This is a genomic window from Isoptericola sp. GX10416 (assembly GCF_056590155.1).
The window spans coordinates 56,848-111,748 of the sequence record NZ_JBWPVO010000002.1 but is presented as its reverse complement, the minus strand read 5'-3'; the positions used below and the strand labels follow the sequence as shown (position 1 = coordinate 111,748).

General features: G+C 73.7%; 56 protein-coding genes and 1 pseudogene (2 of these 57 running past the window's edge). 27 read left to right on the top strand and 30 right to left on the bottom strand.

All coding sequences use genetic code 11. The features are described 5' to 3' along the window. On the top strand, positions 1-116 hold the final stretch of the coding sequence (locus ACWAT2_RS04300) for a PH domain-containing protein (RefSeq protein ID WP_402373218.1). The gene continues 415 nt to the left of window position 1, outside the view; only the last 116 of its 531 coding nucleotides appear in the window; the start codon falls outside the window, past its left edge; the stop codon is at positions 114-116. Between the two features lie 24 nt (positions 117-140). Here ACWAT2_RS04300 and idi read toward each other — a convergent pair whose 3' ends face one another. From idi to ACWAT2_RS04265, 7 genes are all read right to left on the bottom strand, one after another. Beyond that, positions 141-686, bottom strand: a complete 546-nt coding sequence (idi, locus tag ACWAT2_RS04295) for an isopentenyl-diphosphate Delta-isomerase (RefSeq protein WP_402373215.1) — start codon at positions 684-686, stop codon at positions 141-143. An 18-nt stretch (positions 687-704) separates the two neighbouring features. Further along, entirely contained in the window at positions 705-2,414 is a 1,710-nt protein-coding gene (locus ACWAT2_RS04290) for an HNH endonuclease signature motif containing protein (RefSeq protein WP_402373212.1), read from the bottom strand. 78 nt (positions 2,415-2,492) lie between these two features. Next, positions 2,493-3,173 carry an MOSC domain-containing protein gene (locus ACWAT2_RS04285; protein ID WP_402373209.1) on the bottom strand — a complete coding sequence of 227 codons (681 nt, stop codon included), beginning with the start codon at positions 3,171-3,173 and terminating at the stop codon, positions 2,493-2,495. Beyond that, positions 3,170-4,603: an amino acid permease gene (locus ACWAT2_RS04280; RefSeq protein ID WP_402373206.1), complete on the bottom strand. Its 1,434-nt coding sequence runs from the start codon at positions 4,601-4,603 to the stop codon at positions 3,170-3,172. The genes ACWAT2_RS04285 and ACWAT2_RS04280 overlap by 4 nt, the downstream gene beginning before the upstream one ends. Before the next feature lie 89 nt (positions 4,604-4,692). Beyond that, positions 4,693-6,378 (bottom strand): ABC transporter permease, encoded by a 1,686-nt coding sequence (locus tag ACWAT2_RS04275; RefSeq protein WP_402373204.1) that lies wholly within the window; start codon positions 6,376-6,378, stop codon positions 4,693-4,695. Beyond that, on the bottom strand, positions 6,378-7,373 hold the full coding sequence (locus tag ACWAT2_RS04270; protein WP_402373202.1) for an ABC transporter ATP-binding protein: 996 nt from the start codon (positions 7,371-7,373) through the stop codon (positions 6,378-6,380). Before ACWAT2_RS04270 ends, ACWAT2_RS04275 begins: the two co-directional genes overlap by 1 nt. Beyond that, entirely contained in the window at positions 7,370-8,119 is a 750-nt protein-coding gene (locus ACWAT2_RS04265; RefSeq protein WP_402373199.1) for a TetR/AcrR family transcriptional regulator, read from the bottom strand. Before ACWAT2_RS04265 ends, ACWAT2_RS04270 begins: the two co-directional genes overlap by 4 nt. Before the next feature lie 112 nt (positions 8,120-8,231). Between ACWAT2_RS04265 and arsB the strand changes: the two genes are divergently transcribed. From arsB to ACWAT2_RS04240, 5 genes are read left to right on the top strand one after another with little or no spacing between them, the layout of a single operon-like run. Further along, on the top strand, positions 8,232-9,350 hold the full coding sequence (gene arsB, locus ACWAT2_RS04260; protein WP_402373196.1) for an ACR3 family arsenite efflux transporter: 1,119 nt from the start codon (positions 8,232-8,234) through the stop codon (positions 9,348-9,350). Next, the gene (locus ACWAT2_RS04255; protein ID WP_402373194.1) at positions 9,347-10,402 is read left to right on the top strand and encodes a metalloregulator ArsR/SmtB family transcription factor; all 1,056 of its coding nucleotides are present in this window, start codon (positions 9,347-9,349) and stop codon (positions 10,400-10,402) included. The genes arsB and ACWAT2_RS04255 overlap by 4 nt, the downstream gene beginning before the upstream one ends. A gap of 34 nt (positions 10,403-10,436) precedes the next feature. Then, positions 10,437-10,850, top strand: a complete 414-nt coding sequence (locus ACWAT2_RS04250; RefSeq protein WP_402373191.1) for an arsenate reductase ArsC — start codon at positions 10,437-10,439, stop codon at positions 10,848-10,850. Then, positions 10,850-12,508 (top strand): FAD-dependent oxidoreductase, encoded by a 1,659-nt coding sequence (locus ACWAT2_RS04245; protein ID WP_402373189.1) that lies wholly within the window; start codon positions 10,850-10,852, stop codon positions 12,506-12,508. Before ACWAT2_RS04250 ends, ACWAT2_RS04245 begins: the two co-directional genes overlap by 1 nt. Continuing rightward, on the top strand, positions 12,505-13,785 hold the full coding sequence (locus ACWAT2_RS04240) for an APC family permease (protein WP_402373186.1): 1,281 nt from the start codon (positions 12,505-12,507) through the stop codon (positions 13,783-13,785). Before ACWAT2_RS04245 ends, ACWAT2_RS04240 begins: the two co-directional genes overlap by 4 nt. Positions 13,786-13,807: 22 nt before the next feature. Here ACWAT2_RS04240 and ACWAT2_RS04235 read toward each other — a convergent pair whose 3' ends face one another. The 3 genes from ACWAT2_RS04235 to ACWAT2_RS04225 form a co-directional block, all read right to left on the bottom strand. After that, the gene (locus ACWAT2_RS04235) at positions 13,808-14,125 is read right to left on the bottom strand and encodes a hypothetical protein (RefSeq protein WP_402373183.1); all 318 of its coding nucleotides are present in this window, start codon (positions 14,123-14,125) and stop codon (positions 13,808-13,810) included. Then, positions 14,122-14,916 (bottom strand): alpha/beta fold hydrolase, encoded by a 795-nt coding sequence (locus ACWAT2_RS04230; protein ID WP_402373180.1) that lies wholly within the window; start codon positions 14,914-14,916, stop codon positions 14,122-14,124. Before ACWAT2_RS04230 ends, ACWAT2_RS04235 begins: the two co-directional genes overlap by 4 nt. 74 nt (positions 14,917-14,990) lie before the next feature. Beyond that, complete coding sequence (locus ACWAT2_RS04225; protein ID WP_402373177.1) at positions 14,991-16,370, bottom strand: FAD-dependent oxidoreductase; 1,380 nt, start codon at positions 16,368-16,370, stop codon at positions 14,991-14,993. Between the two features lie 80 nt (positions 16,371-16,450). Here ACWAT2_RS04225 and ACWAT2_RS04220 point away from each other — a divergent pair, with 80 nt between their 5' ends. After that, positions 16,451-16,807, top strand: a complete 357-nt coding sequence (locus ACWAT2_RS04220; RefSeq protein WP_402373175.1) for an ArsR/SmtB family transcription factor — start codon at positions 16,451-16,453, stop codon at positions 16,805-16,807. Positions 16,808-16,870: 63 nt separating this feature from the next. Here ACWAT2_RS04220 and ACWAT2_RS04215 read toward each other — a convergent pair whose 3' ends face one another. From ACWAT2_RS04215 to ACWAT2_RS04185, 7 genes are all read right to left on the bottom strand, one after another. After that, a complete protein-coding gene (locus ACWAT2_RS04215) occupies positions 16,871-18,211 on the bottom strand; it encodes a hypothetical protein (RefSeq protein ID WP_402373172.1) in 1,341 nt (446 codons plus the stop codon). A gap of 83 nt (positions 18,212-18,294) precedes the next feature. After that, positions 18,295-19,716, bottom strand: coding sequence for a collagen-like triple helix repeat-containing protein (locus ACWAT2_RS04210; RefSeq protein WP_402373170.1), 1,422 nt, complete (start codon positions 19,714-19,716; stop codon positions 18,295-18,297). An 82-nt stretch (positions 19,717-19,798) separates the two neighbouring features. Further along, positions 19,799-21,196 carry a class-II fumarase/aspartase family protein gene (locus ACWAT2_RS04205; RefSeq protein ID WP_402373167.1) on the bottom strand — a complete coding sequence of 466 codons (1,398 nt, stop codon included), beginning with the start codon at positions 21,194-21,196 and terminating at the stop codon, positions 19,799-19,801. A 170-nt stretch (positions 21,197-21,366) separates the two neighbouring features. Beyond that, positions 21,367-21,987, bottom strand: a complete 621-nt coding sequence (locus ACWAT2_RS04200) for a nucleoside/nucleotide kinase family protein (RefSeq protein ID WP_402373164.1) — start codon at positions 21,985-21,987, stop codon at positions 21,367-21,369. Positions 21,988-22,036: 49 nt separating this feature from the next. Then, positions 22,037-22,405, bottom strand: a complete 369-nt coding sequence (locus ACWAT2_RS04195; RefSeq protein ID WP_402373162.1) for a TraR/DksA family transcriptional regulator — start codon at positions 22,403-22,405, stop codon at positions 22,037-22,039. Beyond that, positions 22,395-23,900, bottom strand: a complete 1,506-nt coding sequence (locus ACWAT2_RS04190; RefSeq protein WP_402373159.1) for an amidohydrolase — start codon at positions 23,898-23,900, stop codon at positions 22,395-22,397. The genes ACWAT2_RS04195 and ACWAT2_RS04190 overlap by 11 nt, the downstream gene beginning before the upstream one ends. Before the next feature lie 19 nt (positions 23,901-23,919). Continuing rightward, complete coding sequence (locus ACWAT2_RS04185) at positions 23,920-24,402, bottom strand: heme-degrading domain-containing protein (protein WP_402373157.1); 483 nt, start codon at positions 24,400-24,402, stop codon at positions 23,920-23,922. Positions 24,403-24,602: 200 nt separating this feature from the next. Between ACWAT2_RS04185 and ACWAT2_RS04180 the strand changes: the two genes are divergently transcribed. From ACWAT2_RS04180 to ACWAT2_RS04155, 6 genes are all read left to right on the top strand, one after another. Next, positions 24,603-25,409, top strand: coding sequence for an amino acid ABC transporter substrate-binding protein (locus ACWAT2_RS04180; RefSeq protein WP_402373154.1), 807 nt, complete (start codon positions 24,603-24,605; stop codon positions 25,407-25,409). Between the two features lie 110 nt (positions 25,410-25,519). Continuing rightward, positions 25,520-26,173 carry an amino acid ABC transporter permease gene (locus tag ACWAT2_RS04175; protein WP_402373151.1) on the top strand — a complete coding sequence of 218 codons (654 nt, stop codon included), beginning with the start codon at positions 25,520-25,522 and terminating at the stop codon, positions 26,171-26,173. Then, positions 26,166-26,927, top strand: a complete 762-nt coding sequence (locus ACWAT2_RS04170; protein ID WP_402373149.1) for an amino acid ABC transporter ATP-binding protein — start codon at positions 26,166-26,168, stop codon at positions 26,925-26,927. Before ACWAT2_RS04175 ends, ACWAT2_RS04170 begins: the two co-directional genes overlap by 8 nt. 138 nt (positions 26,928-27,065) lie before the next feature. Continuing rightward, on the top strand, positions 27,066-27,983 hold the full coding sequence (locus ACWAT2_RS04165) for an FAD-dependent oxidoreductase (RefSeq protein ID WP_402373146.1): 918 nt from the start codon (positions 27,066-27,068) through the stop codon (positions 27,981-27,983). After that, on the top strand, positions 27,980-28,972 hold the full coding sequence (locus ACWAT2_RS04160; protein ID WP_402373144.1) for a hypothetical protein: 993 nt from the start codon (positions 27,980-27,982) through the stop codon (positions 28,970-28,972). Before ACWAT2_RS04165 ends, ACWAT2_RS04160 begins: the two co-directional genes overlap by 4 nt. 49 nt (positions 28,973-29,021) lie before the next feature. Then, positions 29,022-30,608 carry a sodium:solute symporter family transporter gene (locus ACWAT2_RS04155; RefSeq protein ID WP_402373142.1) on the top strand — a complete coding sequence of 529 codons (1,587 nt, stop codon included), beginning with the start codon at positions 29,022-29,024 and terminating at the stop codon, positions 30,606-30,608. A 32-nt stretch (positions 30,609-30,640) separates the two neighbouring features. Here ACWAT2_RS04155 and ACWAT2_RS04150 read toward each other — a convergent pair whose 3' ends face one another. Together ACWAT2_RS04150 and ACWAT2_RS04145 are read right to left on the bottom strand one after the other, a co-directional pair. Further along, positions 30,641-31,048 carry a hypothetical protein gene (locus ACWAT2_RS04150; protein WP_402373140.1) on the bottom strand — a complete coding sequence of 136 codons (408 nt, stop codon included), beginning with the start codon at positions 31,046-31,048 and terminating at the stop codon, positions 30,641-30,643. A gap of 554 nt (positions 31,049-31,602) precedes the next feature. Continuing rightward, positions 31,603-32,361, bottom strand: a complete 759-nt coding sequence (locus ACWAT2_RS04145) for a MerR family transcriptional regulator (RefSeq protein ID WP_402373137.1) — start codon at positions 32,359-32,361, stop codon at positions 31,603-31,605. Between the two features lie 80 nt (positions 32,362-32,441). On the opposite strand from ACWAT2_RS04145, the gene ACWAT2_RS04140 reads away from it, so the two are divergent. After that, positions 32,442-33,047 carry a PepSY domain-containing protein gene (locus ACWAT2_RS04140; protein WP_402373135.1) on the top strand — a complete coding sequence of 202 codons (606 nt, stop codon included), beginning with the start codon at positions 32,442-32,444 and terminating at the stop codon, positions 33,045-33,047. A 208-nt stretch (positions 33,048-33,255) separates the two neighbouring features. On the opposite strand, the gene ACWAT2_RS04135 is transcribed toward ACWAT2_RS04140, so the two are convergent. Both ACWAT2_RS04135 and ACWAT2_RS04130 read right to left on the bottom strand, forming a co-directional pair. Further along, positions 33,256-34,008: an SDR family NAD(P)-dependent oxidoreductase gene (locus ACWAT2_RS04135; protein WP_402373132.1), complete on the bottom strand. Its 753-nt coding sequence runs from the start codon at positions 34,006-34,008 to the stop codon at positions 33,256-33,258. Between the two features lie 128 nt (positions 34,009-34,136). Next, the gene (locus ACWAT2_RS04130; protein ID WP_402373130.1) at positions 34,137-35,021 is read right to left on the bottom strand and encodes an oxygenase MpaB family protein; all 885 of its coding nucleotides are present in this window, start codon (positions 35,019-35,021) and stop codon (positions 34,137-34,139) included. Positions 35,022-35,149: 128 nt separating this feature from the next. Between ACWAT2_RS04130 and ACWAT2_RS04125 the strand changes: the two genes are divergently transcribed. Both ACWAT2_RS04125 and ACWAT2_RS04120 read left to right on the top strand, forming a co-directional pair. Then, positions 35,150-36,799 carry a LuxR C-terminal-related transcriptional regulator gene (locus ACWAT2_RS04125; protein WP_402373127.1) on the top strand — a complete coding sequence of 550 codons (1,650 nt, stop codon included), beginning with the start codon at positions 35,150-35,152 and terminating at the stop codon, positions 36,797-36,799. A 92-nt stretch (positions 36,800-36,891) separates the two neighbouring features. After that, complete coding sequence (locus ACWAT2_RS04120; RefSeq protein WP_402373125.1) at positions 36,892-38,040, top strand: class I SAM-dependent methyltransferase; 1,149 nt, start codon at positions 36,892-36,894, stop codon at positions 38,038-38,040. Positions 38,041-38,049: 9 nt separating this feature from the next. On the opposite strand, the gene ACWAT2_RS04115 is transcribed toward ACWAT2_RS04120, so the two are convergent. After that, the gene (locus ACWAT2_RS04115) at positions 38,050-38,967 is read right to left on the bottom strand and encodes a ribokinase (protein ID WP_402373122.1); all 918 of its coding nucleotides are present in this window, start codon (positions 38,965-38,967) and stop codon (positions 38,050-38,052) included. A 75-nt stretch (positions 38,968-39,042) separates the two neighbouring features. Continuing rightward, positions 39,043-39,978 (bottom strand): helix-turn-helix transcriptional regulator, encoded by a 936-nt coding sequence (locus ACWAT2_RS04110; RefSeq protein ID WP_402373120.1) that lies wholly within the window; start codon positions 39,976-39,978, stop codon positions 39,043-39,045. Positions 39,979-40,063: 85 nt separating this feature from the next. On the opposite strand from ACWAT2_RS04110, the gene ACWAT2_RS04105 reads away from it, so the two are divergent. Further along, on the top strand, positions 40,064-40,786 hold the full coding sequence (locus tag ACWAT2_RS04105; protein WP_402373117.1) for a class I SAM-dependent methyltransferase: 723 nt from the start codon (positions 40,064-40,066) through the stop codon (positions 40,784-40,786). Positions 40,787-40,788: 2 nt separating this feature from the next. Here ACWAT2_RS04105 and ACWAT2_RS04100 read toward each other — a convergent pair whose 3' ends face one another. Then, positions 40,789-41,667: an alpha/beta fold hydrolase gene (locus ACWAT2_RS04100; RefSeq protein WP_402373115.1), complete on the bottom strand. Its 879-nt coding sequence runs from the start codon at positions 41,665-41,667 to the stop codon at positions 40,789-40,791. A gap of 36 nt (positions 41,668-41,703) precedes the next feature. Continuing rightward, positions 41,704-42,192 carry a hypothetical protein gene (locus ACWAT2_RS04095; RefSeq protein ID WP_402373113.1) on the bottom strand — a complete coding sequence of 163 codons (489 nt, stop codon included), beginning with the start codon at positions 42,190-42,192 and terminating at the stop codon, positions 41,704-41,706. Positions 42,193-42,371: 179 nt separating this feature from the next. Between ACWAT2_RS04095 and ACWAT2_RS04090 the strand changes: the two genes are divergently transcribed. The 4 genes from ACWAT2_RS04090 (at position 42,372) to ACWAT2_RS04075 (ending at position 46,476) form a co-directional block, all read left to right on the top strand. Further along, positions 42,372-43,010 (top strand): hypothetical protein, encoded by a 639-nt coding sequence (locus ACWAT2_RS04090; RefSeq protein ID WP_402373110.1) that lies wholly within the window; start codon positions 42,372-42,374, stop codon positions 43,008-43,010. Between the two features lie 84 nt (positions 43,011-43,094). Beyond that, positions 43,095-43,457: a hypothetical protein gene (locus ACWAT2_RS04085; RefSeq protein WP_402373107.1), complete on the top strand. Its 363-nt coding sequence runs from the start codon at positions 43,095-43,097 to the stop codon at positions 43,455-43,457. Further along, on the top strand, positions 43,457-45,583 hold the full coding sequence (locus ACWAT2_RS04080; RefSeq protein WP_402373105.1) for a hypothetical protein: 2,127 nt from the start codon (positions 43,457-43,459) through the stop codon (positions 45,581-45,583). Before ACWAT2_RS04085 ends, ACWAT2_RS04080 begins: the two co-directional genes overlap by 1 nt. Next, on the top strand, positions 45,580-46,476 hold the full coding sequence (locus ACWAT2_RS04075) for a hypothetical protein (protein ID WP_402373102.1): 897 nt from the start codon (positions 45,580-45,582) through the stop codon (positions 46,474-46,476). Before ACWAT2_RS04080 ends, ACWAT2_RS04075 begins: the two co-directional genes overlap by 4 nt. A 3-nt stretch (positions 46,477-46,479) precedes the next feature. Here the strand turns inward: ACWAT2_RS04075 and ACWAT2_RS04070 are convergent. Next, positions 46,480-46,638, bottom strand: a pseudogene (locus ACWAT2_RS04070) (1-aminocyclopropane-1-carboxylate deaminase); the annotation flags it as partial. 29 nt (positions 46,639-46,667) lie between these two features. Between ACWAT2_RS04070 and ACWAT2_RS04065 the strand changes: the two are divergent. Beyond that, the gene (locus ACWAT2_RS04065) at positions 46,668-47,111 is read left to right on the top strand and encodes a 3-keto-disaccharide hydrolase (RefSeq protein WP_402373100.1); all 444 of its coding nucleotides are present in this window, start codon (positions 46,668-46,670) and stop codon (positions 47,109-47,111) included. Positions 47,112-47,223: 112 nt separating this feature from the next. Here ACWAT2_RS04065 and ACWAT2_RS04060 read toward each other — a convergent pair whose 3' ends face one another. The 3 genes from ACWAT2_RS04060 to ACWAT2_RS04050 form a co-directional block, all read right to left on the bottom strand. Next, on the bottom strand, positions 47,224-47,790 hold the full coding sequence (locus tag ACWAT2_RS04060) for a GNAT family N-acetyltransferase (protein WP_402373097.1): 567 nt from the start codon (positions 47,788-47,790) through the stop codon (positions 47,224-47,226). Positions 47,791-47,907: 117 nt separating this feature from the next. Then, positions 47,908-49,440 (bottom strand): multicopper oxidase family protein, encoded by a 1,533-nt coding sequence (locus ACWAT2_RS04055; RefSeq protein WP_402373095.1) that lies wholly within the window; start codon positions 49,438-49,440, stop codon positions 47,908-47,910. Positions 49,441-49,493: 53 nt separating this feature from the next. Continuing rightward, the gene (locus ACWAT2_RS04050; protein ID WP_402373092.1) at positions 49,494-49,940 is read right to left on the bottom strand and encodes a hypothetical protein; all 447 of its coding nucleotides are present in this window, start codon (positions 49,938-49,940) and stop codon (positions 49,494-49,496) included. 149 nt (positions 49,941-50,089) lie between these two features. Here ACWAT2_RS04050 and ACWAT2_RS04045 point away from each other — a divergent pair, with 149 nt between their 5' ends. Next, positions 50,090-51,364, top strand: a complete 1,275-nt coding sequence (locus ACWAT2_RS04045; RefSeq protein WP_402373089.1) for a sensor histidine kinase — start codon at positions 50,090-50,092, stop codon at positions 51,362-51,364. A gap of 144 nt (positions 51,365-51,508) precedes the next feature. On the opposite strand, the gene ACWAT2_RS04040 is transcribed toward ACWAT2_RS04045, so the two are convergent. After that, positions 51,509-52,165: a DNA-binding response regulator gene (locus ACWAT2_RS04040; RefSeq protein ID WP_402373086.1), complete on the bottom strand. Its 657-nt coding sequence runs from the start codon at positions 52,163-52,165 to the stop codon at positions 51,509-51,511. A gap of 95 nt (positions 52,166-52,260) precedes the next feature. Between ACWAT2_RS04040 and ACWAT2_RS04035 the strand changes: the two genes are divergently transcribed. The 4 genes from ACWAT2_RS04035 to ACWAT2_RS04020 form a co-directional block, all read left to right on the top strand. Beyond that, the gene (locus ACWAT2_RS04035) at positions 52,261-53,202 is read left to right on the top strand and encodes an oxidoreductase (RefSeq protein WP_402373084.1); all 942 of its coding nucleotides are present in this window, start codon (positions 52,261-52,263) and stop codon (positions 53,200-53,202) included. A gap of 57 nt (positions 53,203-53,259) precedes the next feature. Beyond that, complete coding sequence (locus ACWAT2_RS04030; protein WP_402373082.1) at positions 53,260-53,916, top strand: response regulator transcription factor; 657 nt, start codon at positions 53,260-53,262, stop codon at positions 53,914-53,916. A gap of 63 nt (positions 53,917-53,979) precedes the next feature. Then, the gene (locus tag ACWAT2_RS04025) at positions 53,980-54,786 is read left to right on the top strand and encodes a hypothetical protein (RefSeq protein WP_402373080.1); all 807 of its coding nucleotides are present in this window, start codon (positions 53,980-53,982) and stop codon (positions 54,784-54,786) included. A 10-nt stretch (positions 54,787-54,796) separates the two neighbouring features. Then, on the top strand, positions 54,797-54,901 hold the beginning of the coding sequence (locus ACWAT2_RS04020; protein WP_402373077.1) for a ScbR family autoregulator-binding transcription factor. 666 nt of this gene lie beyond the right edge of the window; the window shows 105 of its 771 coding nt (coding positions 1-105); it begins with the start codon at positions 54,797-54,799; the stop codon falls past the right edge of the window.

Sequence of the window (54,901 nt, the reverse complement as noted above, 5' to 3'; positions counted from 1 at the left end):
ACGTCCCCGACGTCGAGGACGTGCACCGCCAGCTGCAGGAGCTGCTGCTCCAGGCCGACGACGGGTCCGACGACGGCGAGTGGCCTCCGCGGGAGCCGCGCCGCCGGGTGCGCTGAGGCTCAGCCGCGCCGCGCGGAAGCTCAGCCGAGCCGCGCCGCCGGGATCTCGGCGAGCTGGCGCACCATCCACGGGCTGAACGCCCACGGGGTCGCCTCGACCGCGGCCAGCACCTGACCGACGGGCGCCCACACGTGCTCCGACACCTCGTCCGGGTTGGGCTCCACGTCCCCGACCACGCGCGCGACGTAGACCGGGCAGATCTCGTTCTCCACGATCCCCGAGGCGTCCACAGCGCGGTAGCGGAACCCCGGGACGACCACCTCGATGTTCGACACCTCGGCACCCAGCTCGTGCTCGGCATGCCGGACCAACGACTGCTCGGCACTCTCCGTCCACCGCAGGTGGCCGCAGAACGAGTTGGTCCAGACGCCCGGCCAGGTCTTCTTGGCCAGGGCGCGCCGGGTGACCAGCAGACGTCCTTCGTCGTCCAGCAGGTAGCAGGAGAACGCGAGGTGCAGCGGCGTGTCGGTCGTGTGGACCTCGGCACGGGCGACCGTACCGATGCGGTTCCCGACGTCGTCGCAGGTCACGACATGGTCGGCCGCGACGGGCGTGTGCGTCTCCATCGGTCCATCCTGGCACGCTCAGAAGGGCGGCGGGGCATCGTCGACCCGAGGACGCGGCCGGACGCCCGCAGGATCCGCGCGGTACGGCGCGCTCGCGTACCGGTGCTGCGTCGGCGAGGTCCAGACGCTCGTCCCGGTGGCCGGGTCGCGTACCACCGCCCAGCCACCGGTCGTCTTGGCCCGGTGGTGCGTGCGGCACAGGGCGTGCAGGTTGTCGCCGTGGGTCTGCGGCCCGCCGCGCCCCGCGTCGAAGGGCACGATGTGGTCGAGGTCGCCACGCGACGCCGGCACGCCGCAGCCGGGGAACGCGCACGTGGCGTCGCGGGCCACCACGGCGGCACGCAGCGCCCGGCTCGGTCGGTACGAGCGCGACGAACGGTCCGTCAGCACCCCGGAGACCGGATCGGTGAGGATGCGCTGCCAGACCGCCTCCGGGTCGGTCGCGATCGTCCGAGCCATCGGTGCGGGGATCGGCCCGTAGCCCGCCAGGATCGCCGGGAGGTCGTCGGTGCCGAGCAACGTCGACGCCGCGATGGTCACCTGCACGGGCGACGAGCGGCCGCACGGCGCCTGGAACTGCGATGCGTGGAACTGCGACGCGTACGGCTGCGACACCTGGGAGCCGGGTGCGTCGACGCAGGGCAGCTCTGCGCCGGGCATCGGGGACGCGGGCGTGTCGACGGCCGGTTCGACTGCTCCGGTGAGGAGTGCGACCAGCGCGTCGGCCCGGCACTCGTCGAGGCGCCTGGCCTCCCCCGGGGTGCGGTGCAGCTCCCCGCCCAGGCCGTCGATCGCCGCACGGGCACGCGCCGCGTCGGCGGCGGGAAGGTAGGCGGTCAGATAGGCCATGGCATCGTCGACCGGCTCGAACACGACCGACCGTGACCGCCGCGCCTCGCGGTGACGCTCGATCGTGCCGTCCGGGTCGGCGGTGATCTCTGCCCGGCGCAGCCGGTCGCGGATCTGCCGCACGGTGAGGTGCTCGAGGTCGTGGCGCAGCTCGCGGACCACCTGCCGTCGTCGGGCGTCGTCGAGCCGCCCCGTCGCGACGAGCACCTCTGCCTTGCGCCGGTCGGCCACACCGGCCGCCATCGCGTCGGCGACCTCCGGGATCGACCGGACGCCCTGGGCGACCGCGACGTGCTGCGCGGCGGCGTGCCGGCTCAGGCCGAGCCGAGCCGAGACCTCGTCGGCCACGAACTCGTGCCGGGACGACCCGCGCGTGCGCTGCAGCAGCTCACCGAGCGCCGCGGCCGACCCCGCCTGCGCCCAGGCGGCCAACCGCTCCCAGGCGGCCAGCAGCTCGACCAGGGAGGTGTCGTCGAGGTCGGCGGGCTCGGTGCTCGCCAGCATCGTCGCGAGTGACGGCCCCGGACCGCCCGGCATCTCGTCGAGCCATGCGTCTGGCCCCGACAGCCCGCCGCCGTCGGGCCGGGCGCCGCCGCCGTCGGAGCGACCGTCGCGGCCGGGAGCGGGGCACAGCTCGAACACCGTGTAGGGATGCGCTGCGCCGACCTCGACCGCGAGAAGGTCGGCAAGCTCTCGCTCGAGCCCCGTGCCGCCGTCCTCGCCGTCGTCCATGAGTGCGGCGGAGTCGGTGCTCGCTCGCGGCTCTCGGTGGTTGGGTCCCGGTGCGGCCGGGGCACCGACCGCACCGGGACCGGGGGTTCGTGCACGACGAGTCCCGACAGCGTGCCGCGCCGGGTGGGAAGCGTCGTCTTCGAACATGCGTTCGACACTAGCGAACAGCGAGGGTCGCTGCAAGAGGGAATCCGCAGACCGGCGAGCCACTGACCACGTGGAACGTCACACTGCGCGTGTCAGCGCCTTGCTGACGCGGCGGTCCATCTCGTCGCTCAGGCGCACCTCGCCGTCGTCGGCGGACCTCCGTAGGGCCGCCGCCAGCTCGGCAGCCGCGCCGAACGCCGGAGCACCCGCGTTCCACGTGCCGAACCAGTCCGCCACGGACACCCCGTGCGAGGGCCGGAACACGATCTCGACGGCGTCGCCCGCCCCGAGCTCACCCCGCTCGACGACCCGCAGGTAGGACCCCGTGCGGTTCGCCTCGGCGAACCGGCGCACCCAGCGCGGCGGCGACCCGAGCCGTCGCGCGAAGGTGGCGCACGGGGTGCGCGGCTGCGTCACCTCGAGCAGCACCGTCCCGATGCGCCACTGCTCCCCGACGAGCGCTCCGGACACGTCGAGACCTCGGGTCCGCAGGTTCTCCCCGAACAGACCCGGAGGGATCTCCCGTCCGAGCTCGGGCTCCCAGAACGCGACGTCCTCGGCGGCATAGGCGTAGACCGCCTGCTCCAGGCCGCCGTGGTTCTCACGGTCCGCCTGGACGTCGGCGTAGAGCCCGTAGCGCCCGGCCCGCACCCTGCCCTCGACGGGCCGCTTGTCGATCGCGGTGATGCCGACCGTCCCGGCGTCGGGCAGCAGCTGGTGGACACGGCAGACGGCAAGGAGCTCACCCATGGCGCTCATGCTCCCACCTCCGACGACCGGGCCTCGCGCCGTGCGAAGGCTCGGCGCACCAGGTACGCCCCGAGGATGACGGCGACCAGCACCGCCGTGGCGACGAGCTGTGCCCGCGCGGCGTCGTCGGTCAGCATCAGCGCGGCGAGCCCCACGAGGGCCGCGAGGGTGGCCCAGGTGAGCCAGGGGAAGGCCCACACCCGCAGGCGCATCGGCTCCCCGGAACGCGCCGCCTCGGCCTCCAGGCGGGGCCGCAGCCGGAGCTGCGACACGGTGATGAGCAACCAGACGACGAACAACGCGGAGCCGACGGCGTTGAGCAGCACCGACAGCAGCGCCTCCGGCAGCAGCCAGTTCAGGAGCACCGCCACGACGCCGAAGAACACGGACACCAGCACCGCCACCCACGGCACGTCCCGGCGGGAGATCTTCGTGGCCGCCGCCGGGGCGTCACGCCGCTCCCCGAGGGAGAACAACATGCGCGACGTGCCGTACACCTGCGCGTTGAACGCGCTCAGCAGCGCCAGCACGACCACGACCTCCATGAGCCGCGCCGCGCCGTCGAACCCGGCCAGCTCGAGGACGCCCACGAACGGCGAGGTGAGCGCGTCGGCGTCGTCCCACGGCAGGAGCGCCACGATGATCGCGACGGAACCGAGGTAGAACGCCAGGATGCGCCACAGGATGGTGCGGGTGGCGCGGGCGACGGCGTCACGCGGGTCGCGCGCCTCGGCGGCGGCGATCGCCACGATCTCGATGCCGCCGAACGCGAACGCGACGGCGAGCAGGCCGGCCGCGATGCCGCCGACGCCGGCCGGGGCGAACCCGCCGTGCTCGGCCCACTGCCCGAGCACGCTGCCCGTGACAGGGATGACGCCCACCACGACGAGCACGCCGACAGCGAGGAACGCCACGATGGCGGCCACCTTGATCAGGGCGAACCAGAACTCGGCCTCGCCGAACTGCCGCACCCCGATCAGGTTGATGCCGCCCAGGACCGCCACGACGACGCCCGCGACCACCCACTGCGGCACGCCCGGCCACCAGCCGGAGACGATCTCCGCCACCCCGGTGACCTCGACGCCGAGCACCATGATCAGCATGAACCAGTACAGCCAGCCCAGCAGGAACCCGGCCCACCGGCCCAGCGCGACCTCCGCGTACACGGAGAACGAGCCCGAGGCGGGCAGCGCGGACGCCATCTCGGCCAGCATCCGCATGACGGCCACGACGATCGCCCCGGCGATGGCGTAGCTGATCAGCACCGCCGGGCCGGCGGTCGCGATCGCCTCGCCCGAGCCGAGGAACAGCCCGGCGCCGATGGCGGAACCGAGGCCCATCATCGTCAGGTGCCGGGGCCGCAGCCCGTGCGCGAGCGGTTCGGCCGGCGCGCTCAGGGCCTCGCCGCCGGGGCGGGTCGGGTCAGGTCCGTTCGTCACGCGGACACGCTAGTCCTTGCACGGCGCACCCACCGGGCCTGCGGTGCACGACGGCGCACCGCAGGCCCGGTCGAGGCTTGCTGGCCCGCTCAGACCGTCTGCAGGTCCCGGCGGCGGAAACCGACGAAGGCCAGGACGAGCAGGGCGGCCGCGACGGCGCTCAGCCCCACGAACGAGCCGGCGTCGAAGTCCGCGACGAACGCCTCCGGGACCCAGTAGAACGGGGAGATCCAGTGCGCCGCCTCGGGCAGGTCCTCGATGAGACCGCCGAACATGCCGATCACGAAGGTGTAGGCCAGCAGCGCCCACCCGGCCGCGGTGGCTCGCGGGATCCACGCGAAGAGCGCGGCCGTGAGCCCCAGATAGATCAGCACGGCGGGTATGTAGCCGAGAAGCACCTCCGTGTAGGTGCCGAGGCCGGGTTCGGTCATGTCGACCGAGACCGCGCCGGCCCACAGGGCGTAGACGCTGACGGCGAGCAGCACCACGGTGCCGACGCCGGCGACGAGGAGCTGGGCACCGAGCCAGCGCCCGCGGGAGACCGGCGTGGACAGCGCCAGCTCGGCACGGCCGGTGGTCTCCTCGGCCTTGGGCCGCAGCCCCATCACGATGGCGTACGCGGCCGCGCACAGGGCGCCGTAGAGCATGATCGCGCCGAGGAACGCCGCCTCGAACCGCGTGGTGTCCTCGCCGAAGATCCCCTGCATCGCGGGGTTGTCGGCGATGAGGTCGCCGATCATGGTGCCGATCTCGGGGACGAGCGTGCCGGACGCCAGCCACATCGCGCCCAGCCCCAGGGCGGACCAGCGCAGGGCTCCCCGCTGCTGGATCCAGGCGAGGGCGAGCGGGCTCCGCAACGAATCGCGGGCGTCGGGCCTCCCGGCCCGCGTCGCGATCATGCCGCCGCCGAAGTCCCGCCGGGACGCGAGCATCGAAGCAGCGACGAGCAGCACGACGATCGTGACGACGCTCAGCGCCATCGGCCACCAGCGCAGGTCGACGAAGGCCCTCGTCTGCTGCGCCCAGGCGATCGGCGAGAACCAGGACAGCGCGCTGCCGCCCGGCACCTCACGCAGGTTGCCCGCGACCTCGACGGCGAACGCCAGACCGAACACGGCCACGCTGCGACCGCTCGCACCCCGGCCGCTCTCGACGAGCTGGCAGAACACGAGCGCGATCGAGCCGAAGACCATGGCGCTCAGCCCGGCGCCGACGGTCATGCCGAGCGAGTCGGCCAGCGGCATCTCCTCGGCACCGCCGACACCCGTCATCGCGAGCGCCGAGACGCCGGCGATCACCGCGTTGACCAGCACGAGCGTGACCACGGCCGCCACGGCCGGGGCGTGGCGGCCGACAGGAGCGGCGCGCACCAGCTCGGACCGGCCCGTCTCCTCCTCGGCGCGGGTGTGCCGCACCACGTGCAGGATGCTCATGAGGGCGAGCGCGAGGACCACCCAGACGGTGCCCTCGTTCGCGATGGCCGCGCCGACGGTGTAGTTCTCGACGCCGTAGCCGGGGCCGCCCATGACGATGCCCGACGGCGTCTCCATCAGCGCGCCGCGCGCCTGGAGCGCACCCTCGGTCTCGCCCATGATGCCGAGCGCCGCGGTGAAGTACGCGTAGAACAGCACCAGCGAGCCGGTCCACACGGAGAGACGCACGCGGTCACGGCGCAGGATGAAGCGGATGAGACTGCCGGTGCCGCTCAGCGTGGAGCCGCCCCGGGCAGGAGCGGACGCCGCGGCGGGCACCGGCCGCTCGAGGGTCGTCGTCATCACGCACCTGCCTTGCTGCGGGTCCGCGCGCGCCCGCCGGACCGGTCCGGCTCACCGTCCGTGCCGCCGTCGGACCCTGCGGCGTCGCCGGTCACGTCCTCGCCGTAGTGGCGCATGAACAGCTCCTCCAGCGACGGCGGGGCCGCGGTGAAGCTGCGCACGTCCATGGCGGTCAGCGCGGCCAGGACGCCCCCGATCCGGGCGTCGTCGACGTCGAACGTGACGCGGTTCCCCTCGTCGGTGGGCACGGTGGCGACGTCGTGCACGCCGTCCAGGCCGGACAGCGCCGCGGGGTCGCCCGCCACGACGGTGGTGACGCTGGACCGTGTCAGGTGGCGCAGCTCGTCGAGCGTGCCGGACTCGACGGCCCGGCCCTGGCGGATGATCGTGACGGTGTCGCAGACCTTCTCCACCTCGGACAGGATGTGGCTCGACAGCAGCACGGAGGTGCCACGCTCCTTGGCCTCGCGCACGTACTCCATGAAGACGGCTTCCATGAGCGGGTCGAGGCCGGAGGTCGGCTCGTCGAGGACGAGCAGGTCGACGTCGGACATGAACGCTGACACCAGGGCGACCTTCTGCCGGTTGCCCTTGGAGTAGGTGCGCGCCTTCTTGGTGGGGTCGAGCTCGAACCGCTCCAGCAGCTCGCTCTTGCGCCTCTTGTCGACCTTGCCGCGCAGGCGGGCGAGGTAGTCGATCGCCTCGCCGCCGGACAGGTTGGGCCACAGGCTGACGTCCCCGGGGACGTAGGCCAGACGGCGGTGCAGGGCGACGGCGTCGGACCAGGGGTCCCCGTCGAGCACGCGGACGTTGCCGGCGTCCTTGCGCAGCAGGCCCAGCAGGACACGGATGGCGGTGGACTTCCCGGCGCCGTTGGGGCCGAGGAAGCCCGCGACCTGCCCGTGGGCGACAGCGAGGTCGAGGCCGTCCAGGGCCTTGACCGCGCCGAAGGACTTGTCCAGGTCGTGGATCTCGATGGCTGGTGTGCTGTTCATGGTTCCTCGCTCGTGGTCTCGGGTACGTGCTCGTGGTCGGCGTCGCCCTGCCCGGGCGAGGCGCCGGGCGGGTCCCCGACGTAGAGCAGGTAGTCGTCGAGCATGCGGCGGCTGGTGAGGAAGCCCTGGGTGAAGAGCTCGATCATGGGCAGGTACTGGTCGGCCATGAAGTTGCTCACGGCCGCCCGGAAGTCCTCGGGGTCCTCCGGCGGGTCGAGGGTGAGGGAGAGCAGCATCGTGCCGAGCGCGGACAGCACGAGGTAGCGCACGCGGGCGTCCTCGTCGACGCTGGGCTTGGCGATGCCGTCGGCCACGGCCTCGCGGGTGTAGACCTGCGCGTCGTCGATCATGTGCTGCACGAAGGCTCGGGCCACGTCGCCGCCAGCCTGCAACGACCGGACGGAGTAGCCCAGCAGCGGGGCGTACTCGTCGATCTCCGCCATCACCTGCAGCAACTGCCCGTTGGTGGCCTTGCCCATGTTCTGCCGCTTGGACCCCATGATCCAGCGGAGCACGAAGTCGTCGCAGGCGCGGTGCAGCGCGTCCTTGGAGCCGAAGTGGTGGATGACCAGCGCGGGGCTCACCCCGGCGTCGGCGGCGATGGTGCGCACGGAGGCTCCGAACCCGGACCGCGCGAAGCGCAGCACGGCCGCGTCCCGGATGCGGTCGCGCGCCGAGCCGTCGGACGGCGGCCGCCCGGTCGACGAGGTGCCCTCAGGCACCCCGGCAGCTTCGGCTGAACTCATGTTCAACACACTAAACGCTTGTTCAGCCTGGCCGCAAGACTCTGCCGCGTTGACCGCTGCATCGAGATCCATCTATATTGATGTTCGTCGAAACAGCCACGTCAGGAGCTCCATGACCACTACCGTCCAGGCACCGGTCAGTGCCCGTCTGTCCAGCCTCGACCGCTGGCTCCCGCTGTGGATCGGCCTGGCGATGGTCGGTGGCCTGCTGCTCGGCCGCTTCGTCCCCGCCCTCGGGGACCTGCTCGGCGCGCTGGAGGTCGGCGGCATCTCGCTGCCCATCGCGATGGGCCTGCTCGTGATGATGTACCCGGTGCTCGCCAAGGTCCGCTACGACAGGATGGCCGCCGTCACCGGGGACAAGCGGCTGCTGGTCAGCTCGCTGGTCCTGAACTGGGTCGTCGGGCCCGGGCTCATGTTCGCCCTGGCGTGGATCTTCCTGCCCGACCTGCCCGCCTACCGCACCGGACTCGTCGTCGTCGGGCTGGCGCGCTGCATCGCCATGGTGGTCATCTGGAACGACCTCGCCTGCGGCGACCGCGACGCCGCCGCGGTGCTCGTCGCGATCAACTCCGTGTTCCAGGTCGTCATGTTCTCGCTGCTCGGGTACTTCTACCTCACGGTGCTGCCCGGCTGGCTCGGCCTCGACACGGCCGGGCTCGACGTGTCGATCGGCCAGATCGCGCTCAACGTGCTCGTCTTCCTCGGCATCCCGCTCGCCGCCGGGTTCGCCTCCCGCGCGATCGGCGAGCGCACGCGGGGACGCGACTGGTACGAGGAGCGCTTCGTGCCGCGCATCGGCCCGTGGGCCCTGTACGGGCTGCTGTTCACGATCGTCCTGCTCTTCGCCCTGCAGGGTGAGCAGGTCTCCTCCCGCCCGGCCGACGTCGCCCGGATCGCGTTGCCCCTGCTCGTCTACTTCGGCGTCATGTGGGGCATCGGCATGGTCACCGGCAAGGCCCTCGGGCTCGGCTACGCACGGACCACCACGCTCGCCTTCACTGCCGCGGGCAACAACTTCGAGCTCGCCATCGCCGTCGCCGTCGCGACCTTCGGCGCCACCTCCGGCGAAGCCCTCGCCGGGGTCGTGGGGCCGCTCATCGAGGTCCCCGTCCTCGTGGGCCTCGTCTACGTCGGCCTGTGGGCCGGGCGCCGATGGTTCGGCGTGGACCCGCGAACAGGCGCCGCACCGCAGGCAGCAACCGAGGAGACCCAGGAGACCCGGTCATGACCACCACGGCGCCCGACGGCGCAGCCTGCGCCCCCCGGCTCAGCGCGGCCGACCACGCCATCGGGGCCGACGCCGCCGACGTCGTCGCCACCACGCTCAAGGCGCTCGCCGACCCGCTGCGGCTGCGCATGCTGTCCGCCATCACGACATCCGCCGACGGCGAGGCGTGCGTGTGCGACCTCGCCGAGCTCGCCGACGTCTCCCAGCCCACCGTGAGCCACCACCTCAAAGTGCTGCGCGACGTCGGCGTCCTCACCTCCCAGCGGCGCGGTACCTGGGTCTGGTACCGGGTCGCGCCCGGCTACCGCGGGGCCGTGACCGTGCTGCTCGACCGGTTCGCACCCGCCGCGGTCGAGAACCGGCAGGACGACCGGCCGCGCGAGCTCACCGGCCTGCGCGACGTCGAGCCCGAGCTCGGCCGGCTCGCAGAGTCCCTCACCCTGCGCGTTCCGGGCACCGACCCCGCCGTGGCGCTGCAGGTGGTGCGCGAGTCGTACACGGCGCTGGCCCGGCGCGGCGGGATGACCACCCACCTCGTGCCCCTCACCGAGCACTTCGCCCGTCAGCGGCTCGTCGACGCCGCATCACGGACGGCCGACGGCGGCACCCGCGACGCCGACGGCCCCCGCCCTCCGCAGGTCCTCTTCGTCTGCGTCGCCAACGCCGGCCGCTCCCAGCTGGCCGCTGCCCTGCTCCGCCACCACGCGGGCGACCGGGTCGTCGTGCGGTCGGCGGGTTCCCTCCCCGCGGGCGACGTGCACGCCACCGTCAAGCCGTTCCTCGACGAGCTCGGACCCGGCCCGGCCGACGACGCCTCGACCGCCTACCCGAAGCCCCTGACCGACGACGCGCTGCGGGCCGCCGACGTCGTCGTCACCATGGGGTGCGGGGACACCTGCCCGGTGCTGCCCGGCAAACGGTACGAGGACTGGGCCGTCGGCGACCCTGCGCTCGCCTCGCCGTCCGGCGTCCGCGCCATCCGCGACGAGCTGGGCGTGCGCGTCCGCGCCCTGCTCGCCGACCTGCTGCCCGACCTGAACCTGTCCCGCTGAAACCTGCCCGCTGACCGTCGCCGAGGAGCACACCATGCCCACCCCACCGTCCGTCCTGTTCGTGTGCGTCCACAACGCCGGTCGCTCCCAGATGGCCGCCGGGTTCCTGCGCGCGCTCGGCGGCGGTGCCGTCGAGGTCCGCTCCGCCGGCTCCGCCCCGAAGGACACGATCAACCCCGTCGCCGTCGAGGCCATGCTCGAGCGTGGCATCGACATCCGCGCCGAGCAGCCCAAGGTGCTGACCGACGAGGCCGTCCAGGCCTCCGACGCCGTCATCACCATGGGCTGCGGGGACGCCTGCCCGGTCTACCCCGGCAAGCGCTACGAGGACTGGCAGCTCGACGACCCCGCCGGGCAGGGCATCGAGGCCGTGCGTCCCATCCGCGACGAGATCGAGCGGCGCGTGCGCGGCCTGCTCGCCTCCCTGGATGTCGAGGCGGTCGCCTGATGAGGATCGTCGTCGTGGGCTCGGTCGCCGCCGGCACCTCCGCCGCGGCCAAGGCTCGCCGCAACACCGAGGACGCGCAGATCACGATCTACGAGCGCGACACCGACATCTCCTACTCCGGGTGCGGCCTGCCCTACTACCTCGGCGGCGCGGTGGAGAGCATCGACGACCTCACCCCGCGCGACGCCGCGTGGTTCGCGGAGCGCTACGACGTCGACGTCCGCACGGGGCACGAGGTGACGGACGTCGACCCGGCCGCCCGGACCGTCACCGTCCGCGACCTCGCGAGCGGCGAGACCTTCACGGACACCTACGACGAGCTCGTGCTCGCCACCGGCGTCTCGCCCGTGGTCCCGCCCGTGCCCGGCGTCGACCGGCCCGGGGTGTTCACGTTGCGCAACCCGAGCGACGCCCGGGCCGTGCACGCCTGGATCACCGAGCACGACGTCGCCCGTGTCGTCATCGTCGGGGCCGGGTACATCGGGCTGGAGACGGCCGAGCAGCTCGTCGGCCGCGGCCTCGAGGTCACCGTGGTCGAGGCCCAGGAGCACGCCATGCCGCGCATGGACGACGACATGTCCGCCCGCGTGGACGCCGAGCTGCGTGCCCACGGCGTCGAGCTGCTCACCCGCACCCGCCTCGCCCGGATCGACGGCGACGTCGTCGTGCAGGACGCCGACGGCGAGCGCACCCTGCCCGCCGACCTGGTGCTCATCGCGGTCGGCGTGCGCCCGAACCTCGACCTGGTGCGGGCCGCCGGCGCCACCGTGGGACCGACCGGCGCCGTCGCCGTGGACCGCCAGGGACGCACCGACGCGCCGCACGTCTGGGCCGTCGGGGACGTCGCCGAGAGCTTCGACGTCGTCACGGGCGAGCCCACCTGGGTGCCGCTCGGCTCGACCGCCAACAAGATGGGCCGCATCGCCGGGGACGCGCTCACGGGTGGCTCGCTGGCGCACCGAGGCATCCTCGGCACGTCCATCGTGCGGGTGTTCGACCAGGCGGTGGGCCAGACCGGCCTCACCGAGGACCGTGCCCGCGAGGCCGGCCACGACGTCGTCGTCGTGCACAACATCAAGCCCGACCGCCCGCCCTACCTCGGTGGGCAGGAGATGCTGATCAAGGCCGTCGCGGACCGCGCCACCGGCCGGCTGCTCGGGGCGCAGGTGATCGGGCCGTCCGGGGTGGACAAGCGCATCGACGTGCTCGCCACCGCCATCACCTACGGCGCGACGGCGGACGACCTGTTCCACCTGGACCTCGCCTACGCGCCGACGTACGCCACCACGAAGGACCCGGTGCACTACACGGGCATGGCCCTCGACAACGCCGTGCGCGGCTCCGCCCCGCTCCTCTCCCCCGCCGAGCTCGACCGCCGCCGCGCCGCCGGGGAGACGATCCAGGTGGTCGACGTCCGCTCCGCCGCGGACCGCGCGAAGGGGTACGTCGAAGGATCGGTGCACATCCCGCTGGCCGAGCTGCGGGCGCGCGCAGGCGAGCTCGACCCCGCCCTGGCCACCGTGACGTACTGCAACAAGGGCGTCACCGGCAACGCCGGGCAGAACGTGCTGCGCAACCTCGGCTTCACCGACGTGGCCAACCTGTCGGGCGGCAACAGGAACTACCGGGCCTTCGGCTCGGCGGAGGGGCGCCCGTGACGCAGCTCGCCCGCCGCCTCGGCACTCGGGACGCCGTCGCGATCGGCCTCGGCTCCATGATCGGAGCCGGCGTCTTCGCCGCGTTCGGCCCCGCCGCCGCGGCCGTGCTGCCCGCCGGCACCGCCTGGGCGCTGCTCGGTGCGCTGGCGATCGCCGCCGTCGTCGCCTACGCCAACGCGACGTCGTCGGCCCAGCTCGCCGCGCAGTACCCGGTGGCGGGCGGCACCTACGTCTACGGCCGCGAACGCCTCGGCGACCGGTGGGGATACCTCGCCGGCTGGGGGTTCGTGGTCGGCAAGACGGCGAGCTGCGCCGCCATGGCGCTGACCTTCGCCGCATACGCCGCCCCGCCCGGCTGGGAGCGGCCCGTCGCCGCGGTGGCCGTCGCCGCGCTGGCCGCCGTCAACTACCGGGGCGTCACCCGCACGGCCCGGCTGACACGGTGGATCGTCGCGGTCGTCCTGCTCGCGCTCGCCACCTGGACGGCGGTCGTGTGGAGCGGCTCGCCGGCGCTCCACGTGGCGGCCGACGGCGGCACGGGGGCCGGCGGAGCGGCCGGGGCCGACGGCGGGTGGGCTGTCGCGTACGGGGTGCTCCAGGGCGCCGGACTGCTGTTCTTCGCGTTCGCCGGCTACGCCCGGATCGCCACGATGGGTGAGGAGGTGCGCGACCCGCGCCGCACCATCCCGCGGGCGATCCTGCTGGCGCTCGCGGGCGCCGTCGTCGTCTACGCGGTGGTCGCCGTGACGCTGCTCGCCGCGCTCGGGATCGACGGGGTCGCAGGGACGACGGCGCCGCTGGCGGCCGCGGTCGAGGAGTCCGCCTGGGCGGGGGTCGTCGTCCGGGTCGGCGCGGCCGCGGCGTCGCTCGGGGCGCTGCTGGCGCTGGTCGCGGGGATCGGGCGGACGGGCCTGGCCATGGCCCGCGAGGGCGACCTGCCCCGCTGGCTGGCCGCCGTGCACCCGCGTTTCCGGGTGCCGCACCGGGCCGAGGTGGCGCTCGCGGTGGTCGTGGTCGTCCTGGTGCTGACCGTCGACCTGCGGGGCGCGATCGGGTTCTCGAGCTTCGGCGTGCTGCTCTACTACGCCGTCGCCAACGCCGCGGCGTTCACCCAGGGCGGCACGGACCGGCTGTACCCGCGGTGGCTGCAGGTGCTCGGCCTGGTGGCGTGCGTGGTGCTCGTGGCGACGCTGCCGCTGCCGGCCGTGCTCACGGGGGTCGCGGTCTTCGCCGTCGGGATCGCCCTGCGCGAGCTCCGCCTCCGTCGCCCGAGGTAGTACGGCTCTGCCGCGGTAGGGATCAGCGACGGGCGCGGCTGGCGCCGAACGGGCCGCCGAAGACGAACGAGATGCCGAGCACGTAGCCGACGTCGTACCAGTTGCCGTTGTTGTGGACCTCGTACACCGAGACCGTGTCGGTGAACAGCGAGATCACGAACGCGACCGGCAGGATCATCCCCTGCCACACGCCGAGCCAGAAGCCGGCCGGCTCGCCGAGCGCGGTCGGGGCGGTGTCGAGGCCCGGGTTGGGTCCGGCCGCGCACGCCGTCAGCGCGACGAGGACGACGACGGCGAGCGCCGCCGTCGGCAGGAGCCTGCGCGCGCGGCCCCCGGTCATCGTCCGGCGATCTCGGTGACGAAGCCCTGCAGCGTCTTGGCCATGGCCTCAGGCTCCCACGAGTGCTGTGCACCTGGCACGACCAACCGCCGCGCGTCGCGCAGCGCGGCCGCCGCGAGATCGGCCCCCGCGGTCAGCTCGTCGAACGTCTCGCTGCCGGTCATGACCAAGGCCGGGGCGTCGATCCCGCTCCACAGGTCCCCCGCGGGCGCCGAGTCGGTCCAGGCCAGGGCCTGGGCGTCCGGGCGCAGCCCGGCGGCGTTCGCGACGAAGGCCGGCCACATGGGCGAGTCCTTCAGCCAGGCGAGGAACTCCGGCGGCATGTCCCGCATGTACGTCTCCACCGCTGCGGCGGACCGGCCGTCGTCCAGGAGCCCTTCGACCTCTGCGGCCCACGCGGCCGCACCGCTCCCGGGCGGGGCGAGCGGGATCTCCCACAGGGCCAGCCCGGCCACGGGCAGCCCGGCGACGGCGGCACGCAGCGCGATCGTGCACCCGGACGAGTGCCCGCAGAGCACCGCGGGCGAACCGGCGACGTCGATGAGCGCGGCCAGCGCGTCGATCTCGCGCTGGAGCGGGATCGGGGCGGCCGCCGTCGACTCGCCGCGGCCCAGCCGGTCGTACACCAGGGTGGTGAGCCCGAGCCCGGCGGCGAGCTCCGCCGTCGCCGTCGTCTCCGGGTCGATCTCGCGGAACGGTCCGGCCCCGGCGACGAAGACGACGGCGGGGCCCTCCCCGCGCAGGTCGTAGGCGACGCGGTCGCCGCTGGACGTGGTGAGGAACTCGGTCATGACGCCTCCCGGTGGGGTGGGGGCGCGCCTGGCGCGAGCCCCTCACCCCTACCGACCTGTGGGAGGCGCCGAACTCATCGCGGTCCGGTCGTGAGCTCGACGAGCTGGGGTCCCGCGGCGGCAGGTTCCGCGGGAGCGGTCCCGCAGCACGCACCGCCGGTGAGCTCGTCCTCGCCCGCCAGGTCCGACGAGCAGACGCCGGTCGCGGGCAGCACCAGCTCCACGGCGTCCGCCGCGGCGCGGTCGCCCGCGAGCGCGGCGGCCACGGAACGCACCTGCTCGTAGCCCGTGGCGAGCAGGAAGGTCGGCGCCCGGCCGTAGGACTTCATGCCGACCAGGTAGAAGCCCTCGTCGGGATGCGCCAGGACGCTCTCGCCGTGGGGTTCCACGCTCCCGCAGGAGTGCAGGTTGGGGTCGATGAGGGGCGCGAGCCGTGCCGGGGCCTCGACCACGTCGTCCAGGTCGAGCCGGACCTCGCGCAGCATGTCGAGGTCCGGGCGGAACCCGGTGGCTGCCGAGATCACGTCGACGCGAGCCTCGAACGGGCCCTCCTCGCGAGCGCCCTGCGCCCGTCCGACGCCGGAGACCACGACCTGCTCGTCGGCCGCGGCAAGGCGCTCGATCGTCGTCCGGGTCCACAGCTCGAGCCGACCGGCCTCGACGGCCTCGCGCAGCCGGGTCCCGAGGAGCCCTCGGGCCGGCAGCTCGTCGTCGGTGCCCCCGCCGAAGAGGCGCCGCGGGGACCCGCCACGGATGGCCCAGACGACCTCGGTGCCCGGCACCTCCTCGGCCAGGCGGGTGAGCGCGAGCAGCGTGTTGGCCGCGGAGTGCCCCATCCCGACCACGAGGGTCCGGCGTCCGGCGAAGCGCTCGCGGTCCCGGCCCAGCACGTCGGGCAGCGGCCCCGCGAGGTACGGCGCCGCCTCGTGCTCGCCCACGGCGGGCAGCCCGCTGCCGCCGAGCGGGTTCGGCTGCCCGTAGGTGCCGGAGGCGTCGACGACGGCGGCGGCCAGCACGTCGCGCGTGCCGCCGTCGGACTCGGTGCGCACCAGCCAGGGCCGGCGCTCGCGCCCGAGCGACCGCGTGCGGTCGGCGCCCTCGCGCGCGACGGCGGTCACGCGGGTGCCGTAGCGGACGCGGTCGGCCAGGGCGGGAGTCGCGGCGAGCGGCGCGAGGTAGTCGCGCACCAGGTCCTGCCCGGTGGGCAGAGTGTCCAGATCCGGCTCGCGCCAGGAGCTGTCGGCCTCGAGCAGGCGGCGGGCGGCCGGGTCGAGACAGTAGCGCCAGGGCGAGAACAGTCGTACGTGGCCCCAGTCGCCGACGGCGGCCCCGGGACCCGCTCCTGCCTCCAGCACCAGCGGTTCGAGCCCGCGCTCCAGCAGGTGTGCCGCGGCGGCGAGCCCTACGGGTCCCGCGCCGATCACCACGACCGGGTGCTGCGTCGTCGTCTCCATGCCACACTCCCTCATCGACGAACTTCAATGTGTCGGGTGCAACGTATCCATAAACTTCGATGCATGGCAACATAGGGGGCATGACGACTCCGCTCCCGCTCACGTCGGAGCCCCTCGCACCAGAAGGGTGCTGCACGCCGGTGCGCGCCGCCGTCGACGCCGAGGAGGCCCAACGGCTCGCCCGCGTCTTCAAGGCGCTCGGCGACCCCACGCGGGTCCGCCTGCTGTCCACCGTCGCCGCGGCGTCCGACGGCGAAGCCTGCGTCTGCGACCTCACCGCGCCCGTCGGCCTGAGCCAGCCGACGGTCAGCCATCACCTGAAGATCCTCGTCGACGCCGGGCTGCTCACCCGCACGCAGCGCGGTCGCTGGTCCTACTACGCAGCCGTCCCCGGAGCGCTCGACCGCCTCGCCGACACCCTGCGCGACCTGGGCTGAGCGCGGTCGTGGGCCGTCCCCCTGCGACGCCCCACGACCGCACCGCATCCGCGGAAGGTGGTGTCAGCCGACGTGCGGCCGTCGACGTCGTGAGGCGAGCGCAGCGCCCGCCATGATCAGCAGCAGGGCCAGGACGGCGAGCTGACCGGAGCTCGCGCCGGTCGTCGCCAGCGCTTCCGCACCCGTCGTGCCCGACGCCGCGACCGTCACCATGCCCGGGCTCTCGCTCTGGACGGTTCCCGTCACGCCGCCGGACGGCCCGGTCACCGGCGCGGAGCCGGGGCCGGATCCCGTGCCGTCACCAAGATCTGCCCCCGGACCGTCGCCGTCACCCGGATCGGCACCAGGGTCCGTACCGTCACCGGGGTCGGCGGACGTCCCGTTCTCGAGGACGTCGTCGACGATGCCGTCCTCGGCGAGGACGTCGTCCACCACGGCGACGAGGTCGAGCTCGAGCAGGTCCGTGACCGTCTGGTCGACGTCGTTGCGGAGCTCGTCCACCAGGCCGTCCGTGACGCCGTCCTCCGGCTCGTCCGGGCCGACGACGTCGTCGACCAGCCCGTCCTCACCGATCGCGCCGCCGACCAGATCCTCGACCTGACCGTCGGTACCGAGCGCCTCGTCGACCGCTCCGCCCGCGTCCACGACGTCCGCGACAGCCGTGTCCACACCGCCGTCCTCCAGCACGTCGTCCACGACGCCGTCCTCGGCAACGACGTCGTCCACGACCGCCTCGACGTCACCCGCCAGGGCGTCGTCGACCGTCGCGTCGACATCGTCGACGGCTGCCGTCACGAGGCCGTCCGTCACACCCTCCTCCGGCTCGTCCGGGCCGACGACGTCGTCGACCAGCCCGTCCTCACCGACGACGTCGTCGACCGGCCCTTCGACGGCACCGTCCGTCCCGACCGCCTCGTCGACGGTGGCCGTGGTCTCGACGACGTCCTCGACGGCGGCGTCGGCCCCGCCGTCCTCCAGCACGTCGTCCACGACGCCGTCCTCGGCAACGACGTCGTCCACGGCCGCCTCGACGTCACCCGAGGTGACGTCCTCGACCGTCTGGCTGACGTCCTCCGCCACGACGTCCACGACGTCGTCCGTGGTGGTCTCGCTCGGCTCTTCGGCGCCGACGAGGTCGTCCACCGGGCCGTCCTCGCCGACGAGGTCGTCGACGACGGTCTCGACCGGCTGGGTGTCGACCTCGGGGAGGTCCACGGGCGTGTCCAAGGACGCGTCCGACAGCTCCTCCGAGACCTCTTCGAGGTTCAGGTCGACCGAGGTGTCCTCGCCGATCTCGACGTCGACGACGTCGTCCTCCGCAGCATGGGCCGAGTAGGCCCCGGCGACCACGAGGCCGCCTGTGACAAGCACTGCTTGCAGCACTCGTCGCGCGTTCGTACGCATGATTGTCTCCTGCCGTGTGACGTGGGAGCAGACGGCGGACGCCGCCCGCAGCAGGTCGCGCTCAGTGGCGCGACGTGGCCACGTCAGGCAGGAGAGACGGAGATCTCGGCGTAGGGCACCGGCAGCGGTGCGAACGTTACGGGAGCGGGGACCAGCCAGTGGCCGGCCCCGGCCCGCGACGCCGAGACGAGCTGTGCGACGAGGTCGCCGCTGCCCGCGCCTCCGCGCACGGAGCTGGAGGAGCTGCAGCCACCCGTGGTGACGGCGTCGCTCAGAGCGTCGGGGGCGCCGGCCTGGTCGGGCGCGGCGGTCGCGTCGTGCTCGGCGGTCGGGGCCAGGCCCATCAAGGCCGAGTCCACCGGGTCCATCACCGTGCCGAGCCAGGCGACGGACGGCGCGGCCGGTGTCGCCGGCACGTCGACCGTCCGGACGGCGTCGGTCTCGGCAGACGGTTCCCGGTCGGTGGGCGAGGTCCGGTCGGCGGACGGTGCCCGGTCGGCCGCGAGGGCCGGGACATCGGCGTCAGGGGCCGCAGGAACGATCACGCCGGGTTCGACGACGGGGTGCACCGGACGCACCACGGGCTCCACGACGGGGTCGACCAGGTCCAGTACGGGGTCGGTCACCGGGGCGACGGCATCGACGACCGGGCGCACCACGGGCCGGACCAGGTCGACGACAGGTCTGACGACGGGGTCGACCACCGGCCGGACGACGGCGGTGGTGACGGGCTCGAGGACCGGCTCCAGCGTGCCGGTCACGCCTCCGACCAGCGAGCCCACCGGCGCGAGCACCGGAGCGGTCGCGCTGGTCACGGGGCGGAGCGCCGTGCCGACCGCGTCGGTCACCGGGCGCAGCGGTTCGGTCACGGGCTCGGTGACGCTCTCCACCACCTCGCCGGTCGACCCGGTCAGCGGAGCGATCCCGTCGCTCACCGGCTCGACGACGGCCCCGAACGTCCCACCGACCTTCTCGGTGACCGGTGCGACCACCTCGCCGGTCACCGTGTCGAGGAGGTCTCCGGCCGGGCCGGACGTCGTCTCGGCAGGGCCCGAGGTCTCGGAAGGCTCGGGGTCGGTGGCCGGCTCCTCGTCAGGCTTCGAGGCCGGCTCCTCATCGGGCTTCGGGGCCGCCTTCGCGGGCTCCTCGTCGGGCTTCGCGACCGGCTTCTCCGCCGCCCTCTCGACCGGCTTCTCCGCCGGCTCCTCAGCGCGCGGGGCGACCTTCTCGGTCACCTTCCCCAGCGTCTTGCCGACGGGCTCGGTGACCTCCTCGACGGTCTTGCCGACCGTGTCCAGCAGCGGGTCGGTGACACGATCGGTCGTGGTCTCCACGACCCCCGCGAGGAGTCCGTCCCGAGAGCGCTCGTCGGCTCCGCCGTCGTCCGCCGAAGCGCTCGTGGCGAGGCAGAGGCCGGTCGCGACCGTCCCGAGGGCGACCCCGAGGGCGCGCAGCGTCCAGCGCCGCGGGCTCGTCGCCCCCGTGCTGCCGCCAGCGTCCGTCATCTCGGTGCCCCCTGCTCTCCCGACCGTGACGTGTCCCACTCTGGGGTCGCACGTCGCATCGCGCAACATCGGCGGGCCGGAATCAGCGGGTCATCAGCGGAGCACGCTCCGGGAGGGCGTCCAGGCGGTCCGCCGTCTTCGTGGCGCAGGCGGCCAGCTCGCCGGCGATCTCCGCGCTGAGCCCCAGGTAGGCGGCCGGGTCGATGAGCTCGTCCAGCTCGGCCCGGTCGAAGGCCCCGGAGACCGTCGGCTCGTCGAGCAACATCTCCACGAACGGCGTCGTGGACGTCGCGGCAGCCTGGGCGACGTCGAACACGACGTCGTGCGCCTTCTGCCGCCCGATCTTCTCCCCGAGGGCCAGCATCAGCGACTCCGAGCCGATCATGCCCGCCGAGAGACTGATGTTGTCCCGCATGCGGGACGGGTCGAGAACCAGCCCGCCCACGATGACCTCCATCCGCGCGAGCATGTCCCCCGCCAGGACGGCGGCCGACGCCGCCACGTCCTCCAGCAGCGCCGTCATCGCGCCGTTGGCCTCCTGGTCGTGCAGCATCGACTCCAGCGCCGGGGCGGCCAGCGCCCGGAGCTCCGCGGACATCGTCAGCAGGTCCAGCGCGAGCTGCGGGTTGCGCTTGTGCGGCATGGTCGACGACCCGACGGTGCCCTCGGGCACCGGCTCGAACGCCTCGGCGAACTCGGGCTGCATGAGGGCGTAGACGTCCTTGGCGATCTTGCCGACGGTGCCCGCGAGCTGCGCGAGGACGAGCACGAGCTCGACGATCCCGTCGTTGATCGAACGCGACGGGACGCGCATCGGGTGCAGGCCGAGCCGGTGCGCCACCCCGGCCTCGATGACCCTGCCCGCCTCACCGAACGAGGCGAACGTCCCGGCCGCACCACCCATGAGGACGCAGAACAGCCGGTCGTCGAGGCGTTCGAGGCGCTCGGTGTGCGCCACGAGCTGGTCGATCCACACGGCGACCTTGAAACCGAACGTCACCGGCACGGCATGCTGGGAGTGGGTCCGGCCGGCCATCGGCAGGTCGGCCGACCGCTCGGCGAGCCCCGACGCGGAGCGCAGCACCCGGGAGAGCTGGCGCAGCAGCAGCCGGTGCGCGTCGCGCAGCACCAGCACGTCTGCGGTCTGCGTGATGTTTTGCGTCGTGGCACCCCAGTGCACCCAGCCGCCGTGCTTGGCGCCGACAGCGCGGGCGAACTCCTCGATGAGCGGCACCAGCGGGTGGCTGGCCTCCGCTGTCGCGGCGAGGACCCGCTTGATGTCGAGCTTCTCGATGCGGGCGGTCAGCGCGATCGCCCGGGCCGACTCCTGCGGGACGAGGCCCGCGTCAGCCTCCGCGAGCGCCAGTGCGGCCTCGACGTCGAGCCGGGCCTGCCAGCGGTTCTCCCGCGTGAAGAGCGGGGCGATCCCCGGGTCGGGCACGCGACCCTCGGTGAAACGGCCGAACGGTGCGACGATCACTGTTCCTCCTTGGCCCGCCACCCGGCCGACGGCGGGCCGCCAGCGTAGAGCAGCATGATCGTCCTCATTCCCGCCGAAAGCGAGCCCCGACCGGCACGGTCCTGCGCCTCGTACGCACGGAGGGAGCCGGCACGAACCGGGCGATCACTACGTGCGCCAGGCCGCGTCGGTCAGCCTCGCAGCAGTGCCGGCCGGTCAGGGTGGTCGGAGCGGACGACGACGTCGGCCACGCGCTCGGGGGCGCTCTCACGCCGGTAGCGCCCGTACGCGACCAGGGTCCAGGCGTCCTCGAGCGGGGTGTTGCGGGTCTCTGTCGCGGGCCGCAGGGCGAGGTGGACGGTGAGGTCGACGTCGAGGCCCTTGCCGAGGGTCAACGACCCGTCGAGCACGACGACGGTGCCGGGCAGGGCGTCGACGCGGTCGGCGCGCGTGGACCGGTCGGTCGCCGGGTCCCGCAGCGTGGGCAGCCACCGACCCTGCCGCACCACGGACGTGAGGACCTCCCGGTTGAGGCCGTCGACGTCGATCCACTCGTCGAGCAGCGCGTCCGGGTCACGGTGGCCGCGCTCCAGCCGCAGCGACGCGGGCCGCCAGAAGTCTCGCGTCCGCACGCGTGCCACGGGGCGTCCGGCCGTCCGCAGCGGGCCGGCCAGTGCGTCCGCGAGCGCCTCGGGCCGGGTCGAGGGGTGCCCGTCGACCAGGAGCCGCACCGGGCGCTCGGCGGGGCGCGCCAGGACCAGGCCGACGACGTGGTCCACCACGCCGTCGGGCGTCATCGGCTCGGCACGCACCGGCCCAGTCTCCCAGGCCCGGTCGGCGGCCCCGCCTGCTGCGGAGCGTTCAGCGCGCGTGCTCGACGCAGCGCGTCGCCGCCGGGCGGGCGTCCAGGCGCCCGGTCGGGATCTCGCGCCCGCACACCTCGCACACGCCGTACGTGCCGGCGGCGACCCGGTCGAGCGCAGCGAGCAGCTCGTCCCGTTCGACGGCGGCCTCCGCGGCCAGGGCCGCCGCCTGCTGCCGCTCCCACGCGAGGGTCGACCCCTCCGGATCGTGCTCGTCGTCGACGTTCTCGTCCCGGATCACCCCGACGATGTCGGCCACGAGCCGGTCCTGGGCCGCGATCCGCGCCTCGACCTCCGCGAGACGTGACCGCAGCCGCGCCACCGGGCCGGCCCGACCGCCGTCGGGCACGCCGTCCTCAGAAGCCACGGTGCGTCCACTCCCCCGCCACGAGCGTGCCCGCGACCGGCATCTGCCGCAGGCCGGCGGGGTCGACGGCGAGCGGGTCGACGTCGAGCACCGCCAGGTCGGCCGGCGCCCCGGGCTCCAGGTCGAACGAGCGTCCGTCCACCGACGCCTCGAGCGCGGTGCGCAGGTCGAGGCTCTGCTCGGGATGCCAGGGTTCGCGGCCGTCGCGGGAGCGGGTGACGGCGGCCGCGACGGCCGCCCAGGGGTCGAGGGACGCGACCGGGGCGTCCGAGCCGAGCGCGAGCGGCACCCCGGCACGGCGCAGGTCGGCCAGGGGGAACGCCCGCGCCGTGCGGTCGGACCAGAGCTCCTCGGCGAGGTCGCGATCATCCATCGCGTGCTCGGGCTGCACGCTCGCCGTCACACCGAGCGCCGCGAACCGGGCGACGTCGTCGGGCTGCAGGAGCTGGGCGTGCTCGATCGAGCCTCGCGCGCCGGAAGCCGCGAAGGCGTCCAACGCCAGGGCGTTGGCCCGGTCGCCGATCGCGTGGATCGCGCAGCGCAGGCCGGCGTCGCGGGCGCGCGACATCAGCGGCACGAGCTGGTCGGTCGCGATGTTGAGAACCCCGTGGGCTCCCGCGCCCGTCAGACCGGCGTACTCGTCGAAGCAGAACGCGGTCAGGGTGTTCAGCGAGCCGTCGCTGATGACCTTCAGCGGACCCTGCGTGACGAGGTCGGTGCCTTCGGCCAGCGGGGATCCGTCTGTGAGCCCGGCCGCCAGCACCGCCTCCAGGTACTGCTCCCACACCCCGGCCCGCACGCGCAGGCCGCCCCAGCCCCGGCCGACCCGCCGGCGCCAGACCGCGAGGTTGTCGGCCACCTCGAAGTCGACGACGCCGACCACGCCGCGCTCGGCGGCCGCACGCGCGGCGTCGGCCACCATCTCGTCGGCGACGTCGTCCTCCACCGCGACGATGCGCGGGCTCGCCGGCATCCACTCCTCCTCGCGCAGCAGACCCGTGGGGTGGTGGTCGATGCCGAGATAGCGCAGCCCGGCCGACGACGCCCACGCGCTGTGCAGGTCGCCGGAGAGCAGGATGACGGGCACGTCGCCCACGGCCTCGTCGAGCACGGCGGCCGTCGGCTCGGTGTCCCACCCCGCCCACCGGAAGCCGTAGCCGACGAGCGGCTGCCCGTGTGGCACCGGCGTCGTCGCCCCGTGCACCCGCGCACGGACGAGCACCGCGGCGTGCGCGGGGCTGGTGGCCTCCGAGACGTCCAGGCGGTGCCGCACCAACGCCCACTGCGTGAGGTGGGTGTGCGCGTCCCACAGGCCGGGGATCAGCACGCGCCCGTCGAGGTCCACGGACTCGGGCGGCGGGCCGGGTTGGCCCCCGGCGGCCGGTCGCTCGCCGGCCGGGACGACGGCGGCGATCCGGCCGCCGTCGAGAGCGACGTCGACGAGGCCGTCGAACCGGCCCGCGAGACGCGCGTTCGCCAGGAGGAGTGCGGTCACGGGCACACCGTACGACGCGTCAGGCCGACGGCGCGGCGAAGGTCCGCAGGGCCTCCACCACCAGCGCGTGGTCGTCGCCCTGCGCGAGCCCGGACACGGTCGCGACCCCGACGATGCCGACACCGTCGACGCGGATCGGGAACGCCCCGCCGTGGGCCGCGAACTCCTGCAGCGGCAGCTGGTGGATCTCGTTGAAGTCGCGCCCCTCAGCACGGGCGCGCAAGCCGACCAGGTATGACGACGCACCGAAGCGGTACACGACGCGCACCTTGCGCTCGACCCACGAGTCGTTGTCCGGTGTCGTCCCCTCGCGCGCCGCGTGGAACACCTGCTGGGTGCCCTTGCGCACGTCGATGGTCACCGGCAGGTCGCGCTCGGTGGCCAGCTCGACGAGCAGGCAGCCGAGCCGCCAGGCGTCGTCGTGCGAGAAGCGGGTCAGGACGAGCTCGCGCTCGGCGGACTCGACCTCGGCGATCAGGGCGGTGGCGTCGTCGGCGTTCATCGGGCCAGCCTGCCACGAGGCACCCCGCGCGCCCGGGCCGTGTCCTCGCTCACAGTGGGAATGCCGCCGTCGTGGCACCCTGTTGACGCTATCCGTGCATCGGAACGGTCGATCAGATCGATCGATCGATTCGATGCCTCGACCCGGACCCACGCGCCGCGGCACATCCCGCCGACGGCCATCAGCACAGGAGACCTCCCATGCGACGCCACCGCGCCATCCTCGCCACCGCCACGGCCACCGTGACCGCCCTGGCGCTCGCGGCGTGCGGAGGTTCCGACGGCGGGTCCGAGGGTGGGGACGCCGGACCGGACCTGAACCTGGTCGACGACGGCACCCTGACCGTCGCCACCGAGGGCACCTACCGGCCGTTCACGTTCCACGACGCCTCGGGCGAGCTCGTCGGGTACGACGTCGAGGTCGCCGAGGCCGTCGCCGAGAAGCTCGGTCTCGAGATCGAGTTCGCGGAGACACAGTGGGACGCCATCTTCGCGGGCCTCGACGCGGGCCGCGTCGACACCATCGCGAACCAGGTCTCGATGACCCCCGAGCGCGTCGAGAAGTACGAGTTCTCGCAGCCGTACACGATCTCGCGCGGTGTCGTCGTGGCCCCCGAGGGCGACACGTCGATCTCGAGCTTCGCCGACCTGGACGGCAAGACGACGGCCCAGTCGCTCACCAGCAACTGGCGCGCCCTCGCCGAGGAGTCCGGCGCCCAGATCGAGGCCGTCGAGGGCTGGGCCCAGTCCGTCGCCCTGATCGAGCAGGGCCGCGTGGACGCGACCATCAACGACTCCCTCACGGTGCTGGACTACCTCAACGAGCACCCCGACGCGCCGATCCAGATCGCCGCGGAGACCGAGGAGACCTCGGAGTCCGGGTTCGTCGTCATGCCGGAGCGTGCGGCGCTCGCCGACGCCATCGACGGCGCCCTCGACGAGCTGCGTGCCGACGGCACCCTCACGGGCCTGTCCGAGAAGTACTTCGGCGAGGACGTCTCCGAGTAAGGCCTCTGAACGGTTGCGCAGGAGCGCCGGTGCCCAGCGGGTGCCGGCGCTCCCGCACGTCTACCGCGCGCCGTCGTCGTCGACGGGCGCGCCGATGGTGAGGTGAGCACATGGACGTCCAGCTCTTCGCCGACTCGTGGTGGCCGATGTGGGGCGGCGCCGTCCTCGGGACGATCCCGCTGGCCCTGATCTCGTTCGCGATCGGGTTGGTCCTCGCGCTGGGGGTCGCGCTGCTGCGGTTGTCGACCCACCGGGTGCTGCGCGGCATCGGTCGGGTGTACGTCTCGATCATCCGTGGCACGCCGCTGCTCGTGCAGCTCTTCGTCATCTTCTACGGGCTGCCCACGATCGGCGTGACGATCGACCCGTGGCCGAGCGCCGTCGTCGCGTTCTCCCTCAACGTGGGCGGGTACGCGGCCGAGGTCATCCGCGCCGCCATCCTCTCCGTGCCCAAGGGGCAGTGGGAGGCCGGCTACGTCGTCGGGATGTCGCACGCGCGGACGCTGCGGCGCGTCATCCTGCCGCAGGCCGCCCGCGTGAGCGTCCCCCCGCTGTCCAACACGTTCATCTCGCTGGTCAAGGACACGTCGCTCGCCTCGCTCATCCTGGTGACCGAGCTGTTCCGCAAGGCGCAGGAGGTCGCGTCGTTCACCAGCGAGTTCCTGCTGCTCTACACGGAGGCGGCGATCATCTACTGGATCATCTGCACCGTGCTGTCGTTCGGGCAGGACCGCATCGAGAAGAAGCTGGAGCAGTATGTCTGAGCCCCTGATGTCCGCCCGCGGCATCCACAAGTCGTTCGGGGACAACGAGGTGCTGCGCGGCGTCGACCTCTCCGTGCGGCCGGGGCAGGTGGTCGCACTCATCGGGCCCAGCGGCTCCGGCAAGACGACGATGCTCCGCTCGCTCAACGGCCTCGAGACGCCCGACGCCGGCACTCTGGTGTTCGACGGCGGCCCGGAGATCGACTTCTCCCGGCCCGTCCCTGCGGCTCAGCGGTTCGCGGCCCGTGACCGGTCCGCGATGGTGTTCCAGCACCACAACCTGTTCCCGCACAAGACGGTGCTGCAGAACGTCACCGAGGGGCCCGTCCAGGTCCGCAAGGTGCCCCGGGCCGAGGCCGAGGCGCGGGCCACCGACCTGCTGGCCCGCGTCGGCCTCGCCGAGAAGCGCGACGCGTACCCGCGCCAGCTGTCCGGCGGGCAGCAGCAGCGCGTCGGGATCGTGCGGGCCCTCGCGCTGGAGCCCGACCTGCTGCTCTTCGACGAGCCGACGTCGTCGCTCGATCCCGAGCTCGTCGGCGAGGTGCTCGGCGTCATGAAGGAGCTCGCCGAGGAGGGCTGGACCATGGTCGTGGTCACGCACGAGCTGCAGTTCGCACGGGCGGTGGCCGACGAGGTGCTGTTCCTCGACGGCGGCGTGGTGGTCGAGCGCGGGGCGCCCGCACAGATGTTCTCCGCGCCGCGCGAGGAGCGCACCCGGCAGTTCCTGCACCGGATCCTCCACCCGCTGGACTGACCACCGCCGCCGAACGTCCAGGTTCGGACCCTATTCGGCGTCCATCGCGGGCCGAACACAGACATTCGGCGCGGGGTGGGGACATTCTCCGGCACGGCCCACACCCGGCGCTCCTGCCGGTCTGGCAGACTCCGGCGCATGTCCCGCGTGGTCGTCGTCGGTGCCGGAGTCATCGGGCTGAGCTGCGCCGTCCGGCTCCTCGAGACCGGCCACCATGTCGAGGTCCAGGCCCGCGACCTGCCGCCGGACACCACCTCCGCGATCGCGGCCGCGCTCTGGTACCCGTACCTCGCGCTGCCCCAGGACCGCGTCACCGCATGGTCGGCCGCCTCCTACGCGGCGTTCGACGACCTCGCGCTGACGGCGCCCGGGTCCGGCGTGCGGATGCGCCCCGGCGCCGAGGTGTTCACGGAGACACCGGCCGACCCGTGGTGGCGCGACGCGGTGCCGCAGCTCGACCGCACGGCGGACGTGCCGCCGTCGTACACCGCGGGCTGGACCTTCACCGCGCCGCTCATCGACATGCCGGTCTACCTGGGCTGGCTCGCCGAGCGCGTCGAGTCGCTCGGCGGGTCGATCGTGCAGGCGTCGCTGGACGCGCTGCCCGGCCCCGGGGACGACGGCGCGACGATCGTCCACTGCACCGGCCTCGGCGCGCGGGACCTCGCCGGCGACGGGTCTCTGGCCCCGGTCCGCGGGCAGACCGTGGTGCTGGAGCAGTGGGGGCTGGACCGCTGGTGGCTGGACGCCGCCGGTCCCACCTACGTGGTGCCACGCGGGCGCGAGGTCGTCGTGGGCGGCACCGACGACGCCGGCGCGTGGGACCGCACACCGACAGCGACCACCGCCGCGGACATCCTGGAGCGCGCCGCCCGGCTCGTGCCCGAGGTGCGCGAGGCGCGGGTCCTGCGGCACGTCGTCGGCCTGCGTCCGGCGCGGCCCGCGGTCCGCGTCGAGCGGGACGGGCACGTGGTGCACTGCTACGGCCACGGCGGCGCCGGCGTCACCCTGAGCTGGGGCTGCGCCGACGAGGTCGCCGGGCTGGTGGCCGCATGACCCGGCTCGTGCTGCTGCACGGCCGGGACGCCGACGGCCGCGACGCCGAGACCGTCGAGGCACGCTGGCTCGCCGCGCTCGGCGCAGGCCTCGCCTCGGCCGGGTCGCCGCTGCGACTCACCGACGACGACGCCACGTTCGTCTTCTACGGCGACACCCTCACGCCGCCCGACGGCGGCCCGCGCCCCCCGGTGACCGTGCACGTCCGCGCAGACCCGGCTGCGGTGCCCGCCGTGCACGGGCTCTCCGTCGACGAGGCGCGGTTCGCGCTCTCCGTGGCACGCGAGGTGCTCGCCGGCGCCGGACGCACCGCGCAGGCGAGCGCCGTCGGGCCCTTCGAGGGCAGCACCGTCGGCCTCGGGACGTCGGTCGCCGACGCCCTCGCCCGGGCCCTCGTCGCCGCGCTCGCCGCGATCGACCGGCTCGTGCCCGGCCTGAGCGGTGCGGTCGTGCTCCTCCTGGCCCGCGACGTGCACACCTACCTGCACGACGACGAGACGCGCGCCGCCGTCCGCGCAGGACTCGAGAAGGCGCTGCCGACGGACGAACCCGTCGTCCTGGTGGCGCACTCGCTCGGCTCCGTGGTCGCCTACGACGTGCTGCGACGTGCGGACCCGCAGTCCCGGACGATGCCGTTGCTGCTCACCCTCGGTTCGCCGTTGGGGATCGAGGCCGTGCGCTCCGCCCTGGAGGCGGACGGCCCTCTCACCTGGCCACCGGTCGAGCGATGGGTGAACGCGCGCGACCCGCGCGACGCCCTCGCCCTGCACGGCCTCACTCCCGAGAGCTTTCCGCTGCCGGACGGCCCTCCCCCGGTCGAGCCGCTGAGTGTCGACAACACCGCCCCCTGGCACCATGCCGCGGCCGAGCGGCGCGACGACGGCACGTGGGGCGGCTACCTGGCCTCACCCCGGGTGGCGGGGGTGATCGCCGAGGGTCTCGGCAGTGCGCGGCGGGAGTGCGACGGAGGCCCGACCGTGGCACCGTGACCGCGTCGTCGGAGCGCCGTGCTCCACCGTGCCTCCATGGGAGGCGAAGATGCCCGAGATCGAGCTCGCCACCATCGACCTGGCCGTCATCGGCCTCTACGTGGTGGGGATCCTCGCCGTCGGCTGGTGGGCCGGGCGCAAGTCCCAGAACTCCGACGACTTCTTCCTGGCGGGGCGCGGGATGGTGTGGCCGCTGGTCGGCTTCTCCCTCATCGTCACCAACTTCTCCGGCACGCAGTTCCTCGGACTCGCCGGGGCCGGCTACTCGACCGGGATCTCGGTGTGGAACTTCGAGTGGATCGCCACTCTGGTGCTCCTCGCGTTCGCGATCCTCATCCTGCCGATCTACCTGCAGTCGAAGGTCTCCACGGTCCCCGAGTTCCTCGGCCGCCGGTACGACCAACGCTCCCGGTACGCGTTCTCCGGCTTCACCGTGCTGACCGGGATGCTGATCGACTCCGCCGGCGGCATGATCGCCGGCGCGCTCGTGCTCAACCTGATGTTCCCGAACGTGCCGATCCTCGTGCACGTCATCATCATCGCAGTCCTGGGCGGCGCCTACGTCATCCTCGGCGGGCTGCGGGCGGTGATGATCACCGACACCGTCCAGGGCGTCCTGCTCTTCCTGGCGGCCGGCATCATCCTCGTGGTCGTCTTCGCCCGCTTCGACTTCGACTGGTCGGTGTTCCCCGCGCTGGCCCCGGAGGACGGGTTCACCGTCGCCCCGCCGCCGGACGACGACTTCCTGCCGTGGCCCGGCATCTTCACCGGCGCGATCTGGCTGGGCGTGTACGTCTGGATCTCCAACCACGTCGTGGTGCAGCGGGTCCTGGCCTCGAAGAACCTCGACCACGGGCGGTGGGGCGTGCTGTTCGCCGGCCTCATGCAGCTGCCCCTGCTGGTCCTGCTGATCTTTCCCGGCATCCTGGCCCGTGACGTCTTCCCCGACCTGGACAACCCCGACCTGGCGTGGCCGGCACTCGTCTTCGAGTTCATCCCGATCGGGCTGCGCGGGCTCGTGGTGGCGGCGCTCATCGCCGCGCTGATGTCGACCCTGGACTCCGTCCTCAACGGCGCCGCGAGCCTGGTGATCAACGACTTCGTCAAGACGCGCGAGCGGGAGTTCAGCGAGAAGCAGCTGATGCTCATGAGCCGGGGACTGATCGCGCTCTTCATGCTCCTGGCGATCGCCTGGGCGCCGATCATCCTGCAGTTCGACACGATCGTCGAGTACTTCCAGTCGTTCCTCGGCTACGTGACGATGCCGATCGTCGTCGTCCTGCTCGGTGGGATCTTCTGGCGGCGCGGGTCCTCCGCCGCGGCCTTCTGGACGCTCGTGTCGATGGTGCCGATCGGCCTGGCCGGGTTCGTCACCGGCGAGGTGCTCGAGCTGCACTCGATCCAGTTCCTGTACGCGACGGGCATCATGCTGGCGCTCAGCGTCGTGGTGTTCGTCGCCATCTCGCTGGTGACCCCGGCACCCTCGCGCGAGGCGATCGCGGAGGTCGTCTTCGACCGGGACAACTGGCGGCGCGAGACGGAGGAGCTGCGCGGCAAGCCGTGGTACGCCAACCACCGCCGTCTCGCGCTCGGCCTCGGGATCCTCACCGTGGCCGTCGTCGTGCCGTTCGTCTAGCCTCCACGCCTCTCGGGACGTCGACGCACGCGCTACCGCGGCAGCAGCCGCTCCAGGGCGTCGACGAGGTCGATCGAGTCGCCGTCCTTGCCGCCGGCGCCGAGCACGAGCGGCGGTCGCCTCGGTGCGGGGCGGACACCGCGCAGCCGGTCGACGAGGCCGAGCGGGGCCGTCAGGACGTAGAAGTCGCCGTCGGTGGACACTGCGGAGGTCCGGTCGGTGCGCAGGTACCACCCCCGCAAGGGCGTCCGCGCGGTCCCGCGCCCGCCGTAGCCCTTGACCTGCAGCGGCTCCGGCTCGAGCCCGGCGTCGTGGGCCCGGCGGACGAAGTCGGCGAGCATCTCCTCGGCGCGGACGTGCTCGGCGTCCTGCCGGGCGGCGAGCCTGGCGGCGTGCTCGCGGGCGGCCTCCGTGCGCTGCTGGGCCCAGTTCTCGCTCACCGCGCCAGTGTCACACGGCGGCTCGGTCCGGTCGGCAGGCGGGTCCGGTCGGGTCCCGTCCCGTCCGCCGCGAAGTAGTGCCATCGGTGCTCGTGGAGCAGCCGCGGTGTACTTCTCCAGCACCGGTGGCACTACTTCGCGGGAACGAACGGCGCCGACGTCGCGGAGGCGGTGCGGCCGGAGCTCTGGCAGGTCAAACTTGGCACGAGTTTTCCGGCGACCGGTCACACTCACCCCCTCACCGGCACCTTCCTTGGTAGAAGACATCCGAGGAAGGAATGCCATGTGCACTAGCGAGAACCGCCCGAACACCGGCCGAGGCGCTTCCCTGTCCGTCAAGATCCCCGGCATCATCACCGTGAAGGCGCGATTCGGAGCCTGCGCCGTCGCCGTTCTGCTACTCGGGGCGGGCGACGATGCGATCGTCCTGGAGGCTGTCCACAGCCTGCTGCCCTAGTCGGCGGCTCGGTCCGGTCGGCAGGTCCAGCTCCGGTCGGCACCTGGAGCGACCGACCGGGGCTGGGGCTGCCGAACGGAGTGGACCGGAGTGCGGCCTACAGCTCGCGCTCCGCGTACGCGACCAGGGCGTCTCGGACGAGCGCCGCTCCGTCAGCACCGCCGTAGTTCGCGGCGAACCGCGCGTCCGCGACGTACATCTCCGCCAGCCCGACGACGTACTCCTTCGACGGGCGGCCGTCGTCGGCCCCCGGTGCGCCCGGGACGGACCCCAGCCACTCGACGTGCCGCGCGGCGAGCGCCTGCCCCTCGTCGGACGTCGGGTCGACGCCCCGCTCGGCCGCCGCGACCCACGCGGCGTTCAGCTCGTCGAGCCGGCCCTTCCACCCGGCCTGCTCCTGGGTACTCAGCCCGCGCCACCAGGCGTCGGACCGCGCGTAGGCGTCGGCGCCCCAACGCTCGGTCACCTCGTCCTTGTACTGCGTGTGGTCGAACCCGTCGAGCATCTCCTCGGCCATGATCGGCCTCCCTCGTGTCAGTGCGGTCAGCGTTCGTTCCACGGACGCCATCTGCCGTTCGAGCCGCCCGCGCTCGCGCCGCAGCACGTCGAGGTGGCGGCGCAGCGCCTCGGCCTCGTCCGCCTGCTCGTCGAGCACCCGGGCGATCTGGTCGAGCGGCAGCCCGAGCTCGCGCATCAGCAGGATGCGCTGCAGACGGCGGATCGCGCCGTCGTCGTAGTAGCGCAGCCCGCCGTGTCCGGTGCCGGACGGCGGCAGCAGGCCGATCTGGTCATAGTGCCGCAGGGTGCGGCTCGAGATGCCCGCGAGCCGGGCGACGTCCTGGATCGAACTGGTCATGCGATCGACGGTAGAGGTTGACGCCGCGTCAAGCGCAACGTGGTCGTGCGACGGAAACCGGTCGGCCGCAAGATCGACGTATGACGATCCACGACTTCCGCCGCACCGCTGCCCCTGGTCTCGCCCTAGCTCTCGCCCTGGGCCTCACTGCCTGCAGCGGCGGGGACAGCAACCAGGCGACCCCCGGCGACGAGGAGTTCCTCGCCGGGAGCCCCTCGCAGACGTCCGGCCCCACGAGCTCCGACGACGACGCGAGCGAGGCGCCCGGCGAGAGCGCCGGCCCCGAGGCGAGCGACCTGAACGCCGCCGCGCTCCGCGCGATCGCCGTGGCCGAGGACGAGGCCGGCGGCACGGCGTACGCGATCGACGACGCGGAGACGGGCGGCACCTGGGAGGTCTCGGTGGCCGTCGGGAACAGGACCGCCGAGCTGGAGGTGGACGAGGCGGGCACCGTGGTGAGCACCGAGGACGACGACCTCGACGTCGAGGACAGGAGCGCCATCGACGACGCCACGATCACGATCGCCGACGCCATCGACCGGGTGCTGGCGCACTCCGGCGGCGTCCTCACCGACGCCGAGCTCGACGACGGCACGCACTGGTCGGTGACCGTGGACGAGGAGGGCGACGAGGCCGACTACCGCGTGGACATCGAGTCGGGTGAGCTGACCGGCGACGAGGACTAGCTGCTCAGGCATCGTCGCGAGCCGGATCCCCCCTCGGTCACCGGCTCCTCGGGTGACGGTCGCCGACGGGACCGGCGAGCGTCCCGGCGAGCAGAGCACCGCACCGATCAGCGGGACGAACGCCCCGAGGCGCACGGTGACGGCGAGGGCGGGCGGGACACCGACTGGTCAGCGCGTCGGTGGAGGCTCGCGGTGGTGCGGGACGCCGTCACACGGTGGTGTAGCCGCCGTCCACGAGCCAGTACGCGCCGGTGACGAACGACGCCTCCTGCGACAGCAGGAACCGGACGACCGTCGCGACCTCCTCGGCCTCTCCCAGGCGGCCGAGGGGGTGCTTGGCCACGAGCGCCGCGCGCGCGTCGTCCGGCAGCCCCTGCAGGAGCGGGGTGCGGATGTAGGCCGGACCGACGGAGTTGACGCGCAGCCCCTGCGGGCCGTATTCCGCCGCCGCGTTCTTGGTGAGGCCGACGACGCCGTGCTTGGCCGCCGTGTACGCACCGTTGCCGATGGCGGCGACGGTGCCGTGGATCGACGCCATGTTGACGATGGCGCACCCGGAGGCGTCCTCGGTGAGCATCGCCGGGATCTGGGCGCGCATGCCGTACAGGACCCCGTTGAGGTTGATGTTGATAACCCGGTCCCAGTCGTCCAGGTCCACCTCCCCGGCGGGCGCCTGGTTGCCACCGATGCCGGCGTTGTTCACCGCGTAGTGCAGGCCGCCGAAGGTGTCCTTCGCGAAGGCGACCACCTTCTCGGCGTCGTCCCTGCTCGCGGTGTCCTGCTGCACCGCAGCCGCCGTGCCCCCGGCGGCGGTGATCTCGTCCGCCACGCGCTGGGCGGACTCGAGCTTGATGTCGGTGACCACGACCTTCGCTCCGGCTGCCGCGAGATCCTTGCTGATCGCCTCGCCGATGCCGGAGCCGCCGCCGGTCACCAGTGCCACCTTGTCATCGAACGTCATGTCACATCACTCCAGGAGAAGAACCGTCGCCGGCCGGAGGCTCCGGCCGACGGGTTGGTCCTTCCACGGTAGCCTCGGGCGCTCCCCCACGCGGGTCGAGCGGCCGCCACCGCGTGCCTGCCGGTCGATCAGGCGGTCCCGCCGTGACGGTCGCGGCTCTCGGCAGGGCCGAGACCCCACCGGATCGACCGCACGGCGAGCGCCCCCGCGGGGCCCCCGCAGGTGCGGGCGAACCAGGTGCCGATCCGCAGCTCGTCGGCGGCCCACGCGGGCAGGAGCGACACCGCTCCCGCAGCGAGCAGCCGGTAGGCCGGGCGGACGGCGCGGGGCAGCGGCGGTTCGCGCAGCAGGAACCGGGCGGTGTCGAGCGCCTCGGGGCTCGCCTCGAGCTCGGGACGGTAGGACGCGAGAGTGGCGTCGAGCCCGGCGACCGTCTCCGGCACGTCCTCGGCGCCGAGCGCCCGGGCGACGCGGCCCGACTGCGCGACGTACTCGTCGGCCTCGGCCGCCGTGAGGCGCCGCTCGCCGTAGCGCTGGTGCGCGGCCAGGAACGAGTCGGCCTCGGCGGCGTGCACCCAGGCCAGCAGGTGCGGGTCGCTCGCGCGGTACGGCCGTCCGTCGGGCGCCTTGCCGCGCACCCGCTCGTGCACCGCGCGGACCTGGTCGATCATCTCCTGGGCGTGGTCGGCGGTGGCGAACGTCGTCGTCGCCAGGAACGTGGAGGTGCGGGCGAGCCGCCCCCACGGGTCGCCGCGGAACCCGGAGTGCCCGGCGACGCCGGCCATCGCCAGCGGGTGCAGCGACTGCAGGAGCAGGGCGCGCAGACCGCCCACGAACGTCGCGGCGTCCGCGTGCACGCGGCGCACCGGGCTGCCGGCGGCGAACCAGCGCGGCCCGGGCGTGAGGTGGATGCGGTCGCGGGCGGCGTGCCCGTCCGGACCTGCGACCTTCAGGAAGAGGGCGTCGCCCACCCGGGCGCGCAGCCGCTCCGACGGGTTGGTCACGAGCTCCATACGGCCAGTATCGCCGACGTCCATGCCGTGGCCGGTCCCGGCCCGGGAGGTCGACGTCCCGGCCGGCTGAGCACGCGGACGTCACGGCGGCCCGACGCGTGCCACCATCGAACCAGAGGTGACACCTGATGATGCCGGAGCGCGACGACCTGCGTGCGGCCCGTCGTGCCGTCGCCAAGCACGAGTGGGAGACGGCGCGCGACCTCTTCCTGTCCGGTGCGCGGACGACCATCGCACGAGAGGCCGTGCGCACGCTCGGCATCGACGACCTCGCCTCGCTCGCGCAGGCCTGCTGGTGGCTCGGCCACATCGACGAGTACGCGCTGGTCACCGACGAGGTGTGCCGCCTGCGGACCGACGCGGGCGACGCACCGGGGGCGGCGGCCGCCGCCGTGGAGCTGGGCTTCTCGGAGTCCGTCCGGGGGAACGACGCCGCCGCCGCGGGCTGGCTCGCGCGCGCCGGGAGGCTGCTGGCCACGACGCCGGACGCCGTCGAGCACGGCTTCCTGCTGATCATCGAGGCGCACGGCACCCTCGCCGTCGGCGACCTCGCCCGCGCCGACCAGCTGGTCCACCGTGTCCTCGAGCTCGGTGACCGGTTCCACGAGCCGACGCTCCAGGCGTACGGGCTCTTCCTGTCCGGACGGCTGGCGATCCGGCGCGGCCGCGTCCGCGAGGGTTCGCGCTACCTCGACGAGGCCATGATCCCCGTGCTGGGCGGCCGGACGGCGCTGCCCTGGGCGGGCGACCTGTACTGCCAGATGATGCAGCTCTGCTACGAGCTGGGCGACCTGCCGAGGGCGCAGCACTGGACCGAGATCACGGAGGCGTGGTGCCAGGAGCTGGCGCCCGCCAGGCTCTTCACCGGCATCTGCCGGGTGCATCGCGTCCAGCTGCTGCAGGTGCACGGCGACTGGCCCCGCGCGCTGCGGGAGGCGGAGGAGGCTGCCGCCGACCTGGCCGACATCGACGTCGTCGCGGCCGGCGAGGCGAACTACCGGTGCGGCGAGCTGCACCGTCTCCGCGGTGAGCTCGACCTCGCGGAGACGGCCTACCGGGCCGCGCGCGCCCTCGGTCGCGAACCCCTGCCCGGGTCGGCCCTGCTCCACCTCGAGCGAGGAAGCACCGCCACGGCCGCGGCGTCCCTCGACGCGGCGCTGGCAGGCGTCCGAGCCCCGCTGGACCGGGCCCCGCTGCTCGCCGCGCGGATCGAGGTGGCGCTCTGCCAGGACGACCGCGGTCGCCTCGACGCCCTGGTGGACGAGCTGAACGACATCGCCGACCACCACGGCAGCCCGGGCTGGCAGGCCGAGGCCTGCCGGTGGAGAGGCTCCGTCCAGGCCGCCCACGGTCACCACCCGGCCGCGCTGCCGGTCCTGCGGGAGGCGCGGGACCGGTGGCAGCAGATCGACGCCCCGAGGGAGGTGGCGCGGACGCGCGTGGAGATCGCGCGGTCCCTGGAGGCCCTGGGCGACGGTGACACCGCGCGCGAGGAGTACGAGCTGGCGGCCACCACGTTCGCCGAGCTGGGTGCGGGGCGCGAGCTGCAGCACCTCGTGGCGCAGCGACGCCGGCGGCGCGCTCCCGAGGAGCTCTCACCGCGGGAGACGGAGGTCCTCGCCGTCGTGGCCGAGGGCGGCACCAACCGGGACGTCGGTGCCCACCTGCACATCAGCGAGCGCACGGTCGCCCGGCACCTGGCCAACACCTACCTCAAGCTCGGCGTCTCCTCACGCACGGCGGCCGTGGCGTGGGCTCGTGACCACGGTGTCGTCTGACCGCTGCACATCCGGGCCGGTCTGCATGATTCTGCCGATGTGGCCAGGTGCTCGCCGTCCCTAGCGTCGGGAGCATCCGACGAGGAGGCACCATGACCACCACCGACAGCACCACTCACGGCACCGACACCACCCAGACATCGCCCGACGCGACCGAGCCGACCGGGACCGAGCCGACCGTGACCGAGCAGCCGGACCCGGCGGGGGTCGAGGCCTTCGCCGGCGAGCTGTTCGCGACCCTGAGCCGGGGAGCGACGGCCCTGATGATCAGCATCGGGCACCGCACCGGGCTCTTCGACACCGTGGCCGGTCTGCCGCCGTCCACCAGCCACGAGATCGCGGCGGCAGCGGGCCTGCACGAGCGCTACGTGAGCGAGTGGCTCGGCGCGATGACCGTCGCGGGCATCGTGGTCCACGACCACGGCACCTACCGGCTCCCGGCGAACCACGCCGCGGTGCTCACCCGGGCGGCCGGCGTGAACAACCTGGCGTCCCAGCTCCAGTTCATCCCGATGCTGGCGCAGGTCGAGGACCCGATCGTGCGCTGCTTCACCGACGGCGGCGGCGTCGGGTACGAGGCGTTCGGCCGGTTCCACGAGCTGATGGCCGAGCAGAGCGCCCAGAACCACGACGCCGCCCTGCTGAGCCACGTCGTCCCGATGGTCGACGGGCTCGCCGAGCGGCTGCGGGCCGGCATCCGCGTCGCGGACATCGGCTGCGGGCAGGGCCACGCCATGAACCTGCTGGCGAGCGCGTTCCCCGACAGCGACTTCCACGGCTACGACTTCCGGCCGGAGACGATCGCCGTGGCCCGCGAGGAGGCCGATGCCCTGGGGCTCGGCAACGTGCACTTCGAGGTGCGCGACGTGGCCGACCTGGGTGGCACCGGATCGTTCGGCGCCGTCACGGCGTTCGACGCCGTCCACGACCAGGCGCACCCCGCCCACGTGCTGGGCCAGGTCGCCGAGCACCTCGATCCGGACGGCGTGTTCCTCGTGGTCGACATCGACGCCTCCAGCGAGCTGGACGACAACACCGCGATCCCGTGGGCGCCGTACCTGTACACGGTCTCGACCATGCACTGCATGACGGTGTCGCTCGCCGAGGGCGGCGACGGTCTGGGTACCGCGTGGGGCCGGCAGACGGCGCTGCGCATGCTGGCCGACGCCGGATTCACGAACGTCCGGGTCGAGTCCGTGCCGGGCGACTTCATCAACGCCTACTACGTCGCGCGGCGCTGACCCGACGAGCTACCGGTGCGCGGCCGGTAGCTCGTCGTCGCCGATCGGGAACGACGGCTGCGCGCCGGGGGTGGTCACGGAGAACGCCCCGACCCGCACCGCCGTGCGCACGGCGTCCACCAGGCCGTCACCCTCGGCGAGCCGCCAGGCCAGCGCGCCGACGAACGCGTCACCGGCACCCGTGGTGTCCACGACGTCCACCAGGGGCGACGGCACGACCACCGGGCCGCCGTCGTCGGACCCCACGAGGACCACAGCGCCCGCGCCGCCGAGGGTGAGGACCACCGATCGTGGGCCGAGGTCGAGCAGCTCCTCGACCACGGCGAACGGTTCGTCCTCGGGGACGGGCCGGTCGGCCTCGGTGAGCAGCCGCCAGGCCTCGCCCGCGTTGACGACGAGCGGGTCGGCGAGCGCCAGCACTTCGCGCACCACCGGCACGACGGGCGCGAGGTTCAGCAGCACGCGGCCCGTCGCGGCCCGGGCCGCGGCCTCGGTGCCAGTGGTGGGGATCTCGCCCTGGACGACGACGACGGCGGCGCCCGCCACGAGCTCGGCGTGCCGCTCCACGGCGGCCGCGTCGACCGACCCGTTCGCACCGGGGACGACGACGATGACGTTCTCGCCGTCGTCATCCACCGAGACCATGGCGACGCCCGTGGGGCCGGGGACCGTCGCGACGGCGGTGAGGTCCACCCCCGCGCGACGCAGGCCGGGGAGCGCGGCAGCGGCGAAGGCGTCGGTCCCGACGGCGCCGACGAGCGCCACGTCACCGCCGAGGCGTGCCCCGACCACGGCCTGGTTGGCGCCCTTGCCGCCGGGCAGCACGGTCATGCTGTCGGCGAGCACCGTCTCGCCAGGCGCGGGGTGGGTGGGGACGCGGGCGACGAGGTCGGCGTTGACGGAGCCGACGACCACGATCGAGGTCATGTGCTCGGGCCACCTTCCTCTTCTGTGCGGCAGGTTCTGTGCGGCGGGTCCGTGCGCCATGATCTCGCACGTGTGTCACGCGGGTGTGTCGGACGCCCGTCCGGCGCGCCGCCACCGGACCGGCGTCGTGCCGTACCGCTCCTTGAAGCGCCGGGCGAGGTAACCGGCGTCCCGGTGGCCGGTGCGCTGCGCGACGGCGGCCACCGGCAGGTCGGTCTCGGCCAGCAGCCGGCGAGCCTCGCTCAGCCGCCGCTCGGTGATCCACTCCCCTACCGTGCGGCCGGTCCGCTCGCGCACCACCGTGGTCAGGTGGCCGGGCGTGTAGCCGAGGGCACGGGCCACGTCGCCGGTACCGATCGGGCCGCGGAAGCCGCCCTCGATCGCGGCGAGCACCCGGTCCACCAGGGCATCGCCACCCGCCCCGCCCGACGTCGCCCCACCGGTCAGGCGCGCGAGCCCCACGAGCATCTGGGCGAGCACCGCCGAGACGGCCGCACCCGCCCCGACCCGCTCCGGCGCCCGCGCCTCGTCCTGCAGCTCGGCGAACCAGGTGGCCCACCGCGAGCGGTCGCCGGGCGCGACCGTCCGGACGTCGGTGCCGCCGTCGGGCACGAACGGCGCCAACAACGGGTGGCGGCCCCAGGTGAGCGGCGAGACGCCCGCGAGCGCGGGCACCGCGTCGGGCAGGAAGAGCGTCGCCCACGCGCGGCCCTGCACGCCGCCGACGTCGAGCACCCGGCCGGGGCCGATGGCCAGGACGTCGCCCGCCTCCAGCGCGACGTCGGCCGTGTCGACGCGCAGCGAGCCGGCGCCACGCTCGACGTGGACCAGGGTGAGGAAGTCGTGCGCGTGCGGCCGGGCGGCCTCGACGTGGCGGTCGACGGGGCCGCGCTCCGAGTCGAGCTCGTGCACCGAGACGGCGGGCGTGCCGAGACGGTCCTCGTACCGGTAGACGGGGGTGCCGTCTGCGCGCACGGTCCGCAGCCGCACGACACCCGAAGAAGGTCCCATCCTGGCCCACTTCCGTCCTGTCCGTCCGCCGCCGGGGGCCGCAGAGTGAGGTCCGACCCAGACTCTCACAGGAAGGATCGGGCACATGGCTCAGCGCGTGACACCGGACGTGCAGGTGATCGACGAGACCCCGCCGGGCGAGGAGCAGCGGGAGTATCTTCCCGCCACCGGCAACCGGGTGCTGCTGCCGCTGTACGACCCGCTCGGCCGGCTGCTCGGCTTCGGGCGGTTCTACCGGCGCGTCGCGGCCCTCGCCGGGGTGGCCGACGGCGAGCGGGTGCTGGACGTCGGGTGCGGGACGGGTGGGCTGTCGCTCGCCGTCCTCGGGACGATGCCCGGTGCGCGGGTGGTCGCGCTCGACCCGGACCTGGAGGCGCTGCGCCGCGCCGCCCGCACGGCCCGACGGCGCGGCGTCGGCATCACGCTCGTGCGCGGTTTCGCCGACCGGTTGCCGGCCGGCGACGCGAGCCTGGACCACGTGGTCTCCTCCCTCGCGCTGCACCACGTGCCGCAGGAGCAGAAGGAGACCATGGCGACCGAGCTGGTGCGCGTGCTGCGGCCCGGGGGCCGGGTGACGATCGCCGACTTCGACGGCATCCACGGGCACGGCGTCCCGCACCGGGCCTCGCAGCACGACGGACCGGGCGGTCCGCTGCGCGAGGAGCTGCGCGACGTCGGTCCGGACGCCGAGGATCGTGGCGGCGTCGTGCGGCTGCTGTCTGGCGCCGGGCTGAACGGTGCGGGGGTGGTGCACCGTGAACGGATGTGGCGCCTCCCGGTGGCGGTCGTGCAGGCCCGCAAGGTGTGAGCTCAGCAGGCGAGGACCTCGCGCAGCCGCACCCAGAAGGCGCCGGGGTCGTTGTCCGGCGACCACTCGTTCTTGGCGAAGCCGCCGTGGTCGCCCGGGAAGACCACCGGCCCCGAACCGAGGGCCGCGGCGAGCGCGGTGGCACCGCGGGAGGCGAGCGCACCTGGCGGGGACGCGGCGCCGATCGCGGGCAGGACGCGCAGGTGCCCGCCGCGGACGAGCGCGCGGATCTCGTCGAGCGGAGGCTCCCACAGCGGCATCGTGGTCAGCATCTTGCCCAGGAGGAGGTCGTCGCGGCGCCCGTCGTCCTCGGCCGGCATCCCGTACCGGGCGGGGCCCGGGTCGGGCTGGTCGAGGAACGCCTCCGTGAGCGGCTCCGTGGCGAACACCAGGCGGACGAACTTCGCCATCGCCGGCCCGAAACCCGACTCGTCGTAGGTCCGCACGATGTCCGCCTGGGCCCGCACCGCGATGTCGCGGTCCTCGAGCAGCGCGGTCAGTGGTGGTTCGTGCGCCACGAGGCACCGCACGTCGTCGGGGTGTGCGGCGGCCCAGGCGAGTCCGGTGACACCCCCGCCGGAGGACCCGAGGACGTCGAGCGGCCCGACGGCGGCCGCCTGCGCCACGGCGTGCAGGTCGGCCGCGTGGTCCTCGACCCGCACGCCGCCGTCGGGCTCGAGGGTGGAGCGGGCCGTGCCCCGCGGGTCGTACGTCAGCACCGTCCGGTCGCCGATCTCGGCGACGAGCTGGGAGAAGCCGTCGGCCTCCATCGGGCTGCCGAGCACGAACAACGGCGGGCAGCCGCCGTCACGGTCCGGGACGTGGAGGTCGTAGGTCAGGACGGCGCCGGGCACGTCCAGGGTGCGGGTCTCGGTAGCCATGCCCGGGTAGACGGGCCGGCCGGCGGGAACTCATCGCTACTCGTCGTCGGGCGAGCCTTCCCAGTCCTCGTCGTCGTCGATGGTGAAGGACCCGCCGAAGTGCACCGCGTCGGGGTCCACGCCCAGGCCCTCGGCGATCTGGCGGCGCATGTTCTCGGCCATCGTCACGCCCTTGGAGGTGTCCCGCATGGAGCGGTAGGTCTCGGCGTCGACGCCGAACTTGGTCTGCGTCCAGGCGTCGAACGCCTCCTCGTAGGCCGCGCTGGGGGCCTCCAGGACGTACTCCGCGATCTCCGCGAGAGGGAAGTGGCGGGTGCGCTCGGGGACGTCGCCGTCCGCGGCGAGGGTGACGGCCAGGACACCGTCGGCGACGTCGTGACGCACCAACTCCGGCGGTCGGAAGTACTCGGGCCGGATCTGGCCGTCACGCTTGAGGTGGACCACCAGGAGCTCGTCGCTGACCGGCTCGGCGGTCGGGGTCTGCGGGTACGTGCGCGGCTCGGGCCGCGTGGTGGTGTCGCTCATCAGTGTCGAGGATGCGCCTTCCTGGGCTCGTTGTCACGGTCGTTCTCCCGTGGCGCAACGCGCCACGGGCAACCACCGTCCCTAGGTTTCCACAGGCTCCGGTCCCCGCACGACGGCGGGTCGCGACCGGGCGGCAGAGTGACGGTCGTCCGTCGCCCAGCCGACCCGTGGAGGATCCCGTGCCCGCACCTGCCGTCCCGCCCGAGCTGCCCCGCCGGCGGTTCACGTCGCCCGAGCTCGTCGACCTGACCACGGCGTGGCAGCTCGAGGAGCGGATGGCCGCGACCGAGGCCGCGACGCACTTCTGGTGCGACGACCGGCACGGCTGGATGCTCCGGGCCGGCATGCACCGGGTGCTCGAGCCGGTGCTGCTGCCCGATGTCCTGGGTGCGTCGTCGTTCTACCGGTTCGTCGACGTGGACGCCGACGTCGCCGCTGACCTGCTGGAACGCCTCCCGACCGAGTATCTCGCCACGGAACGGCAGAACGACGGGCCGACCATCGGCGCCGTGCTGCGTGCCGTCGTCGAGCACCCGGACCGGCTACGGGCGCACGGCTACGTGGTGGGTCCCGGCCGGTGCGACGAGCGTGTGACGGTCGAGGGCGTGCTGGTGCGCTGCGACCACGAGTTCGCGGTGGGCGAGCACCACTGCCCCGGGTGCCAGTGCGACGAGCTCTACCGGTACGTGGTCGGGCTCGGGGTCGACGACGCCGCCGTCCCGCCGCACGAGGTCTCCCCCTGGCGCGGCTGGGGGCTGCGTGACCCCTCCGGGTCGGGCCGTGACGAAGAGCACTGGTACCGCCTGTGGTGGGACTGACCGTCGCGGCGACCAGGCCGGTTGTCCACAGGGCTGTGGACGGCGCCGGCAGAGGGTGGTGCGGCCTCGCTACGGTCCGGTGACATGGCGCACATCGACATCGACACCGCGGAGCTCGCCGCGGCCGGGCTGCGTGCCGGTGACACCGCAGCACTGCTCGCCGGGCTCCCCTCGGTACACGTGAGTGCGGTCGACGCGGCGCGGGCTTCCGGCGAGCCCACGCTCACGGCCGCCATCGAGGACCTCCTCGCCGCCTGGGCCCCCGCGCACCGCGCCCTGGTGTCGACGCTCGAGCAGCTTGCGGGTGGTCTGCGCCGGGCCTCCGAGCTGTACGGGGCCGCCGACGGCACCACGGCCGAGGGCCTCGCCCGCGCGGTGCTGGCTGTGTCTGGCGGTGGGTCCGCCGGGGGCGGGACCGGTGGTCCGCTCAGGGACCGGGCGGTCTGATGCGTGACGTCGAGTTCACGGCGCTGACCGGGTCGCCGGGACGGCTGGAGCACCTGGCCGGCTCTCTCGCCCGTGCCGGCGCCGCGTTGTCCGAGACCTGCGTCGGGCTGGGACGCGTCGACGGAGCGCTGGGCGGCCAGCGTTCCGGCGCGGTGGACGAGGCGCGCTCCGTGCTGGCGGCCCTGCAGGCGGAGGCGCGGCTGTGCCGCGACGTGCTGTCCGCCGCGTCCTCGACGCTCACCGTCCATGCCGTGGACCTGGCCGACCGGCAGGACGCCGCGCTGCGAGCCGTCTCCCGCCGCGACGCGGCCCGCCGGCAGCTGGACGACGCGGAGTCGGACGAGGCCACCGCCTGGCGCATCGGTGCCGACCCGGCGGACCCCCGGCAGCCGGATGCGGTCCGGATGGCCTGGGACGCCAAGGAGCGGGCGGCCGCAGCCAGGAGCGAGATCGCCGCTGCGGAGAACGCCTGGCGCCTGGCTCGGGACGGCAAGCAGGCCGACTCCGGCCGAGCGGCCTCGGCGCTCGCGGGCCTCACCGGTGTCGAGACCGTGCGGCTCGCGGCGTCGGCAGGGGCGGACCTGTCCACGTTCGGTCCGTCGTGGCAGCAGGGCACCGCGCTCGCCGGGTTGGTGCACACGGCGGCGGTGAGCAGCGGCCGGGCGGAGCGGGCAGCGGCCCGCCAGGACCTGGTGGACGCGCTCGTCGCGGCCGGCGACGACCCCGGCCTGTGGGCGGCGTTCTGGCGGACGGTGGACCCGGCCGTGCTGTACTTCGCCCTCGGCAGCAAGGTGCAGGACTCCGAGCTGGCGTCGGCGCTGCGGACCGGAGCCGTCGCGTGGGCCGCGAGCGCCACCGACCCGGAGCAGCAGCGGTTCGGCCGTGCCGTCGTCGACGGCCTCACCGAGAGCCCGTTCGGGCTCGACGAGCAGTCACGGCTCGCAGCACTCCTGCTGGCTCCCGCGATGCCGCACGCCACGTTCGTCGGCGCTGCGGACGCCTGGACCGACCGCCGCGGCCGCCTCGGTGCCACGGACGTCGAGATCGCGGACGCGGCACCGATGAGCGAGGTGATCGCGGGCGGCCTCGCGAGCCGTCCCGAGGAGGCGCTGCAGTACTTCTCCCGGGGCGGCGAGGAGGAGCTCGCCCAGCGGGTGGACGCCTGGTTCGGCCAGGCCCCGCTCGACGGCTGGCCCGACGGCGGCACCGCGATCACCGGACTCTTCGCGGCGGCGGTCGCCGGCGGGACCCAGGACGACTCCTCGGTCACGCACCAGCGGCAGGCCGCGCTGCTGGCCTCGCACGTGACGACGGCGATGGTCACGGGACGAGGGCTCCTCACGTCCCCCACGACGGCGTCCGACGAGGCGAGCCGCCACCTCGCGGCGGCGTACGAGCCGTACTTCGTCTCGTTCGACGACAACGTGCGGGCAACCGCGGACCCGTCCGAGGTCGGAGTCCTCGGCCGGGTGCCTCTGGGCGAGACCACCGAAGGTTCCTCGACCTGGTCCGACTCGATCCAGCCGCGCCTGGAGCCGGCCGCGTTGTGCGCGGTGATCGGCGCGACGTCGAGGAGCGACACCACCGCCGGGTACTGGCTGGGCTCGACGGACCAGTACATCGACCAGATGGCCGTCGAGGCGACGAGTGAAGGCCTCGGCGACGGCGACCCTGACGCGATCGCGGCCGCCGCGGTCGGGGACGTGTCGGTCGTCGCCGGAGCCACCGAGTCGGACACCATCACCGTCGCCCGGCACCGGGAAGCCCAGGAGCACGAGACGGCGAGGTTCTTCTCCACGGCAGTGGGGATCGGCACGATCGGCGCCCGACCCGCGGTGTCGGCGGCCGTCGCCGGCAGCGGAGCCCTGCTGCCGTCGCTGTTCACGGACCATGTCGGTCCGGCGCGCGAGGCGGTCCTTGCCGCGGAGCCGGACCTGCGCGAGCGGACGGTCGGGAGGTTCCTGGACTCGATGACCGACGAGCTCACCGAGCAGGGCGCCTCCGAGCAGGAGATCGCCGACGCCACGGTCCGCATCCGTCCCGAGTCCAGGACCATGCGCAAGGTGTTCGGAGACAACTACGCCACCGCATCCCAGCTCGACCGACACCTCGGAGAAGCCCCGTGAAGACCTTGAAGAAGTTCTGGACAACGGCGTGGAGCCCGCAGTACGTGCACTATGCCATGCCTGCGACGGTGGTTCTCGTCGTGCTGGCGTTGATCGCCGCCCTGCAGGTGGGACCGGGCGTCAGCGCGGCCTGGCACCGCCACCGGGAGGCGAAGCTCCTCGCGTGGGACCCGAACTCTTGGGCCCTCACCGTGGCTGACTTCCCGGAGGCTGCGGCGTCGGAGATCCCAGTGGATCGCGAGTGGCTCGGGCCGTGGAGCCGCGACCCTCGAGACGGCACACCACGACCGCCGAACGACGTCGTGCCGTTGCCGTCGCGGGTGCCCCCGCTGCGGCACCTGGACTCCTGGAGCCTGCGGGACGCGATCGACGTCGGCCTGCACGACGGCGAGCTCACCACGTCCGGGGTCAGCGTGGCGGGTACGGGGGTCGTCACCAGCGTGATGGCGGCCGACACCTGGCCGTACTCCACCCTGACGGTCGGGGACCTCTACTGGTCGATGCTCCAGGAGGACTCCCACGCCCGGGACGGACACGAGATCAGCGGGTTCCGAGCCGTCGGCGACCGCCCCCGCGAGGAGCCCCGCGACGACCTCACCTTTCCGTGGGACGAGTACGGCGACCGCGACCCCTCTGCCGGCGTGCACGGCTATGCCGGGTTCACCACCGTCGAGTCCGGGCCCTCGGGTGCGGACGCACGCCGCGTCACGATCGTCATGACCATCGTGGACGGCGCCCTCGTGCTGGTCGGCACCTCGGTTCCGGTAGACGCGGAACCCGCACCGGAGGTGGAGATCCCCGCACTTCTCGACCGGGTCGCCGAGAAGATCCACGCCGCTCCTCCGGAGATCTCGGACGGTCTCGGCGCGCACACCGAGCAGGCGTCGTCCTGACGGTCAGTGGTAGCGCCCGCTGTACGCGTTGAGGGCCGGCTGCCCGCCCAGGTGCGCGTAGAGGACGTTCGAGTCGCGCGGGATGTCGCCGCGGCGGACGAGCTCGAACAGACCCGCCATGGACTTGCCCTCGTAGACAGGGTCGAGGATGACGCCCTCGAGCCCTACTGCGCGGGAACAGCGGTGTGCAGGTGCGGTTCCCCGAGCTGTGGGAGCCGGTCGAGGGATGCCCGACGACGTTCAACGGCAGCGAGACCGGCAACCTGTCATGGATCGCGGTCAACTGCGGTCACGAGATCCAGGTCAACGACTCGCCCGAGACCGGCTCCAACGACCCCCGCAAGACCGGGTCGATCTACGGCTTCGCCGACCTGGACCTCGCCCAGGCCATGCCCACGCCGAAGGGGACGTGGAACGACCTCGAGATCCGCGTCGTCGGCCAGCAGTACACGGTGATCCGCAACGGCGTCGTCATCAACGAGTTCGAGAACCTGCCCGGCCTGCCCTTCCCGGGGCGGCCGAACGACCCCGACTCCAGCAGCCGTGGACTGAGCGGATACGTGGGCCTGCAGGCGCACGGCTCCGCGCCGGACGTCGTGTCGTTCACCGACGTGCGGATCCGCCCGCTGGGCTGACGCTCAGTCACGACACACCCCATCCCCCCGGCTGTGGGTGCACGACACGCCGTACTGGCCATCGAGCCAACGGCGTGTCGTGCACCCACAGCGTCGGGAGGGGACGCCGCGCCTAGGCGAACCGCGCGTGCTGGTGCATGTCGTGCCACCCGTCGGCGTGCAGCACCGACTCGCGCAGGGTCGCCTCGGCGTGGAAGCCGGCCTTGGTCGCCGCACGGCACGATGCCGAGTTCTGCGTCGAGTGCGCGAGCTGCAGCCGGTGGTAGCCGACGTCGAACGCCCAGGTGGAGGCCACCTCGACGGCCGCCGGCGTGATGCCGCGGCCTCGCGCGCGCGGCACGGTCCAGTACCCGAGGTCGGCCACGCCGTCGGGGTCGGTCGTCTTGATCGCGACCCGGCCCAGGAGATCGTCGTCGGCGTCGACCACGGCCCACTCGATGCGGTTGCCGGGCCAGGCGGACCGCCACCTCTCGATCAGCTCGCGCGCCTCGGCGTCGGTGTCCAGGGTGCGGCAGTGCCAGTGCCGGACGGCCGGGTCGGCATACACCTGGCGGACGGCCGGCGCGTCACCGACGTCCCACGGTCTCAGCCGTGCCCCGACGACAGGGACGTCGAGGTCGGGCTGCGGCGTGGCGGCGAGCGCCACGAGGTCGAGTTCGGGTCTGCTCAGTCGGGGCACGCGGCGATGATGCCACGCGCCGCCGGCTACCCCAGTCGCGCTGTGGGTGCACGACACGCCACCGACCCGAACTGCGTGGCGGCGTGTCGTGCACCCACAGCGGAGGGGTGGGAGGGGTCAGTGGCTGCCACGGAGGGGACCGGGCGTCGCCTCCGAGCCGGGCTCCACGACGAGGAACTGGCCCATCATCCCCTCGTCCTCGTGCCGCAGCATGTGGCAGTGGTACATGTACGGCACCGCGTCGTCGGTGTAGTCCTGGAACCGCATCAGCAGCCGGTAGGTGCGCCGCGGTTCCAGGTACACGGTGTCCTTCGGGCCGGCGAGCTCGGGCGGGGGCTCGTCGCCGTCGATCGACAGCACGCGGAACTGCACGTCATGGACGTGGAAGCTGTGCGGCATCGGCACGGTGCTGCGGACCTCCCAGATCTCGGTGTCGCCGACGGTCGCGACCTCGTCGATGCGGCTCATGTCCATCAGCTCGCCGTTGATCCGCCGCTCGTCGAGCTCGAAGGTGCGGGTCACGGTCGCCTCGTCAGGGTCGAGGGCGTCCGCCTCCGCGTGCTGCGACGGCCCCCACGCGGGCTCGGGCGACGGCGCGAGGTCGTCGGCGGCCCGGAGCTCGAGGACGTCGAACGCGTCGTTGCCGCCCATCGCGAACGGCGCGGCCACGCTCCCGAGGTCCGCCTCGGTGGAGGCCAGGCGAGTCGTCTCGCCCGCCGCCAGCTGCACGACGATCTCGGCCCGCTCACCGGGCGCGAGCCGCACGTGGTCCAGCTCCAGCGGCGCCTCCAGCAGGCCGCCGTCGCTGGCCACGAGGTCGAACGACCGGTCGGGGAACCCGAACGTGTAGGTCCGCGCCGTCGACCCGTTGAGCAGCCGCAGGCGCACCCGCTCGGTCGTCACCTCATGGAAGGCACCGACGGTGCCGTTCGCCATCACCACGCCGCCGAGCGTGCCGGGCTCTGCGCCGTCGTCGGTCAGGTCGAGCTGCCCCGCGTCGTCTAACACCTTGTCCTGGACGATCACCGGCAGGTCGTCGACGCCGTACGCGGACGGCAGGTCGGCGGCGCGCGTCGCGTCGTCGTCGAGGATGAACATCCCGGCCAGCCCGCGGTAGACGTGCTCCTCGGTCGCGCCGTGCGGGTGCGGGTGGTACCAGAGCGTGGCGCCGGGCTGGTCGATCTCCCAGGTGGGGTGCCAGGTGCCTCCGGGCTCGACCTCCTGGTGCGGGCCACCGTCCATTGACGGCGGCAGGTGCATGCCGTGCCAGTGCACGCTGGTGGCCTCGTCGAGGTCGTTGGCGACGTCGACGGCGACCCGCTCGCCACGCTCGGCGCGCAGCGTCGGTCCCAGGTACGCCCCGTCGAACCCCCACGTCTCGGTCTCGGTACCGGGCTCGACGGCGGGGGCGAACGACGTCGTGCCCTCCTGCGCGGTCAACGAGAACGTCCGGACGCCGTCGATCACCTCGGACTCCGCGAGCGGCGGGATCGCGAGCTCCTGGTCGAACGAGACGTCGTCCACGGAGGTCACGGAACCGGGGATCGCACCGCACCCGGCGGCGAGCAGCACGAGGGCCACGACGCCGGCAGCGCCCCCGACGACGGTGCGGCGGTGCCCTCGCTCACCGACGCTGTGGGTGTACGACACGCCGTGAAGCCGGGCGACGTTGCGGCGTGTCGTGCACCCACAGGGTCGGGTGGTCATCGGCCCGCCCCCGCCCGGGCGCGCTGCACCGCGAGCGCCAGCAGCCCGGCGACGAACCCCCAGAAGGTGTCCATCGCGAGCGCGGGCACCACCGTCCACGCCGCCGCGCCGTCACCGAGCAGGCCGGGGCCGCCGAAGAGCATCGACGTGGCCGTCGCGACGATCCCGAAGGCGAGTCCCGTGAGGGTCAGGGTGAGCACGGGCCGCGCGACGCGGCCGAACCCGACCACGCCGATCCACACGACGGCGGTGATGCCGATGATGGCGAACGCGCGGCCGGGTCCGCTGCCGCCGACCCCGGTGAGCCCGGTGAGCGGCCACAGCAGCGCCATCGCGGCCAGTCCGGCGACCAGCGGCCAGCGGATGCCGTCGGGCCGCCCGGGCTCGGGCTCGGGCTCGGACGAGGGGTGCGAGGGGTGCGGGGAAGGGTGCTGTGCTGTCATGCCACCCACGTTCGCTGGCGGACCCGGCCGCCCACATCGGCCCGGGAGCGTCACCTGGTGTCGCCCCGGGGCGACACCAGACCCCGACCGTCCCTGAGCGGGCGCTCAGGGAAGGGCGAGCGCCGCCCGGCGGACCTACGCTGGGGCTCGTGCCCAGGACCGCCCCCGCAGTCGACGACGACGCCGGTGCCCGCACCGCGACGCCGTCCCCGTGGGTGCCCGACGTCGTGCTCGGGCTCACGATGGCCCTGGTGATCGCCGTCATGATCGCGGCCGACGCCGCCGCGGCGGACGGGGGGTCGGGCGGGCTCGACCCGCACGGCGCGGCCGCGTACCTCTTCGCCGCCGGGTTCGGAGCGCTGGTGCTGCTGCGCCGTCGGGCACCCGTGGTGCTGCTCGTGGCGACGGTGGTGGCGATCTTCGCGTACTACGCGCTCGGACTCGCCCCCATCGGGATGGCCCTGCCCGCCGTGGCCGCCCTGTACTCCGCGGCGGAGCTGGACCGCACCCGCTCTGCGGTGGGTGCAGGCGCGGTCCTCATCGTGGTGGCCACCTACTTCCGCGTCACGGACGACGACCCGTCGGCCCACCTGACGGTCTACGATCTCGTCACCAACGTCGCGCTGGTGGCCGCGGCCATCGCACTGGGCGTCGCGGTGCGACTGGCTCGGGTGGCCCGCGGGCACACCGAGGTGGTGCGCGCACTGACGGCGGCCGAGCAGGCACGCGCCGCGGACCAGCGCCTCCAGGCCGAGCGCATGCGCATCGCCCGCGACCTGCACGACGTCGTCGGGCACAACCTGTCCGTCGTCGCCCTGCACACGAGCGTCGCCACCGAGGCCGTGGGGCGCGACGACGACGCCACCCGGACGGCGTTGCGGCACGTCCGCGAGGCGACGTCCGGCACCCTGCACGAGCTCCGTGCCACCGTGAAGGTCCTGCGGCGACCGCTGCGGCCGGGCGGCGGGCCCGGCGGCGAGCGCGACGAACGGCCCGGCACCCACCACCGGGACATGCTGCCCGCGGCGACCGGGCCGGCGGGGCTGGCCGCGCTCGTGGAACCGGCGCGGGCGAGCGGCCTGGCCGTGTCGACGCGCGTCGAGGTCCCCGCCGGTTCGATCGACGCCACCGTGGACGCCGCCGCCTACCGGATCGTGCAGGAGGCGCTGACGAACGTGCTGCGGCACTCCGGGGCGCGGTCGGCGCACGTACGGCTCGTCGTCAGCGACGGGCGCTTGCGGATCACGGTGTCCGACGACGGCACGGGCTCGGGCGCGGCGGCCGGGACCGGGCAGAGCACCGGCGCAGGGATCGCCGGGATGGCCGAGCGGGCTGCGCTCCTCGGCGGCACCTTCAGCGCCGGCGACACGCCGACGGGCGGGTTCCGGGTGCTGGCAGAGCTCCCCGCCCGCCTGGAGGGCTAGGCCGCTGCGTGCCCGCGTGCGCCGCGGTGGGCCACCGTCCCGACGCCCTCAGTCGGCGGGGCCGGACGTCCCGGTGAGCAGCACGAGCAGGGGCAGCGCGGCGTTGTCGACCGCGTGGACGACTGGTTGCGAGCGCTGCTCGACTCAGACGAGGCCGAGCTCCCGGGCGCGGACACCGGCCTGGAAACGGGAATCGGCTCCGAGAGCATCCATCAGCTCGGCGACCCGGCGCCGGTAGGTGCGCACGCCGAGACCGAGCCGACGGGCGGCGACCTCGTCCTTGACCCCCTGTCCGAGGAGGTCCAGCACCCGGGGGGCGAGCTCGCGGATCTCGGCGATCCCCGCGTCGTAGACGTCGAGATCGGTGGCCGAGCGCCAGACCGCCTCGTAGAGGGAGGTGATTCCCTGCACCGCCTCCGACTGGGTGATCACGCTGTAGCTGCGTCGCCCCCCGCTCAGGTCCCCGGCCAGGATTGCCAACCGGCGGTCGAACAGGATCGTCTCGTTGAGCTCGTCGGTGGTGATGCGGATCTCGGCCCCGTGCCGGTCACGCACGCGCCGGAGGCCCTGGGCCGACACCGGGTCGATGAGCACTCCCGGCCGGTAGACCTTCCGGACGCGGACGTGGCCCCGCCGGGCGCGAGCGAGGGCGTCCAGGTCCTCGGAAGCGTGCGTGAGCATCCAGGTCCCGAGGCCGTTCGCCGCGCACGCGATCTCCGTAGCGGTCGCGAAGAGGTGCGACGTGCGCGCGAGCAGCTCCTCGTCGCCGCGGACGATCGAGACGGCTTCACCGGTCTGCATGCTCCGATTCTGCTCCTGGTGACAAGGTCCTGCCACGGTCGGCAACAAGCTGCCATCGCTGTGAGCACCCCGGGGAGCCGTTCGATGCTGCGGTCATGACGACGAACGCCACGACCACCACCACCACCCTCGACCCGGCGGCAGCCGGTACCTGGCGCCTCGGCGACCGCACGGTCAACCGCCTCGGGTTCGGTGCGATGCGGCTCATCGGCACGCTGGGCGCCCCGGCCCCCCGTTCCCGCGCCGACGGCCTCGCCGTGCTGCGCCGCGCCGTCGAGCTCGGCGTGAACCACATCGATACCGCCGCCTTCTACTTCCTCCCCACCCGCTCGGCGAACGAGCTGATCAGCACGGCCCTGCAGCCGTACGCGGACGACCTGGTGATCACCACGAAGATCGGTGCCGCCCGGTCGCGGGACGGCGCGTTCGAGCCGTACACCCGCCCCGACCAGCTCCGCAGCCACGTCGAGGAGAACATCCGCCAGCTCGGCCTCGACCAGCTCGACGTGGTGAACCTGCGCTGGGGCACGGGCCTGGCACCCGAGCCCGGATCGATCGCGGAGCACGTCGGCGCGCTCGCCGAGCTGCGCGACGCGGGGCTGGTCCGGCACATCGGCGTCTCGAACGTCCTGCCGGAGCAGCTCGACGAGGCGCTGGAGATCACGCCCGTCGTCTGCGTGCAGAACCGGTACGGCCTGACGGAGCGTGACGACGACGGCCTCCTCGACCGGTGCGGGGAGCTCGGCATCGCGTTCGTCCCGTTCTTCTCGGTCGGTGCGTCCGTCCCGGGCGCCATCCCGGGCGCGACGCGGGCCGACGACCGGGGCCGCACCGCGGTCGAGGCGGTCGCCGCAGCCCATGAGGCGACGCCCGCCCAGGTCCGCCTGGCGTGGACGCTGCACCGTGGTCGGCACGTCCTGGCCATCCCCGGCACGGGGAGCCTTGGGCACCTGGAGGAGAACGTCGCCGCGGCGGCGCTGCAGCTCGACGACGACGACCTCACCGTGCTCGACGGGATCGGCCGGGCCGCCTCGTGACGCACGCGGCCGGGCCGGGGCCCTGCGCCCCGGCCCGGCGTCCGCCACACTGGACGCGTGATCCGCATCGTGCTCGTCGACGACCAGGAGCTCGTGCGTGCCGGGCTGCGCCCCCTCGCGGAGCGCGACGGAGACATCGAGGTGGTCGGCGAGGCGGCGGACGGCCGTACGGGGCTCGCCCTCGTGCGCCGTGCACGACCGGACGTGGTGCTCATGGACGTCCGCATGCCGCATCTGGACGGCATCGAAGCCACCCGCGAGATCGTCGCCGATCCCGCGCTGCGGGACGTCCGGGTCCTGGTGCTGACCACGTTCGACGAGGACGAGCACGTGTTCGCGGCGATCCGCGCGGGGGCTGCGGGCTACCTGCTCAAGGACGTGACGCCGTCGGACCTCCGCGACGCGGTCCGCACCGTGCACGCCGGCGACTCGCTGCTGTCACCGGCCGTGACGGCGAGCGTCATGCGGGCGGTGACGGCCGGGGCCCCACCGGCTGGCGGCGGTGAGCTCGACGCCCTGACGGAGCGTGAGCGCGAGGTGCTCGGCGCCGTCGGGCGCGGCCTGACGAACGCCGAGATCGCCGCGGAGCTCTTCCTCTCCCCGGCGACGGCGCGGACGTACGTGAGCCGGCTGCTCACCAAGCTCGACGCCCGCGACCGTGCCGCCCTGGTCGTGCTCGCCTATGAGACGGGGCTGGTCCGTCCCGGCGCCTGAGGCGAACCGATCCGCGCCGGCCGGACATCCAAGATGTATGGGGACATGGGAAGAGGTACGTCCGTGAGCGCGCCCGCGGGCGAGGCAGGCGGGTCCGACGGCGTCCAGGTCGGGGGCGCGACGGCGGCCGGCACGGACACGTGGCACCTTCCGGTACGGCTGCTGGCGCGGCCGGGTCCACCGGCGGGGGGCGTCGTCCCGTTCCTCACGGGCCTCGAGGTGGTCCGCCAGGTCGGCGTGGTCCTGGCCCGCCAGTGCCTCGGCATCCCCGCGGACCATCACCTGAGCCTGCGCCGGGTCGCGTTCCGGTGGACCGGTCGGCCGCCGCGACTGCCGGACAGCGGCGCGCTCGGGGCGACAGCGTTCGCCCACCTGCACACGCGGCGCCTGCGACGGGGCCTCACCCATGCCTTCGAGGCGTCGCTGACGCTGCGGGTGGGGTCGCGGGAGATCGCGCTGGGCAACGGCTCGGTGCAGTGCATCGACCCGGAGACCTACCCGCTCGTGCGGGGCGACGCGCCGCCGCTGGGCACGGCACCCGAGCGCCACGACGCGTCCCCGCTCAGCGTGCTGCAGCAGCGCGGGGACCGGCTGCTGGGCCGGATCGGCTGGGACTCCGACGACCCGGCGCAGGTCGACCCCACGCTGGACCGGTTGTCCGGGCACACGCTGGTCGCGACAGCGCTGCGGGCCGCCGCCCTGCTGCGGCCGGGGCGCCCGCCCGTCGGGGTCTCGATGGCGATCGACCGGTTCGTCGAGTACACGCCCCGGCCGGACGTCTACGCCACGGCCGGCGACGACGCGGTGGAGGTCTCCGTGCTGCAGGACCGGCTGGTCGTCGCCCGTGGTGAGATCCGCCTGAGCAATTGACTGACCTTCTGTGCGGTCAGTGAAATTCCGGTTCGCGACGATTCGAACGGACATTTCGACACCGCCGCCCGAGCGTTCTGCGATTCGGTCCGCGCGCCATGCGGGACCACCATTC

Bases quoted from the DNA above. Each gene is read 5' to 3' on its own strand.
- idi (WP_402373215.1), bottom strand. From the start codon at position 686: ATGGAGACGCACACGCCCGTCGCGGCCGACCATGTCGTGACCTGCGAC.
- ACWAT2_RS04290 (WP_402373212.1), bottom strand. From the start codon at position 2,414: ATGTTCGAAGACGACGCTTCCCACCCGGCGCGGCACGCTGTCGGGACT.
- ACWAT2_RS04285 (WP_402373209.1), bottom strand. From the start codon at position 3,173: ATGAGCGCCATGGGTGAGCTCCTTGCCGTCTGCCGTGTCCACCAGCTG.
- ACWAT2_RS04275 (WP_402373204.1), bottom strand. From the start codon at position 6,378: ATGACGACGACCCTCGAGCGGCCGGTGCCCGCCGCGGCGTCCGCTCCT.
- ACWAT2_RS04270 (WP_402373202.1), bottom strand. From the start codon at position 7,373: ATGAACAGCACACCAGCCATCGAGATCCACGACCTGGACAAGTCCTTC.
- ACWAT2_RS04265 (WP_402373199.1), bottom strand. From the start codon at position 8,119: ATGAGTTCAGCCGAAGCTGCCGGGGTGCCTGAGGGCACCTCGTCGACC.
- arsB (WP_402373196.1), top strand. From the start codon at position 8,232: ATGACCACTACCGTCCAGGCACCGGTCAGTGCCCGTCTGTCCAGCCTC.
- ACWAT2_RS04255 (WP_402373194.1), top strand. From the start codon at position 9,347: ATGACCACCACGGCGCCCGACGGCGCAGCCTGCGCCCCCCGGCTCAGC.
- ACWAT2_RS04250 (WP_402373191.1), top strand. From the start codon at position 10,437: ATGCCCACCCCACCGTCCGTCCTGTTCGTGTGCGTCCACAACGCCGGT.
- ACWAT2_RS04245 (WP_402373189.1), top strand. From the start codon at position 10,850: ATGAGGATCGTCGTCGTGGGCTCGGTCGCCGCCGGCACCTCCGCCGCG.
- ACWAT2_RS04235 (WP_402373183.1), bottom strand. From the start codon at position 14,125: ATGACCGGGGGCCGCGCGCGCAGGCTCCTGCCGACGGCGGCGCTCGCC.
- ACWAT2_RS04230 (WP_402373180.1), bottom strand. From the start codon at position 14,916: ATGACCGAGTTCCTCACCACGTCCAGCGGCGACCGCGTCGCCTACGAC.
- ACWAT2_RS04225 (WP_402373177.1), bottom strand. From the start codon at position 16,370: ATGGAGACGACGACGCAGCACCCGGTCGTGGTGATCGGCGCGGGACCC.
- ACWAT2_RS04220 (WP_402373175.1), top strand. From the start codon at position 16,451: ATGACGACTCCGCTCCCGCTCACGTCGGAGCCCCTCGCACCAGAAGGG.
- ACWAT2_RS04215 (WP_402373172.1), bottom strand. From the start codon at position 18,211: ATGCGTACGAACGCGCGACGAGTGCTGCAAGCAGTGCTTGTCACAGGC.
- ACWAT2_RS04210 (WP_402373170.1), bottom strand. From the start codon at position 19,716: ATGACGGACGCTGGCGGCAGCACGGGGGCGACGAGCCCGCGGCGCTGG.
- ACWAT2_RS04185 (WP_402373157.1), bottom strand. From the start codon at position 24,402: ATGAACGCCGACGACGCCACCGCCCTGATCGCCGAGGTCGAGTCCGCC.
- ACWAT2_RS04180 (WP_402373154.1), top strand. From the start codon at position 24,603: ATGCGACGCCACCGCGCCATCCTCGCCACCGCCACGGCCACCGTGACC.
- ACWAT2_RS04175 (WP_402373151.1), top strand. From the start codon at position 25,520: ATGGACGTCCAGCTCTTCGCCGACTCGTGGTGGCCGATGTGGGGCGGC.
- ACWAT2_RS04170 (WP_402373149.1), top strand. From the start codon at position 26,166: ATGTCTGAGCCCCTGATGTCCGCCCGCGGCATCCACAAGTCGTTCGGG.
- ACWAT2_RS04165 (WP_402373146.1), top strand. From the start codon at position 27,066: ATGTCCCGCGTGGTCGTCGTCGGTGCCGGAGTCATCGGGCTGAGCTGC.
- ACWAT2_RS04160 (WP_402373144.1), top strand. From the start codon at position 27,980: ATGACCCGGCTCGTGCTGCTGCACGGCCGGGACGCCGACGGCCGCGAC.
- ACWAT2_RS04155 (WP_402373142.1), top strand. From the start codon at position 29,022: ATGCCCGAGATCGAGCTCGCCACCATCGACCTGGCCGTCATCGGCCTC.
- ACWAT2_RS04145 (WP_402373137.1), bottom strand. From the start codon at position 32,361: ATGACCAGTTCGATCCAGGACGTCGCCCGGCTCGCGGGCATCTCGAGC.
- ACWAT2_RS04140 (WP_402373135.1), top strand. From the start codon at position 32,442: ATGACGATCCACGACTTCCGCCGCACCGCTGCCCCTGGTCTCGCCCTA.
- ACWAT2_RS04135 (WP_402373132.1), bottom strand. From the start codon at position 34,008: ATGACGTTCGATGACAAGGTGGCACTGGTGACCGGCGGCGGCTCCGGC.
- ACWAT2_RS04130 (WP_402373130.1), bottom strand. From the start codon at position 35,021: ATGGAGCTCGTGACCAACCCGTCGGAGCGGCTGCGCGCCCGGGTGGGC.
- ACWAT2_RS04125 (WP_402373127.1), top strand. From the start codon at position 35,150: ATGATGCCGGAGCGCGACGACCTGCGTGCGGCCCGTCGTGCCGTCGCC.
- ACWAT2_RS04120 (WP_402373125.1), top strand. From the start codon at position 36,892: ATGACCACCACCGACAGCACCACTCACGGCACCGACACCACCCAGACA.
- ACWAT2_RS04115 (WP_402373122.1), bottom strand. From the start codon at position 38,967: ATGACCTCGATCGTGGTCGTCGGCTCCGTCAACGCCGACCTCGTCGCC.
- ACWAT2_RS04110 (WP_402373120.1), bottom strand. From the start codon at position 39,978: ATGGGACCTTCTTCGGGTGTCGTGCGGCTGCGGACCGTGCGCGCAGAC.
- ACWAT2_RS04105 (WP_402373117.1), top strand. From the start codon at position 40,064: ATGGCTCAGCGCGTGACACCGGACGTGCAGGTGATCGACGAGACCCCG.
- ACWAT2_RS04100 (WP_402373115.1), bottom strand. From the start codon at position 41,667: ATGGCTACCGAGACCCGCACCCTGGACGTGCCCGGCGCCGTCCTGACC.
- ACWAT2_RS04095 (WP_402373113.1), bottom strand. From the start codon at position 42,192: ATGAGCGACACCACCACGCGGCCCGAGCCGCGCACGTACCCGCAGACC.
- ACWAT2_RS04085 (WP_402373107.1), top strand. From the start codon at position 43,095: ATGGCGCACATCGACATCGACACCGCGGAGCTCGCCGCGGCCGGGCTG.
- ACWAT2_RS04080 (WP_402373105.1), top strand. From the start codon at position 43,457: ATGCGTGACGTCGAGTTCACGGCGCTGACCGGGTCGCCGGGACGGCTG.
- ACWAT2_RS04050 (WP_402373092.1), bottom strand. From the start codon at position 49,940: ATGACAGCACAGCACCCTTCCCCGCACCCCTCGCACCCCTCGTCCGAG.
- ACWAT2_RS04040 (WP_402373086.1), bottom strand. From the start codon at position 52,165: ATGCAGACCGGTGAAGCCGTCTCGATCGTCCGCGGCGACGAGGAGCTG.
- ACWAT2_RS04035 (WP_402373084.1), top strand. From the start codon at position 52,261: ATGACGACGAACGCCACGACCACCACCACCACCCTCGACCCGGCGGCA.